This is a genomic window from Streptomyces sp. NPDC001406, assembly GCF_042895285.1.
GTDB lineage: Bacteria > Actinomycetota > Actinomycetes > Streptomycetales > Streptomycetaceae > Streptomyces.
The window spans coordinates 54,118-111,788 of record NZ_JBIAWG010000024.1 but is presented as its reverse complement, the minus strand read 5'-3'; the positions used below and the strand labels follow the sequence as shown (position 1 = coordinate 111,788).

Here is a 57,671-nt window from a genome sequence, read left to right as displayed (position 1 = left end):
ACTTGCCGTGCTGGTCGCCAACTCGGCAGCCGAGACAGGAGAGTTAACTGCTGAGCCCGCCGACTCGACCTCGATGCCGGGCAACGTGACCGACATCTCCGCCAACTCGGTGTCGGCGGTGGCGGAAGTCTGTGCCGGAATCGGAGTCGGCCCCGCAGCCGAGGGGGTACCCGGGGCCGGTTCGGCCCGTGGCGCCCCGCGTCTTCGGCTGGCGTCGACGAGCACCCAGAGCCGGTGCAGCTCCAGGAGTTCCCGGGGGTCGGCCCCGCAGGCCTTGCCGAACCGGGCGATGGGGTCGAAGTCGTTGGGCACGCCGACGCCCGAACAGTAGCGTTGCAAGGCTGAACCGCTCACCCCCGACCGGCGTGCCAGTGCCTCATAGCTGCAGTCCGCCCGGCTCTTGAGCGTCTGCAGCAGATCCGTGAACTCCCGCGCGTAGGGGGACCCGGCCGCCCGTAACTCCGACACGCACGTACCTCCACTGGTCGGCGCCGTATCACAGCGGAGTCCACGGTGCCCCAACCAGCTTGGTGCGTCCACCAGTTCGAGGTGTTACCCCTGGTAGGCCACACGTGTCACACTGTGCCGCTCTCCCACCACCAGGACTGCGCGCCGTAGGCGTACTCGACCCGGCTGTCCACGTGCTGCCAGGAGTGGGTGTAGGCCTCAAGGCCGGAGAAGCCGCAAGTCTCGGCCAGACGGTAGACGCTGCGGGTGGCGAGCCCGGCGACGACGGTGTCGGCGGCGACGCCGTACAGGTGCATGGAGTTGGGGCGGCCCCCGACCGAGGCGTTGTGGGCCTTGCTGCGAAAGCCCGAGTCGATGGTGACGGCCCGGTCGCCGGCCTTCTTGCGCAGCGCTTCGAGCTTGTACATCAGGCGGCGGACGTTCTCCCGGACGGTCGCCGCGTCGACGTTCCCGCCGGAGAAGCCGGCGCCGTCCTTGCTCTGGAACTCCGCCCAGTCGAAGTGCGCGGTGGAACCGTCCGCGCTCTCCAGCGCGTTGAGCGCGGACTGCGTACGGGCGCCGACGACGCCGTCCGCCGTCAGGCCGTACGCCCTCTGGAACCGCTGTACCGCCGCCTCCGTCCCGGCGCCGAACGCCCCGTCCACGGCCACGCAGGCGTGCTGGGCCGAGTCGGCGGCCCAACCGGCGACCCGGATCTGCAACTCCCTGACGGCGGCACCGGACGCCCCGCCTCGCAGTCCGGTGGGCCACGAGTAGGCGGCGGCACGGGTGGCGCCGGCCAGCCCGGCCGCCGCGGCGAAGACGGCCGTCGCGGCGGTGCCGCCCAGTCCGAGCACGGTTCGGCGGGTGACGGATCTGCTCACGTTGCACTCCTCATCGGTCGGTTCGTTCGGTGCATCGATTCGCCGATCGACCGGTCGACTCCCGTTGCCCGTCATGTGCCGGTCGACCGCTGGGACGGAGTCATTGTCGGAACGGCTGCCGCGAGCCGCACCGGAGACCGGAGGAGCGGAGCAGGGGGATGCCGAACCGTCCATGACCTGGGGTGGTGCAGCGGGGTGGGACGGGAGGAGGGATGCCGAGCGGGACTGGCGCCGCCTCCCATGAGCAGCGGCAGACGGGTCGGGCTGTACGCCGGGTCCATCCGAGGCACCTTTCTGACCAGCGCTTTATGGGCCGGGCCACCCTCGCGCGTGTGCTGCGCGACCGCACCGCGACGACACCAGGGCCTCCCGGCAATGCTCGGTTCGATTCGCGTCCCCGAGCTACCGAGAGGCCCTGACTTCACGCGCACACCGCGGGAGATCACCCCGGCGGGAAACCTGTTCGACCTGCACGTTCCATGAGCGGTTGAGATACGGCTTCTAAACCAAATGAAACGGGCAACCGAGAATCAAACTCTCATTCAGTGGCTGGCCACCGTCGCCTGGCGTGCGGCCGGGGCCGCTTCGCGTCGGTTGTCGGTGCTGAGTGCGTGCAAGATCTCCTCCACGCTCTGCTTGGCGTCGCCGAAGAGCATGCTGCTGTTGTCGCGGAAGAAGAGGGGGTTCTGCACGCCTGCGTAGCCGGAGGCCATGGAGCGCTTGAAGACGATGACCTGCTCGGCTTCCCAAACTCGCAGCACCGGCATACCGGCGATCGGGCTGCCCGGGTCCTCGGTCGCGGCGGGGTTCACGGTGTCGTTCGCGCCGATGACCAGCACGACCGAGGTGTCGGTGAAGTCGTCGTTGATCTCGTCCATCTCCAGGACGATGTCGTAGGGCACCTTCGCCTCGGCCAGCAGCACGTTCATGTGCCCGGGCAGGCGCCCGGCGACGGGGTGGACGCCGAAGCGGACCTCGACACCCCGCTCGCGCAGTTGCCGCGTCAGCTCCGCGACCGGGTGCTGGGCCTGGGCGACGGCCATGCCGTAGCCGGGCGTAATGATCACCGAGCGGGCCTGAGCCAGTATCTCGGCCGCCTCCACGACTCGCACCTCGCGGTGCTCGCCGTGGGCCTCCTCACGGCCGGACGGCGCCTCGATGCCGAAACCGCCCGCGATGACGGAGATGAAGGACCGATTCATCGCCTTGCACATGATGTACGACAGGTAGGCGCCGGAGGAACCCACCAATGCGCCGGTGACGATGAGCAGGTTGTTGTCGAGCAGGAACCCGGCCGCGGCCGCCGCCCAACCCGAGTAACTGTTCAGCATGGACACGACGACCGGCATGTCCCCGCCGCCGATCGAGGCGACCAGGTGCCAGCCGAGCGCCAGCGCCAGCACGGTCACCGCGATCATCAGGGGCAGGTTCGGGCTGATCGTGAACCAGACGGTCAGTGCGACGAACGCCGCGAGCGCGCCGAGGTTCAGCGCGTTCTTGCCCGGCAGCATCAGCGGACTGGACTTGATGCGCGCCGAGAGCTTCAGGAACGCGACGATCGAGCCGGTGAAGGTGACCGCGCCGATGAAGATGCCGATAAAGACCTCGGCGTGGTGGATGCCCAGCAGGTCGGCGCCGATCCGGTTCTGCGCCGTGCCATGGGACTCCACCTCCAGGTAGCTGTTCCAGCCCACCAGCACCGCGGCAAGGCCAACGAAGCTGTGCAGCATCGCGATCAGTTCCGGCATCTGCGTCATCTCGACGCGGCGGGCCCGCCACAGGCCCGTCGCCGCGCCGAGCGCCATCGCCAGCACGATCAGGGCGACTGCCCCGGCGGTGATGCTCTGCGCCGCCACCACGATGGTGGCGACCAGTGCGAGGGCCATGCCGGCGATGCCGTAGACGACGCCGGCGCGGGACGTGCGGTGCTGGGACAGGCCGGCCAGGCTGAGGATGAACAACAGGGCGGCGACCAGGTCGGCAGCGTGTGAAGCCGTCAGAGAGGTCATCTCGGCTCAGCCTTTCGAGAACATGGACAGCATGCGGCGGGTAACGGCGAAACCTCCGAAAATGTTGACACTCGTCAGCAGGATCGCCACGAAGGACAGCGAGGTGACGATCCAGCTCTCGTGCCCGATCTGCAGCAAGGCGCCGATCACGACGATCCCGGAGATTGCGTTGGTCACCGACATCAGCGGGGTGTGCAGCGCATGGTGCACCTTGCCGATGACGTAATAGCCGATCACCACCGCCAGCGCGAACACGGTGAAGTTGCCCGCGAGTTGCGCGGGAGCGAAGGCCACCAGCAAAAACATCGCGAGCATCCCGAGCCCGATCAGGCCGAAGCGCCACGCAGGCGTCAGCTTCGACTGCTTCGGTTCGGGCGCTTCGGTTGCGGCCGCGGGCTGAGCGGCGGGCGCGGCCGATACCGCGACGGGCGGCGGCGGCCAGGTGACGTCACCGTCGCGCACCACGGTCACCGCCCGCTGCACAACGTCGTCGAAATCGACCGTCAACTGCCCGTCCTTGCCGGGAGTGAGCAGCTTCAGCAGGTTCACCAGGTTGGTGCCGAACAGCTGCGACGCCTGGGCCGGGAGCCGGGAGGCCAGGTCGGTGTAGCCGATGATGGTGACGCCGTTTTCGGTCACCACCGTCCGCCCCGGCACGGTGCCCTCGACGTTGCCGCCCATCGCGGCGGCCATGTCGACGACGACGCTGCCTGGCTTCATGACGGCCACGTCCTCGGCCGTCAGCAGGCGCGGCGCCGGCCGGCCCGGGATCAGCGCGGTGGTGATCACGATGTCCACGTCCTCGGCCTGCTCGCGGTAGAGCTCGGCCGCGGCACGGTCGTAGTCGGCGGAGGTCGCCTTCGCATAGCCGTCGGTACTCGCCTCCCGAGCGGCTTCCACCGGCAGGTACTCGCCGCCCAGCGACTTCACCTGGTCAGCGACCTCCGGCCGCGGGTCGGTGGCGCGCACGATCGCGCCGAGACTCGAAGCGGCGCCGATCGCCGCGAGACCGGCCACACCCGCGCCTGCCACCAGCACCTTCGCCGGCGGCACCTTGCCCGCCGCGGTGACCTGGCCGGTGAAGAACCGTCCGAAGATGTGCGCGGCCTCGATGACCGCGCGGTAGCCGGCGATGTTCGCCATCGAGGACAGCACGTCCATCGACTGCGCCCGCGAGATGCGCGGCACCGCGTCCAGCGCCAGGGCGGTCACCCCGGCGTCGGCGAGCGCCTGAAGCAGCTCGGGTTTTTGCGCCGGGGTCAGCAGGGCGACCACGGTCGCGCCCTTTCGCAACCGGCAGATTTCCGCGTCGGAGGGGGCGTTCACCTTCAGGACGACATCCGCGTCCCAGGCCTCGCCGATCCCCGCGCCGGCATCGGCGTACACCTGGTCACCGAAGCCGGAGGCCTCACCGGCCCCGGACTCGACGACGACCTCGTAGCCGAGGCCCAGCAGCAGTCGTACCGTCGCCGGGGTCGCCGCGACCCGCGTCTCCCCGGAGACGGACTCGGCCACTACGCCGATGCGCCGGGGAGGATGGTGTGAGGGTTCTTGAGCAGACATGTCCTGTATCTCTCGTCAGAGGAAGGTGCGAAAGGGAAATCTGCGCGCGGGGAAGTTACGACGTCCTCCCCCGTGATCGCTGGAACCTAACCCGTCAGACGGGTGCGGGCCAACGCGAGCGGACGGTGACGTGCTTCACCTTGCGGTACCGGCCGAGAACGATCGGACAGTGCGGGACCACACAAGGAGGCCCCGAGCAGTCTGGGCCACTCCGCCCCGCCGCGGCCCCCGATCTGACTGCTGGTCCGCGGCTCAGGAGTGTCAGGAACGCTCACAGAACACGTGAGGGGCGGGCAGTTCATCGGGCGCGGCCATGCGCTCAACGCCCGCGTGGACCGGTCCAGCCGACCCCGCGGGCGCAGGGTTGGCACTCGATGGCGCCACCGGCGTCGACCGGCGTGATCACCGGCAGCCTTGGGAGCGTCAGGTCGCAGTGTCCCGCCCCGGACAAGGGTGGTGCGCCGCAATGAACTCGCCGATCAGGACAGCGATCGCCGCAGGTCCTCGCTTCGGAACGTCCGGCAGGACCGAAGTGTCGCCGACGCGGTGCTGGCGGTGGTCAGCCTTCTTTGGGTAGGACAACGCATTGACCGTGGTCATCGACACTTCCCCATCATACCTACTGGTCGGTACGCTGCGGCGAGCCGTACACGACAGGAGTCGCGATGTCCGTGACCAACCGCCAGATCCGTCTGGCAGCCCGCCCGGTGGGCGTAGTGAAGCCCGAAGACTGGGAGCACTGCTCCGGACCCCTCGAGGAACCCGGCCCCGGCCGTTTCGCGGGCCGCACACGCGTCATCTCCCTTGGCCCGGCGATGAGCGGTTGGCTGGACGACCGCCCCTCCTACCTGCCGCCCGTGGAAATCGGCGAGGTGATGCGCGCCGGATCGGTCATCGAGGTCACCGCTTCCAACCATCCCGATTTCCAGCCGGGCGATCACGTGGTCGGCACCTTCGGCGTCCAGGAGTACGTGGTCTCCGACGGGAGAGGCACCATGAAGATCGACACCTCACTCGCCCCGCCCTCGACATGCCTCGGCGCGCTGGGCATGCCCGGCATGACCGCCTACTTCGGCCTGCTCGACGTCGGGGCCCTGCAGGACGGCGAGACCGTCGTGGTGTCGGGCGCGGCCGGAGCCGTGGGCACCATTGCCGGTCAGATCGCGAAGGCCAAGGGCTGCTGGGTCGTCGGCATCGCCGGAGGGCCCCGGAAGCGCGCCATGCTCACCGGCGAACTGGGATTCGACGCGACGATCGACTACCGCACCGAGGACGTTGGGAAGGCGCTGCGCCGACATGCCCCCAACGGCATCGACGTCTACTTCGACGACGTGGGAGGTGACATCCTCGACGCCGCCCGCACTCGGCCGGCGATGCACGCGCGCGTCGTGGTCTGCGGTGCGATCAGCCAGTACAACAACGCCACGCCGGTCAAGGGCCCCTCCAACTACCTCTCGCTGCTGGTGCGCCGCGCCCGCATGGAGGGAATTGTCGTATTCGACTACGCCAGGCGCTACGCGCAGGCGGCGCAGGACATCTCGGCCCGGATCGGCGCCGGCCTCATCAAGGTCAAAGAGCACGTGGTCAGCGGAAGCCCGGACGACTTCCCTGAGGCGTTGCAGATGCTCTTCCGTGGAGAGAACGTCGGCAACCTGGAGCTTGCATGACCGCGATGAGGATCGCCGACCGAGACGAGTTTCCGCCGCCCGCCGGGGACAGGGTCCGCAAGTTCGACCTGGCTGTACGGGTCGCCGACGGGAGTGGGAAGGCATGACCTTCGTCTCCCCTGTTCGAAAGCTCCTGGTCGCCAACCGCGGAGAGATCGCCTGCCGTGTCTTCAGAGCAGGCCGGGCCCTGGGGATCGCGACAGTGGGCGTACGCTCCGCCGACGACGAGGCATCCCTGCACGTTCGGCGTTGTGACGAGCTCCAGGTGCTGGCGGGCACCGGTCCCACCGCCTACCTGGACATTGACGCGGTGGTGGAGGCTGCCGTCGTTTCAGGGGCGGACGCGCTCCACCCGGGATACGGGTTCCTGTCCGAGAGCCCGGAGCTCGCCCGGGCCTGCCAGGACGCCGGTCTCCTGATGGTCGGCCCCGCTGCCGAGACCCTGGACCTCTTCGGGGACAAGGCACGCGCGCGCGGTTTGGCCGCGGATACCGGCGTACCGGTGCTGCCGGGTACCCACCGCCCGACCGAGATCTCCGAGATGCTGTCCTTCTGGGACCGTGAGGCGGACGAGCTGGGCTCCGATGCAGCCGTCGTCATCAAGGCCGTGTCCGGCGGCGGTGGCCGCGGTGTGCGCGTGGCGCGCAGCCGGGCCGAGGTTGAGCGGGCGTTCACGGAGTGCGCCGGCGAGGCCCGTCGGGCTTTCAGAAACGGTGACTTGTACATCGAGCGTTTTCTCTGCCTCGCCCATCACGTCGAGGTGCAACTCGTCGGCGACCACCACGGGCGGGTCGCTCATCTGTGGGACCGGGACTGCAGCATCCAGCGGCGCCACCAGAAGCTGATCGAAACGGCCCCGAGCAGGGTCCTGGCCGGCGAGGCGCGCTCGCGGATGTTGGAGGCGGCCGTGCGCCTCGGTGCAGCGGCCGGCGTCGTCGGCGTGGCCACCGTCGAGTTCCTCGCCCAGCCGGACGGCAGCTTCTACTTCATCGAGACCAATCCCCGGCTGCAGGTCGAGCACACCGTCACCGAGGCGGTGCTCGGCGTCGACCTGGTCGCCCTCCAACTGCAGCTTGCCGGGGGCGCGTCCTTGTCGGACCTGCGGCTGGAGCAGCCCGACGTGCCGGCCCCGCGGGGCCACGCCGTCCAGGTCCGGATCAATGCGGAGGAGATGCGCCCCGGCGGCGAGGTCGTCCCCTCCACGGGCACACTCACCGAGTTTGAAACGGCGACGGGCGCCGGTGTGCGTGTCGAGGCGGCGGGCTACCGCGGTCTCACCCTCAACCCTCGCTACGACTCCCTGCTGGCAAAGGTGGTGGCCCACGCCCCCGATGCCGGGGCAGCCGTCAGGCTCGCCTCCCATGCTCTTGCCGAGAGCCGCATCGAAGGTGTCCGGACCAACTTGGCGCTCCAGCGGGCCGTCCTCGCGCACCCAGACTTCGCCGGCGGCATCTGCGACACCGCCTGGGTCGAGCGGAACGCCGCGGCGCTGCTGCAACAAGCCGCCGAGCTCGCCCCGTTGTCCCCTCCACCGCCGGCCGATACCGCCTTGGGCGGGGACGAAAGTGACCTGCCCGGCGACCACGCCGTCCGCGCGCCCCTGGGCGGTGTGGTCATCGCGGTCGAGGTGACCGCGGGACAGGCGGTGGCGCGCGGCGACGCGCTGTTCACCGTCGAGGCCATGAAGATGCAGTATCCGGTCCAGGCGCCCGCAGCGGGCGTGGTCACCGCCGTCGCGGTCACGCCCGGCGAAACGGTGACCGAGGGCAAAATCCTTGTCGGCCTCGAACTGACCGTGGACGCAGCCGAGGAGGCGGACGACGACGGCACATCCGTCGATCTCAATCACCTCCGACCCGATCTGGAAGCCCTACTGGCGCTACGGCACGGCCGACTCGACGAGGCCCGACCGGAAGCCGTCGCCAAACGGCGCCGGCGTGGGCAACGCACCGCCCGGGAGAACATCGCCGCCGTCACCGACGACGGCCTGCTCGTCGAGTACGGCGGTTTCGCGGTCGCCGCTCAGCGCAACCGACGTGAACTGGCCGACCTGGAGGCCAAGTCCCCGGCGGACGGCATCGTCACCGGCCTTGGACGTGTCAACGGCGATGTCTTCGCCGAGGACCGCTCGACCTGCGCCGTGCTGGCCTACGACTACACCGTGATGGCCGGCACTCAGGGCTACTACAACCACCGCAAGACCGACCGCCTGCTGGAGATCGCTCATCAGCAACGGCATCCGGTGATCTTCTTCGCGGAGGGCGGAGGCGGAAGGCCCAATGACAGCGACGTGCCGGTCGTGGCGGGGCTTCACTTGACGACGTTCGTCGCCATGGGCCGGCTGAGCGGTACGGTCCCCACCGTCGGCATCGCGGCCGGGAGGTGTTTCGCCGGCAACGCCGCCCTGCTGGGCACCTGCGACGTCGTCATCGCCACGGAAGACTCCACGATCGGCATGGGCGGCCCTGCGATGATCGAGGGCGGCGGCCTCGGCACCTTCACGCCCGAAGAAGTCGGCCCGATCACGGTACAGAGCCGCAACGGCGTGGTGGACCTGGCCGTCACGGACGAAGCCGAGGCAGCGACGGTAGCCCGCCGGTACCTGAGTTACTTCCAGGGAGACCTGCCGACGTTCGAGATACCCGATCAAAGAGCACTGCGCCACGTCGTTCCCGAGAACCGCAAGCACGTCTACGACGTGCGGAAGGTCCTCGCCGGATTGTTCGACAGCCACTCGGTCCTGGAACTGCGCGCGGGATTCGGCACGGCAGCCGTCACCGCACTCGCTCGTCTCGACGGCAAGCCGGTCGGCGTCATCGCCAACCAGCCGTCGGCGGGCGGCGGCGCCATCGACACCCCGGCCGCGGACAAGATCGCCCGGTTCCTCCAGCTCTGCGACGCCTACTCACTGCCCGTCGTGTCCTTGTGCGACACCCCGGGATTCATGGTCGGGCCGGAGTCCGAGAAACAGGCAGCCGTACGGCACTTCTCGCGTCTTTTCGTCCTCGGCGGCAACATGACGGTGCCCATCGTCACGGTCGTCCTCCGCAAGGCGTACGGGCTGGGCGCCATGGCCATGGCGGCCGGCGGCTTCCACAACACCGCGATAACCGTCAGCTGGCCGACCGGTGAGTTCGGCGGCATGGGCATCGAGGGCGCCGTACGGCTCGGCGCACGAGACTTCCTCGCGGCCATCAGCGACCCGACAGAACGGCAACGCCAGTTTGAAGGGCTCGTCGCCCTCGGCTACGAGCAGGGCAGCGCGGTCAACACCGCACGCCACCTGGAGATCGACGACGTGATCGACCCGGCCGAGACCCGAACAGTCATCGCCGCCGCCCTCCTCGCCAGGCCCGCACCGCCGCGCGACCAATGGACCAACAGTAGGCGCCGCCCCGGTATTGATACCTGGTGAAGTCCCTCTCGCGGATCAGCGGTGCGGCGCTTGGCCATTGCTGTGCTGCGCCGCTGATCCATCCGGCTCGAGAGCGGCAAGGGGAAGGCTACCGATCTGGTGTTCGGCCACGCCCACTTCACCGGAGACCAGCGCCCACCGCTCACCTTGATGGTCCAGGAGCCGTACGTGTCGCCGTCCTCGACTACCCGCGGAGGGATCCGCACCAGCTCCTCGTCGACCTCCACGCCGCCGGCGTCACCTACCCCGACGTCCTCCGGGCCCAGGGCGAGTACCAGATCAAGCCGAACCCACCGTTCGTGCCCGGCTCCGAAATGGCCGGCACCGTCATCACCGCCCCCGAAGGCTCCGGTTTCAGATTCGGCGACCGCGTCGCCCCCTTCCCCGGCCTCGGCGGTTTCGCACAGAAGGTCGCCGCCGACGCCGCGGTCGTCTTTCCCTGCCCGCACATCTGTCCTGCGCGGCTGAAGCCGGGATTCCGATGCGGGTGGTGGTCGTCGGGGCCACCGGAAACGTTGGCACCAGCGTTGTCCAGACACTCGGCTCGGACTCTCGGATCGACTTGATTCTGGGGCTGGCCCGCCGCCTTCCGCAGTGGTCTCCAGCGAAGACCCGATGGACGAGCGTGGACATCGCGGACGACAGCACCGACCTGGCCGGTCTCTTCGCCGGCGCCGACGCCGTTGTCCACTTGGCGTGGCTGTTCCAGCCTACGCATCACCCCGCGACGACTTGGCGCCCGAACGTGCAGGGCAGCATCCGGGTGTTCGAAGCCGTGGCCGCGGCGGCCGTTCCCGCGCTGGTCTACGCGTCCTTCGTGGGGGCCTACTCCCCCGGTCCCAAGGATCGTGCCTGGACGAGTCCTGGCCCACCGACGGTTGGCCCGAGGCGACGCTCTGCCGAGAGAAGGCCTACGTCGAACGCGTCCTGGACACCTTCGAACTCCAGCACCCCGAGGCCCGGGTGGTACGGATGCGGCCGGGCTTCATGTTCAAGCGGGAAGCCGCGTGCGAGCAGCACCGCTTGTTCCGGGGCCAGCTGGTGCCCAAACGTCTGACCCGCCCGGAGCGCATGCCTGCGATCCCTGCCATCCCGGGAATGCGGTATCAGGCCCTGCACACCGACGACGCGGCCGAGGCTTTCCGGCAGGCCACCGTGCGCACGGTGCACGGAGCCTTCAACCTGGCCGCCGTGCGGTCCGGGTTCGGGCGCAAGGCTCTGCCGATGTTCTGGACGATGTTGTGGCCGATGGCCGGACCCCGCCGCGTCCGCATCACCGACGCACTCTTCGCCAGGGCCCCGCCCGGGTCGCTCGCCATGACGTCCGCCCGTCATACGCCCTCGGGGCCGCGCGCTTCCATCTCGCAGTGCGCGCCCGTGGCTCGGGCCGCGAGCTCCAGCTTGAGTAGGTGATGAGCCATCGACTCTCCTGCGGCTGCGCACTCCGGGGCACCCGGGGCATGGGCGAAGAACCGCAGCCCGGTCGGCGAGACCTTCGCCCGGACCCGGTGCCGGCTTTCGGCACATGCCAAGGGCGCGGGCAGCCTCACCCGCCAGACGTCCGCCCACGCATGCCCACACCCGAGATCCGGCAGATGAGCGAAGACCGTTCCCCACTGATCGTGTACGGCACGGAACGCCATGAGGTGCCCCCTCATGGTCAGCGTGCAACCCGAACGGGCCCCACGACACCCGCAGTTCCTCACGCTCCAATCCGTTCCTTCCCTCCACTGCGCCGGTGATCCGGCGGACAGCGGCGCGGGCCGCCCGCATGGTGGTCCGGCCAGGGGGACGAGGTGTTCGCGGAGCTGCGAGCGCCAGATAGCACGTCGCGCGGCGGTCCGCGAAGTGGTGTGGGGAGGCTGCGTCCGCCGGTGTCTCGATCTTCGCCAGCCAATCGGTGCTACGCCCGACCAGGCCAGCCGGCACCTCTTGCGTGCGGCCACGGCGCTTCCGGTAGAACGCGATGCGCTCACCGGTGCTGAGGTGATCTCCAAGACCGCGCATGGGACGTTGCCTCCGGCTGCTGAGTAGGGGCGTCATTCGCGGTACCGACGTGACGGAGAATGGTAAGCAGGCTCAGCTCGTACCGCCATAACCAGCATGTAGCACTGGAGAGGAGGGGACCCGGACGGATTGTCCGGGCCCAAGGAATCCGCTTCAGGTGTCCGGGGTGTCCGGTCACAGACGGCTGCAACACCACGCGTGTTGCAGCCCGTCGGCGAAGCCGACCTCTCCCACTGGGCGTAGGAGTCGGAGGCGACCCAGTGGTGACCGACGGCACGTACCAGCTCCCAGCATGCGGAGTGCCGTCGGCACGCCCGATCAGCGCCCGCGCAAATCGACCACGCTGAGCAGGCCGCGCTTGCCGAACGCCCTCACCACGTGCCCCGCCTCTCCGGTCACCGTCACCCTTGCCCGCTGAACTAGCAGGTCTGGCCCGCCGCTATGGGGGAAAGCGACGGGCCAGGCATACCCAAGGTGCCACACCCCTGCACCATGCGCACCGCCCCCGGCGCAGTCTGAAAGCGGGCGGCATGGGCCCGTGTCCGGCTGCTCGAAGCCACCTGGTGCCGTAAGCAGCCGAACGGATGGCGAAGGAAACGCGCCTTCGACCTGGACTTCTTTGCTGGCATAGGGGAAAGAGGGCACCGAAACGGGGAGGTCACTCGGCCGGGCTGGGGTTCATGGTGCGTGCTCGGCGGAACGGCCAGGCGAGGGTGGCGTGGAATCGGCGCGGGTCGGGGTAGGCAGCGGGGTCGTCGAGCCCGAGACGTTCGGGCACTCGGTCAGGCTCGTACACGAAGGTGCGGAAGACGATGTCCCAGACCGCCAGCACCGAGCTGTAGTTGACCCGTTCTCCCGCGCCGTGGTGCCAGCGGTGGGTCTCGGCGCCGATCAGGAGATAGTTGAGCGGCCCGGTGCGGATATCGGAATTGACGTGGCTGATCGTCTGCTGAAGATTCAGTACCACCAGGGCCAGGAACGCAGCATCCGGGCTGGCGCCGCTGAACCGGAACACCAGCAGGGAGATCACGAACCGGGAGACCAGCAGGTCGATCGGGTGAAAGACCGGGTGCATGAGCACGTAGAGCTGGGACGGCGCGTGGTGCACTCCGTGGGCCCGCCACAGCCGCGGGAGGGTGTGCGCGGCCCGGTGGTAGCCGTACCAGAGCAGGTCCAGAGCGAGCAGCACGACCAGGGCCTGGACGAGGAGCGGCAGGCGGGCGACCGGTCCGAAGCCGCCGTCCGGGACGAAGCGGGCCGCGACCAGGGAAACGCCCATCGTCGCCACCTGCTCGATTGCGAAGGCCAGGCCGATGAACGGCAGGTCGCGGCCGACGAGGCTGTCCCGGGTCATCCGCCAGCGGTCCAGGAGCGGGTTGACGCGCTCCACGGTGAAGGCTGCGGCGACGGTGCCGATGGTCAGTAGAGCGAGGACGGCGTCCTGCGATATCGCCAGACGATGGGTGACGGCGGCCCAGACCACAACGGCCGTTACTGTCGCGAGCAAGGGGTAGGTACCGTAGGTCAGACCCGGTCGTGCCGGGGTTTTGAGTTCCATGCAGCCAACTTCGCAGCCGAACCGGGAGGCGGGCTTTCCCGTGGGCGTACCCCTCTTGCCTTCTCGCGCATCCGCAGTCCAGGACACCGAAAGCCCAGGCGGCACCGCCCTGATGGAGACGGAACTACGGGCATACGCGCTCAGACAGGGCGCCCATCCGGACGTTTCCCCGGCGGATGACCATGCGCGGGCGGACTGGCTCGTACCGCTGTGGGAGGCACTGGGGCAGGGCGGCGTGGAGCACCCCGGGCTGGCGTTCGCGGCGTCGTCCGATACCACCGCGCTCGGCGGAGTGCTGGCGCCGATCCTCGCCAACAGCCCGGACGTCGGCGCGATGTTGGACAGCCTGGGGCGCTTCCACCCCCTCATCGGCCACAACGAGCTGGTCGTCCGACGGTGCCCCGGCGGCGATGGGGCGGCTTCGGTATCGGTGAGTCTGCGGGACCTCGACGGTGGCGCGGCGCACCCGGACACCGTGGACGCCTGTTTCGCGATGCTGTGTGCCATCGCTCGCCGGCTCGCCGGGGAGGGCGTGGCGCCGGACCGGGTGCTGCTGAGGAGGCCCGAGCCGGCTCGGCCGCAGGCATACCACCGTGCGCTGGGCCCGGTGGCGTTCGGGCAGCCGACGGATGCCTGCGTGTTCGGGGCGGGTGCGCTGCGCGCGCAGGTGCGGCACGCCGATCCGGTGGTGCTGGCGATGCTCGCTCCCTATGCGCAGCGGCAGCTCTCGTTGAACCGCGCGCCGTGGTCGTCGAAGGTGCGGGCGGTTCTGCAGAAGGGTTCGGGAGCGGCCGACCCACCCCGGCTCGCGGACGTGGCGCGGACGATGGCGGTCGGCCGCCGCACCCTCCAGTTGCGTCTCCAGGAGGAGGGGTTCTCCTTCTCCGCCCTGGTCGAGGCCGAGCAGCGAGAGCAGGCGCTGGCCCTGCTGGCGGAACCAGAACCGGCCGGACTGCCCATGACCGCCATCGCAGCGCGGGTGGGTTTCGCCACCCCGGCCGCGTTCACGCGTGCCGTTCGAAGGTGGACGGGCATGCCCCCATCGGCGTACCGGCGGGCTGCGTACAACGATCGCGAGCACGCCGACATGACTGGCCCGAACAAGGCGGGCAGCGCCAGTCTGCACGCGGAAGCGGGAGCGGCAGGTCACAGCCGTGCTCCCCAACCAGGCGATGATCCTCGGGACCGCCCGGCCGCACCACTTCCGCACCAGTGAGGGCGGTATCCCACGGGCAACTGGGGACCGCAGATTCCGACGCGATCAGCAACTTCGGGTCGGCCAGGTCGTTGCCGAAGGCCTTGCGCCGGTCAGCGGTCCAGGTGTCGGCACCGGAGCGCCAGGCCTCGGCGAGCGGGACCATGTGGTCGATCGTGGCCTGGGCGACATCGGTGACGGTGGTGTCGTCGTAAACGGAGTACCAGGAGCCGGACGCGGGCTGGCAGCCATCCGGCTTGTCCTGGACGTCCTTGCCGTCCCGGGCGAGAACCGCCTGGCCGGTGGTGCCGCCGCCTGGCTGAGAGGTCGTTTTCTCCCGTTGTTTCATCCCGTAATGCGGAGTTGATCCGATGATGTCGGGTCGCGCCAGGAGATGGTGGCTTCGCCCGTGAGGCGGCGGGCCATCATGTCGGTCATGTCCAGGTGGATCATGGCTTCGGAGCGGGCTGGGAGATCTCGTAGTCGCGGGCCAGGCGGCGGTGGAGCATCAGCCAGCCGTAGGTCCGCTCGACCGCCCACCGCTTCGGTATCGGGGTGAATCCCCTGTTTGCGACCCATGCATGCCAAGTGCCGGCTCTCGGGTTCCGGGTGGAGCGGGTCCCCCCGGGGCCTGGGGAGTGTGGTGATCGGTCCGTTGAATGGCCCGATCGTGACAACGAGCGTCATTGCGTGGACAACTGCGGTCGCCTAGTGGGGTTTTGGGGCCAGATGAGGTGGCCGGCCCGTTTGTTGCGGTGGCGCTTCTAGGCTAGGGGCGCGGCTTCCATGACCGGGCTTCCTCCGCATGGCCTTGCTCATGCGGTACTGCCTAAGGAGATGGCTGGGCATGGAAGACCAATGGCCCGCGCACCTGGAGAACTGTCGAGTGGCCTGCCCGGATGGGGAACTCGACCTGGCCACGGCCCTGGACTTCGCCACCCTGTTGCGCGGGACGGCCCCCGCGGCTGGCGCCGACTGGCTGATCGTCGACCTCCGCCAGGTGACCTTTATGGACTGCAGTCCCCTGCACGACCTGTGCAGGGCTTGGAACCGAACCCGGGCCACAGGCCGATGGACGCGGGTGGTCTATGACCAGGCTCCCATAGGCCGCCTGCTGCGCTTGACGTCCCTGCAGGAGCGGTTCCCCCGGTATGCCAACATCGATGAAGCCTGGCGTGAGCGCGGTGTGGGAGTCGGCGCCTGATCAAAGCCGTTGGCTCAGGCGGCTTGTGGATCACGTAGCCATGGGCGATGTCGCGGCGTTCGGCGGGGCGGGCCTTGTGGCGGGTGAGGCGGCGGGTCATGAGGGTGATGGCGGCCCTGAACCTTCCCCTTGATCGTGGACACCTGGAGACTGGGGCATGAGGTTCCAGAGGAAGTAGCACCAGGTGGGAAGCAAGTACACGAAGCGGTACACCGCGGAGTTCAAACGGGACGCCATCGCACTCGTCGACTCCACGGGCCGGACAGTCACCGCGGTCGCCCGGGAACTCGGCATCAGCCCGGAGTCCTTGCGTGGTTGGTACCGCCAGGCCAAGGCCGACCGGGGCGAGGGCCAGCCAGGCGAGCTCACGGCTGCGGAACGCGAGGAGCTCAAGCGGCTACGCAGGCAGAGCGCCGAACAGGCCAAGACGATTGAGGTGCTGCGAAAAGCCGCGGTCTTCTTCGCGAAGGAGATCTCGGCAGTCCCCGGACCGGGCCGCGCAGCCGACCGGCTGCCGGCCGGGGCGAGGGCGGGCGGGAACGTCGAAGGGTCCGACAATTTTGCCGGACCCTTCGGCTCTCGTAGCGGGGACAGGATTTGAACCTGCGACCTCTGGGTTATGAGCCCAGCGAGCTACCGAGCTGCTCCACCCCGCGTCGGTCCGGCCACTCTACACAGCACAGCCGATGGGGGCGAAACCGTTTTCAGCCGGGGACGATGTTCTGGGCCTGCGGTTCCTTATGTTCTGTCTCTGGGGTATCTGCTGACCGACCACGCCATGAGGCCACGGCGCGGGTGGGACCGTCCGGGCCGCCAGGGCGGTGCACCTCGTCTACCTGGAGGTCGCTGCGGGTCGCCATCAGTGGACGACAGCCCAGCCTGGTCCGAGGATGTCGATGCTGACGGTGGCTGATGTTGTTGTGGTACTTCGCCGTGCGGTCAGTCGGTTCGAGGTGCCAGCCCGGTGCGGTACGCATACGCGACTGCCTGGCCTCGATCGATCACTCCGATCTTGGCAAAGATGTGGTTGATGTGGGTCTTCACGGTCACCATGCTGATGCCTAGGTGGGCCGCGATCTCTTCGTTGCGCAACCCGTCGGCCATCGCCGAGAGCACCTCCACCTCGCGGGATGTGAGCCGGTCGTGCGGTCTGGGGTTGTGGCCGCTGTCGTCGCCGCCGAGGGCGACGGCGACGACCCGGCCCTGGACTGTTGGCGCGAGGGCTGTGCCGCCGGTGACGACGGTGTTCAGGGCGGCGACGATCTCCTCGACGGTCGCGTCCTTGGTCAGATAGCCGCGCGCGCCGGCGCGCAGAGCTGCGAACAGCGACCGGTCGTCGGGGTAGGTGGTCAGAGCGAGGACGGCTACGTCCGGGTGAGCCTCGACGATACGCCGCGTGGCTTCGATGCCGTCCATACGGGGCATACGCAGGTCCATCAGGACGATGTCGGGGCGCAGGCTCTGGGTGAACGCGAGCGCCCCGTGCCCGTCCGCAGCGCTGCCCACGACCTCGACACCGGATGCCCGTTCGAGCAGCATGACCAGTCCCTCGCGCACCAGCTCCTGGTCGTCGACGACCAGTACGCGCACGCTCATCGCGCCACCGGAAGGGTCAGCCGCACGAGAAAGCCGGTGGCGGTCGGACCGGCGACGAGCGTTCCGCCGGATGCGGCGACCCGTTCCCGCAGTCCGGTCAGCCCCTGACCGCCGCTGGGCAGCTTTGGGCGTGGCTGCCGCCGCTTCCCCTCGATGTCTTCCACGGTGGCGAGCACCTGCCCCTCCTGCACCGTGACCTCGACATGAACCCGCTCCGCCGTGCTGTGCCGCACGGTGTTGGTCAGCGCCTCCTGCACGGTGCGGTACAGCGCGAGGGCCGCATCCTGGTCCAGCGCGGGCGCCGGATCAGGCAGGACAATCTCGCAGGGCAAGCCGGAGGTCATCGCGAAGTCCTTCGCCAGCTGATGCACCTGTGCCCAGTCGGGGCCGCCGCCGCGCAATGCGCTGAGCACCGTCTGCGTCTCATGCATCGAGGCCCGGGCGACCTCGACACTGCGGTCGAGCATCCCGCGAAGCCGCGGCACATCGACCGGGTCGTCCTCCAGCAGGGAGCGCGCTGCCATCAGCTGGACCAGCAGCGCGCTGGCGGTGTGCGCCACCACGTCGTGGATGTCCCCGGCGATCCGAGTGCGCTCACCGAGTACGGCCTCCCTGGTCTCCGCGGCACGCGCGGCCGCAGACGACACTTCCAGCCGTCGCCGCGTCGCCCGCTCGCGCATGACCGTCCGGCTCAGTGCCACCACGAGGTAGGCACACACCGGTGACAGCGCCACCGCAGGGAAGAAACCGGCGACAACAAGCCCCAGCCCGACCGCGACTGCCAGCGGAGCACCGAACCGGGGCGAGAGCAGGCCGGCGGCGGCCGCCGCCAGGCAGCCCAGCAACACCACCACCATGCCCACCTCGCTCATCGAGTCCAGCTACCTTCCCCGTCGCGCGCCGTGCCGCCACCGCGACCAGGCCGACATACCAGTCCCCCTCGCCCCCGGGGCCGGACAGCTTCGCCCCTTGCGTACCAGCCATAGCCCGCGCCACGTCAACGCCACCCAGACCAGGGTAATGACCGAACCGGCGAGCCAGACATGCTCACGCAGGAACACACCCGCGGCGGTACCGCCCAGTGCAGCGCCCAGCAGCGCCAACGTCAACGGCAGGTGGCACGGGCAGATGGCGAAGGCACCGATGACCGTGGCCAGTCCCCGTCGCTCGCGACGCCGTACCGCTGTCACCTCCGCGACGCCCGGGCCGGCAACACCCCCGGCCACCGGCCGGGGCGCGGGCAGTGTCGCACCCGGCATCGCCGCCGGGTCCACCGAGGCAGGCGGACGCTCAGCGGTCGGCGCGCTCATCGGCGCCCCCCGCCCGAGCGCCGCCGCGACCGGGTGACGTAGGCCACCAGCCCCGCCAGCCCGACAGCCACCGCGAGACATGCGTAGATCATGGAATTCCCTTCGTCGAGAAGATCAGACAGCGACCACCCTGCTGACCGCGGGAGTTCCACGCATGAGCGCCTGGACGGAGATACGCCGGCGGTCTCCACCCCAGGGTGGAGACCGCCGGATTCCCATTCGACATCCACCCCGAGCCTTGCCGCCAGGCGCCTGATCCGCTTGCGCCGCCAACCGGCACTTCATCGGGTATCGACAACGCCGAACCCTGTCACCCCGACGGACGACACCAGCAGAGCCGAGGCCACTCCGATCCTTGACCGTATTGAAGGGCCAGCCCACGCGGGCTCCCACACCGCTTCCACTGCCGCCAGTGGCGTGGCCGAGCACGTCATGGCCCAGCTGGAAGACCCCGCCGGCTGGAGAAGGCCCGGGCGGATCTGTCGCGGTTGGAGATCACGCGGGAGACCGTCGCGCAAGTGCGGGCAGAGTTGTCGGCCGCGAAGGTAGCGCCGGAAGGACACCGCGATCCTCGCCGGACACGCCGACCGCGCCGCCACCGAGATGACGCGCAGGCCGCGGCCCAGCACCTGTCCGCCGACCGCCGCGACGCCGTCACCACCTGCCACCGGTACCTCACCAGCCACCTCGACCAACTCCACTACGACACTGCCCTCGCAGTCGGCTGGCCGATCGCCACCGGCGCCGTCGAAGGCGCCTGCCGCCACCTGATCGCCGACCGCCTCGACATCACCGGCGCCCGCTGTGGACTCGATGGCGCCGAAGCGTCCTCCAACTCCGCGCACTGATCACAAACGGCGACTTCGAGGGCTACTGGACCTTCCACGCGGCCCGTGAACATCAACGCCTCTAACCCAGCCCTGACCAGCAGAACTTCAGCCTCACTGCTTGATCCCAACCGTCACTTCAGAGGATCCGCACCCAACACCGTTGCACTGGTAGGTGGTTGCGGTCGGATTGCAGCCCAGCGCGCCGTCGGCGTCGGGCGAGCGCGATGGGTGAGGCGTCAGTGCTCCAGGCGGCGATCGCCTTGGCCGGGGCGGCGCTGTAGTCGGTTATGCGCTGGGGCAGCCGGGGGCTGGCGTCGCCGAGGATGGTGCGGTGGGGGACGTTGGCCAGCACGATCCGCACGTTCGGGTTTCTTCATCACCGGACCCGGTGAACGCCACGTCGCCAACTACTTCGGCGACTTCATCCCGCGCTCTTGCGACTGAATATCCGACCATCTCGGCGCGCAGGCGCGCTGACGTCCGCAGCGCGCAGCGCGCACCGCCCTGCCGCCAGTTGACATACATAGTTTGCTATGGACTAATCGAAGCAGCAGTAGCGACGTCGGAGGTGGACCATGACCACGAAGCCCGAAGGCTCCAGCCCGCCGGTCGGTCGGCTGCCCCGGGAGGCGTCACTGGGATACCAGGTCAACCATCTCGCGCGGCTTCTGGAGCGGGCCCTGCGGCTGCGCATCGAGGAGCACGGGGTCGTGCCGGGGCAGTTCGCCCAGCTGCTCGCGCTGTACGAGCAGGAGGGGCTCACCCAGCGTGAACTGTGCGAGCGCGTCCAGATCGAGCAGCCGACCATGGCCAACACCCTGCAGCGGATGGAGCGCGACGGACTGATCCACCGCGTTCCCGATCCGCACGACAGACGCCAGGCGAAGGTGCTGCTGAGCGACCGTGCCCGCGAACTCCAGGACCCCCTGGTCGCCGCCGCCCGCGACGTCAATGGCCTGGCGACCCGCGGGCTGGACGTGGCCGAGGTCACCCTGCTGCTGAGCATGATCGCGCGAGCCATCGAGAACCTGGAGTCGAGCGGGCGCTCCTGAACCCAAAAGCTCAACCCAGGACGGGGAGAAGTCCATGAGGAACCGAGTGCACGCCATTGCCGGGGTTCTCGCACTGACGCTGATCAGTCTCTTCTTCACGGCATCGGCCGTGGTCGAGATCTTCGGCGACCACCACGCCTTACGGGCGGTCAAGACCGCCATCATCTTCGCGCTGTTCGTCCTGGTGCCGTGCATGGCGGTCACCGGTGGCACCGGTCGGCTCCTGAGCGCGCGGCGCCGGCGTGCCCCCCTGATCCGGCGCAAACAGCGGCGTATGGCAGCGGCCGCGGCGATCGGGCTGCTGGTCCTCGTCCCGTGCGCCCTCGCCCTGCGGGTCTTCGCCGCCGACGGCCGCTTCGACACGGTGTTCGCGGTCGTCCAAGCCGTCGAATTCCTCGGCGGCGCCGTCAACATCACGCTCCTGAGCCTCAACGTCCGCGACGGCAGACTCCTCACCGCAGCCGCCCTCCGGCGCGACCGGCACGCCGCACCCGACGCAGCGCAGCCGTAGTCCACGCAGCCTTACCGGATCCGGAAGTCCTCAACACCGTGGTGCCGTGGAACACCCGCTACCTGGACGCCGCCGTCACGGTGCCGTAGTAGTTGGCCTTGAAGGCGTTGGTGTTCAGCCGGATCGACTGTCGGCTGTCCTTCTTCGACTTGTACCGGGCGGTCCCACCGGGCAACGTTTGCCCTTGAGGCCGTCGAAGAAGTTCCGACAGGCGGTGTCCAGGTCCCGGAGGGACTGTTGCAGGTCCACTGCGGACACCTCGGCCAGCCAGGCCCGCTCCGGGGTCCGCTTGGCCTCGGTGATGTGCGTCTTGGACAGCTCAGCAGACGACACGTACGGGCGCCCGGCCGCGTGAGCTTGCTTCCGGGCGCGCAGGGAGTCGTTGCCACACCACGCGGGGCGCACCCGAACGCCTGGGCCAGCGCGCGGCGCTGAACCGCCAGTGCGTCTGTGACAACGACTCCGGCGCAAACACGCCGGAGTCGCCCTTCCGGGCAGCTGCACGTGAGAGTGAGCCAACCCACGATCCACGCTACTGCGGCTGGTGCGGCTCGCGCTTTTCCCGTGCATCGCATCAACTGCGCTCCGCCTGGTCGAACAGGTCCAAGGCATCCTCGCGGAGCGCCGGCAGGCTTCGCCGAGACCCATCCGGCACCGCGTGACGCAGCACGCGGCCCCACATGGACACGTACTGGCGCCACAGCGGCCCGCTCTCATACGTGATCCCGTACCGGGCGCAGATCTCGCGCACCCGTGGCGCGAGTTCGGCGTAGCGATTGCTGGGCAGGTCGGGGAAGACGTGGTGTTCGATCTGGTGGCTCAGGTTGCCGGTGAGGACGTGGAGAAGGAAACCGCCCTCAATATTCGCCGAACCCTGGATCTGGCGCAGGTACCACTGGCCGCGGGTCTCGCTGTCCAGCTGCTTCTCCTCGTACGAGAAGGTCTGGACGTCGCCGGGAAAGTGGCCGCAGAAGATCACGGTGTGCGCCCAGATGTTGCGAAGCCCGTTCGCGATGACGTTGCCGACCAGGCAGGGCAGCGCGGACGGGCCCGCGAGCAGGGGGAAGAGGACGTAGTCCTTGGCCGCCTGGCGCACGGCCTTGCGAGCCAAGCCGGCCAGGTCGCCCAGGAAGGCCCGCACGCTCTTGCGGCCGGACGGCACGCAGTCCGCCTCCAGGTCGTAGAGGGCGATTCCCCACTCGAAGACGGGGGCGAGCAGAGCGGTGTAGAGCGGCTGGAGGAGGTGGCCCGGATGCCAGCGCTGGTCCGGGCTCATGCGCAGGATCGTGTACCCGAGATCCCGGTCGAGACCGACGACGTTGGTGTAGGTGTGGTGCAGGTGGTTGTGGGTGTGTTTCCAGGCGTCGGCGGGGGTGATGAAGTCCCACTCCCAGGTGGTCGAGTGGATCGCCGGGTCTCCCATCCAGTCCCACTGGCCGTGCAGGATGTTGTGGCCCAGCTCCATGTTCTCCAGGATCTTGGCAGTGGTCAGCATCGCGGTGCCCGCGAACCAGGCGGGCGGAAAGAGGGATACGGCGAGGGCGGCGCGGCCGCCGGTCTCCAGGCCGCGCTGGGCGGCGATCACCGTGCGGATGTAGCGGGCGTCCTCGGCGCCGCGCGCCGCGACGACTTCGGCGCGGATCCGGTCAAGCTCCTCGCCGAGCAGCTCCGTGTGGTCTTCGGGCGACTCAAAGGGCGTCACAGGTACAGCAGTTGTGGACATCGCAGGCTCCTTGAGGGGCCTAGAGAGCGAGGGCGAGCGGACCTGCCGCACCATTGACGCAGGTCTGGATCAACTCGCTTGGTTCACCGTGCAGTTCACCGGTCCGCAGATCGCGGACACGGCCGTGGACCAGCGGGACGAGGCAGCCGAAGCAGATCCCCCGACGGCAGCCGTACGGCATCGCCACACCCGCCGCTTCGCCGGTCTCCAGGAGGGGGACGGCCGCGGCCGAGTCGGCCTCGACGCCGCTGTGCTCGAACCGGACCCGGCCGCCGGCCGTGCCGGCGCCCGGCGACAGCACGGGGGTTGGCCGGAAACGCTCCACGCGGAGCCGTTCACCGACGCCGGCCGCCGCCCAGTGCCGCTCCATCGCGTCGAGCAGCCCGTTCGGACCGCAGGCCCAGGTCTCCCGGTCGTACCAGTCCGGACAGAGCACGCCCATGATCTCCGGGACCAGCCGGCCTGCGGTACGGGTGTACCGCGCGTGGACCCTCAGCCAGGGCAACCGGGCTGCCAGCCCGGCCAGTTCGGCACGGAAGAGGAACTCGTCCGGGCAGGGTGCGCTGTGCAGGAGTACGACGTCGGGGGCGGGCCCGGAGAAGCGGCGGCCCGCAAGGGCGCGCAGCATCCCCGCCACCGGGGTGATGCCGCTGCCCGCCGTCACCATCAGTATCCGCGGCGGCAGCGGATCGGCCGGTAGCGTGAACTCCCCCTGCGCCGGGCCGAGTCGGAGCATCGCACCGGGACGCGTCCGGTGCACGAGGTGTGGGGAGACCCGACCCCTGGGATCCTCCTTGACCGTGATCGTCAGTGTCCGGCCTGGTGCCTCGGGGGGTGAGGTGATCGAGTACGTACGCCAGTGCCGTACGCCGTCGATCTCCACCCCCACCGGCAGGTACTGCCCGGCCCGGTGCCCCGCCCAGCCGCGCCCGGGACGGATCTCCAGCGTGGCGGCCCCGGCGCACTCCGGCCGCACGGCGACCACCCGGCCCGCGGGATGGCGGGCGGACAGCAGCGGGTCGATCAGGGCCAGGTAGTCGTCCGGGGCGAGGGGACTTACCAGAGCGCCCACCAGAGCACTGGTGATCCGGCCCGCCGCCGTCGGCACACGGCCGCCGCCCCACTCGGCGAGCCTGTCGGCAAGACCAACAAGAGCGGCGAACGGGCCGGCCGACGTACCGGAGACGGCCGACGGCATCGACAGGGTCGGTGCGCGCGGAACTGTCATGGGATGAAACCCTTCTCTCACCACAGGGCACACGCAGGGGCCGGGCGCGTCGGGCACGTCATCTCGCCGGCTCGTCGGGCGCATCACCGCATCACGTACTCGGGACCGCCTCGGCCACGTGCATCGGCCCCCCGGGGTGACGGGCCGCAGCCGGCATGCCGCCAGAGAACCACAACGACACGACGGGCGGCGGACACGGAACCAGATTCCGCCACCCCACACGCCCCGCCGCCCACTCCTGCCTGCAGCGAACTACGAGGAACTTCGGGCCCACGACCCCGCCCAGCCGGCACCCGCGTGGCTGGCTGGGGCGGTCCGTGCGCCTTCCGCCTTGATCGTGGACACCTCGACACTGGATTTTGAGTCCAGGGAGAGGAGTCCCAGGTGGGCACCTACAAGTACCCGGCGGAGTTCCGGGCTGACGCGGTCGAGCTCGTACGCTCGCCGGACCGACCGGTCTCGCAGACAGCGGCCGGGCTCGGGGTGAATCATGAGAGGCTCAGGCAGTGGGTGAAGACCGCGGAGAAGACCGCTCATCCCGAGGCTGCCGCAGGGTCGGCCAAGGACGCGGAGATCGCCGCGTTGCGCACCGCGCCAAGCAGTTGATCTTGAATGGTGGAGGACCCCGGCGAGCGTGCCTCGGTATCGTGCTGGGGCAGACGTCGATGTCGGTGAGCCGGTGGCAGGTCTGGGAGGCTCTGCGTGCAGGTCATTGAGCGGGCCGCGCGTCGCCGCGGCTCGGCCCCGGGCGGCGGTGCCGGCCTATGCCGGCGGCCTCGTTCGCTGGCGCCCGGCGTCCTGATCAGGCTGAGGTCTGCGACTGCGACTCGCCGCCTCGGGTGCGCAGTTGCTCGTTGATGCGCTGGGCTTCTTCGAGCTGGTCTTCGAGGATGATGATGCGGCAGGCAGCCTCTATGGGGGTGCCCTGGTCGACAAGTTCGCGGGCACGGGCGGCGATGCGCAGCTGGTAGCGGGAGTAGCGGCGGTGGCCGCCTTCGGAGCGCAGGGGAGTGATCAGGCGGTGTTCACCAAGGGAGCGGAGGAAGGCGGGGGTGGTGCCGAGCATCTCGGCGGCCCGGCCCATGGTGTAGGCGGGGTAGTCGTCGTCGTCGAGAGGGGTGACGGGGCGGGTACTGCGAGGGGGCATAGACCTCTTCTTCCAGGGGACGCGTCGGGGGGCCCGGGTGCCGTGCTGGCACCCGGGCCCCGAGCTTTCAACACCATCTACCGGCGACTGCGCCGGCCTTCTCTTTCCGCAGGTTCCGCCTGGGAGGGCGGGGCTGCGGGGATCGCGGATGCGTGACCGGGGACCACCTTCCAATCCGGGGCCTGCGGTACCCGAGCGGACTTCTCCTCGCCCGGGCGATCCTGATGGCGTCTGCTCCTCACCTTCGGTTACTCGGCTGTACTGCTGGATACCACGGGTACTGCTCGCAGCCCCTGTGGGGCTGCGTCCTGCTTGACCTGCATGCACGGCAGTTCGTCTCTGCCGCACCCTGTTCGACTTCCTGGGTACAAGGAAAACTGTACCCCTGGGACGAGTCAATGTCTACCGTCGCCATGACAGGTTTTCTTCATGGTCGAGATTTGGAGTTCTGCCGCAACTACACACGGAAGAGTTCTGCCACGGGTTGGATCCCGGCCCAGCGGAGCAGGAAGAACAACCGCGGCAGTCGTCGCTGACGCAAGGATGGGGGCACGGGCATTCGGTGAGCCTGGTGGCGCAACCGATCCGGGGCGCCAGCAGGTACCCATGCATCCACCGCCGCCCAACGTGGGTACCCGCCGGTGGTGCGGTGCGCGGCCGCTGCTGACGCCACTGGTTGATTGCAATGTATTGCAACAGATCAGGCGAAACCTCTCACCCGATCTACTGGCCGCGCCACGACCGAACAGCAACCGAAGGCACGGGACATAGGGCGCGACAGCCTCACCCGGACCGCTCGCTCGAGCGTGCTCGCCGTGAAGCGCGCGATCCGCCGCGATCTGTCCCTCGGCTCTGCCGAGCAGGACTGACCCCGGCGGACACGCACCGCGTCAGCAGGTCACGACAGCGGCGGGTAGGCGTTCTGCATGAGCTGCTGAAACTGGGCGGAGAACCAGTGTCCGGCCAAGGGCGCGTTCGACAGCGCGCCCGTGGGGTTGTTGCCGTTGCGGGCGTTGCCGCCATAGGTGGGGTCGCACATCCGGTCGAAGCCCTTGCCCTCGTCGTTGGAGACGGCGGAGCTGGACCCGTCCGACTCCCCCGGGGTCTTGACCCATACGTAGGCGTCGATACCGGCGGCGGGAGCCGCGGTCGGCCGTTGGCCGAGTCCGGCACCGCTCTGGTTGCACCAGTTGCCGGCGTGGATGCGCCGGTCGATGCGACTGCCGTTGACGTAGTCGTCGACGGAGGTCTGTGGACCTGGCCCGGTCGGCCGGGCGGAGCCGCCCCAGCCGTTGCGGGAGGTGTCGATCAGCATACCGAGGCCGGGGTTGAAGCCGTCCGCGACGAGCTTGTCGCGCAGCGCCTGGGCGTAGGACTGCTCGTCCGCGTACTGGTTCCAGTCCAGCCACTTCGACTGGCGCACGGTCTGCCCGTTCACGGCGTCGGTGACCTTGAAGTACGGCTCCCTGGTGGGGCTGTAGTTCGCGGTGTTGACGATGAAGCCGGCCACGTCGTTCACGCTCGCGCCGTTCGTCGTCGCAACGTTGTGGAACTCCTGCACCGCAGGACCGAGGTTGCTGTCCCAGCCGAGCCAGCCGTGGTGGGCGGCGTCGATGTAGTTGTAGACGTTCGGGATGGCGCCCAGCTTGTCGAGGGCGTAGCCGACGCCCTTCTCGTAGTTGCCGTTGGACTTCATGGTCACGCAGGCGTCGGTGGTGGTGTTGGTGCCGTCGGCGTTGGTGACCAGGTTGGGCAGCGAGTCCGGTTCGATGACGGTGACGATCCGCAGGCCCGCGTACTTGGGGTCGGACAGGATCGACGCGATGGGGTCGATGTACTGGGACTTGTACTTGTCGATGTCGGTGGGGCCGAGTTCGCCGTTGGAGGCGAGGGCGGCGCAGTCGCGGACGGGGAGGTCGTAGACGACGAGCTGGACGACGAGGTCGCCGGAGCCCTTCTGCTTCAGGGCCTCGTCGAGGTGGGCGCGCAGGCCCATGCCGCCGCCCACGCCGTTGATGGCGGCGATGCGGTCGAGCCAGACGGCGGTGGGCTGGTCGGCGATGCGGCTGCCGCCCGGTTCGGCGGCGGCCTTGGCCGACCACTCGGGGTTCACGTACACCTTGGCGCCGGTGTAGGGATTGTCGAGGCGGCTGCCGGTGTCGCCACCGCCACCGCCGCCTCCACCACCGGTGCCTCCGCCAGTGCCGCCGCTGTTTTCGACGTTGCAGGTGACGCCGTCGAGCGTGAACGTGGCGGGCACGCTGTTGGCGCCGCTGTAGGAGCCGTTGAAGCCGAAGCTGACCGAGCCACTGCTCGCAAGGGCGGCGGTGAAGCTGGTGTCCCACTGGCTCAACGCAGTTCGACGCCGTACGCGGTGGGTGTGCCGTCGTAGGCGGAGATCAGGGAGGGCCCGGAGGAGCAGTCCCAGGTGTTCCAGGTCCACCCAGGTAGGACAGGTTGTGGTCGTCGAACCACTTCATGACCTGGTCGACGAAGGAGCGCGAGCAGGTGTTCTCGCCGACTTCCCCGGCGATCAGCGGTACCTGGGCGGCGACCGGGGCGAGGGTGGAGTTCCAGCAGCTGGCGCTCACGCAGGCGTTGAAGTTGTAGACGTGGTACGCGGCGGTGAGATTGCCCGTAGGGTCGGTGGGCTTGTACGTCAGCCACTGGCTGAGATCGTTGGAGTAGGCGAGCCCGCCGGCCATGACGACGTTCTTCGCGCCGGCTCCGCGTACGGCGTCGACCAGATCCTGCACGCCGGCGACCTCGTAGGAGATCCCCGGGGAGCTGCCACCGTCCCGCCAGCACTTCCAGGCGTCCGTCGCGCTGGAGGTCGCCCGGTCCGGGTAGGGCTCGTTGAACAGGTCGAACACCACCGCCTGGTCGTCCTTGGCGCCCTGCACCAGGCGACGGTCGAAAACCAGCTCCTGCGCCGGCAGCTGGCAGAACGTACGGCCGTACTCCGCCTGCAGCCCACACAGCATCGGCCCGGGACCATGGGCGGCACCCCACCGTGAGGTCCTCGAGGGTGGTGACCGGGCGTGCTAGGCGTGATCAGCGGCTTCAGCCGACTCGGTCGGCCCGGGAGGCCGTATTGTCCCTGCAAACGCTCATGATCACCATGGCCGCTTCCATGCGGGCAGGCACTCCGGTAGCCCCCGGACCTGCACGAACCGATCAGTGATCAAGAACTACAGCTGCCCTGAGAGACGTTTTCCGTACAGCGGGTTTGCGGTCGTCGGAAGACGGGGCGAGGATTTTGTTAGGGCGGAACGGCCGGGGCAATCCTTGATGCCGGCGCCATCGGATGCGTGCCGCGACCTTCGGACCGTGACGCTCACCGGCAGTAAGCACAGCGAAGGCACTGCCGTGGCGAAGGAGATCGAACATACGGGTGCTCAGCCGGGCGTCGGCCGGGGCGATAGGGGGTTGTCCAGCTAGGTCACCTGACGGAAGGTAACCGCCCGCCGCATGGCTGCATGCCCGCGTGGATGGTCGCTGTGGGGCGGGAGGCAGATCGGAAGGAGTCTGCCCATGCGGATCACCGTGGACCTGAATAGGTGTCAGGGATACGCACAATGCGTGTATTTGGCGCACGAGGTCTTCAGATTGACTGGCCAGGAGGCGCTCACCTACGAGCCGAACCCCGATGACGAGCGGCGCCTGCAGGTTGAGCGAGCCGCTGCGGCGTGTCCGGTGCAGGCGATCGTGATCGACCGCTTGGACGGCGCGGAAGGGAGCGCGACGCCATGAGCGTGCCGGCAACGGTCGCAGAGCTGGTGCGCGAGTTCAGAGCCAACGGCCGGATCGTCATCGTCGGTGCGTCCCTGGCCGGACTGCGGGCCGCCGAAGCCCTGCGTGAGGAGGGCTTCACCGGGTTTCTGACCATCATCGGGGACGAGCCGTACGAGCCCTACGACCGTCCCCCGCTGTCCAAGCAGGTGCTCAAAGGCTGGGTGCCGGCCGACCACACCAAGCTGCCCCGCCTGCGAGAAGTGAATGCGGAGTGGCGGCTCGGAGTGGCCGCCACCGGGTTGGACCGGGCCGCCAAGCAGGTGCGCCTGGCCGACGGCGAGCAGATCCCGTACGACCGGTTGCTGATCGCCACGGGCACCCGGGCGCGACAGTGGCCGAACCCGGACGAAGCCACCCTGGACGGGGTCTACACGCTGCGCTCGCGTGATGATGCCGCCCAGCTGCAAAAGGCGCTGGCCACTCCGCCGTCGCGGGTCATGGTCATCGGCGCCGGGTTCATCGGCTCGGAGGTGGCCTCCATCTGCCGGGAACTCGATCTCCCGGTGACCGTCGTCGAGCGGGGCTCGGCGCCGCTGGTCGGCGCGCTCGGCGGGGTGATCGGTGAGATCGCCGCGGAAATGCAGCTCGACCACGGTGTGGACCTGCGCTGCGGGCTGGGCGTGTCGTCACTGGAGGGCGACTCCGGCGGACACGTGCGGCGTGCTCATCTCTCGGACGGGACCACCATCGAGACCGACGTGGTGGTGGCCTCGCTGGGGTCGATCCGCAACGTGGAATGGCTGGAAGGCGCCGGGCTGGCGTCCGGTTTCTGGGGCGTTGGTTGCGACGCCGGCGGTCGCGCGTTCGACATCAACGGCGTGGTCACCGACAGCATCTACGTGGCAGGGGACGTGGCGCGCGCGCCCCATGTGCTGTATGAGTACCAGTTCCTCGCGATGGAGCACTGGGACAATGCCGTTCTCGGCGCCGAGGTCGCGGCCCACAACATGGTGAACCTCGAGCCTCACTATCGCCCGCATCTGTTGCTGCCCGGCTTCTGGTCCGGTCAGTTCGGCGTCAACATCAAGTCCGTCGGTGTGCCTCCGTTCGGCGACGAGATCGTCTTCACGCAGGGGTCCGTCAAGGAGCGCCACTTCGCCGCCGCCTACGGTCGCCGGGGCCGCATCGTCGCCGCCGTCACTTTCGATCACGGCAAGTGGCTGGAGTACTACGGGAAGTTGATCGAACAATCGGGTCCGTTCCCGCCTCCACCGCCGGGCTGGGACCAGCCCTCCGAGGCGAAGCCGATCCCGGCCGAGTTCCCGCCACCCGGCGTCCCGACGGCGATCCCCGACGTCGTCCTGACCGGCCACGACCCGAGCGAGCGGAGGGCCGAGTTCCGGTCTCGCCCTCGGTGACGCGCCCACCGGGTCGGGCGTGCAAGCGGACAGCATCGACAGGAAGAAGGAGGGGAGCCTCGTGGTCGAGGAAACACCCTGGCAGCAGGCCCTCCGCTACGCCAACCGCGCCAATCCGTACCCGTTCTACGAGGAACTCCGCAGGACACCGGTAGCGCGGCAGCCGGACGGTACCTACGTCGTCAGTACCTACCGGGAGGTCGTGGCGCTGCTCCACGACCCCCGGGTCAGTTCGGATATCAGGAAGCTCCCCGCCCCGGTCGCGGCCCCGGCCGAGGGCTCGGCGGAGGCGGAGGCCGAGCCGATCACGGAGGCGGTCATTTCTCTGGAGCCGAACATCATCACCTGTGATCCACCCGAGCACGATCGAGATCGCCGATTGATGACGCCGCATTTCGTCGGTCCGCCCCATTCCCCTCACCTGATCTCCGACCTGGAACCCGAGATCCGCCGCATCGTGGACGGCCTTCTGGACGACATGCAGGGCAAGACCCGGATCGATGCCGTCGACGAGTTCGCCTACCCCCTGCCGGTGACTGTGATCTGCAAGGTCCTGGGCGTACCACTGGAAGACGAGCCACGCTTCCACAGCTGGATCGAGACGGCCCTGGACGCCTTGGATTTCGGCCCCGAGGCTGCCTCCGAGGAGATGCAGAGCCGACTGGCCGGGGGGCGCCGGGCCGTGGAGGAGTTCGGCCAGTTCGCGGCTGAGCTGCTCGACCGGTACGCCCAGCAACCCGGCCCGGGCATGCTCTCGGCGATGGTGAACGAGGACGGCCCGGAGAGAGGGATGTCCAAGGGCGTGCTCGTGAGCAATGCCTTGCTCCTGATCTTCGCCGGGCATGAAACCACGGTCAATCTCATCGCCCACAGCGTGCTCACCTTGCTGCGGCACCCCGACGCGCTCGAGAAGCTGCGCCGCCGGCCCGAGCTGATCGTGCCCGGGGTCGAGGAGTTGCTGCGCTTCGAGTCGTCGGTCCAGTTCTGGCACACCCGCTCCGCCGTGGAGGACATCGACATCGCAGGCACCACCATCCCGAAGGGCGCGCCGATCTTCCTGGCATACGGCTCGGCGAACCGCGACCCGAAGCGGTTCGCCAACCCCGACGAGCTTGACCTCGAACGCCGAGACAACCAGCACCTCGGGTTCAGCCAGGGCATCCACTTCTGTTTCGGCGCTCCGCTCGCGCGGCTCGAGGTCCAGGTCGCGGTCGGCGAGTTCGTCCGCCGGGTGAACAACCCCCGGCTCGTAGAGGACCCACCGCCGTACCGCCACAACCAGATTTTCCGCGGCCCGCGCCACGTCCTGGTCGACATCGACGGGATCCGCGACTGACTCGCCGTGCGTAAGGGATCGCTATGCGGGCTTTTCAACTAGTCGGATGGCAGCAACCGCCGGAGCTGCGCGAGGTGCCAGTGCCCGAGCCCGGACCGGGGCAGGTCCTGGTGAAGGTCGGGGGTGCCGGTGCGTGCCACTCAGATCTGCACATCATGGAGGCACCCGGACCACCACCCGGGTTCGCCACAGAACTGCCCTTCACGCTCGGCCATGAGAATGCGGGATGGGTGGAGAGGCTGGGACCGGGTGTCACCGGGTTCGCGCCCGGGGACCCTGTGATGGTCTACGGTCCCTGGGGCTGTGGGGTGTGCGCCAACTGCCGGGAGGGCCGGGAGAACTACTGCCAGAAGGACAGTGGTCAGGGCGGAGGCCTGGGAGGTGGTCACGACGGCGGAATGGCTGAGTACCTGCTGGTCCCGGCGGCGCGATTCCTGATTCCGCTGGGCACCCTCGACCCCCGCCAGGCTGCCCCGCTCAGCGACGCGGGGCTGACCAGCTATCACGCCGTCAAGCGATCGGTGCACCTGCTGGGGCCGGGCTCGACCGCGGTGGTGATCGGGGTGGGCGGTCTGGGCCAGATGGCCATCCAGATGGTGCGAGCGCTCAGCGCGGCGACCACCGTCGTGGCCGTGGACACCGATGCCGGCAAGCTGGAAACCGCCAAGCGCATGGGCGCGGACGAGGTGCTGCTCTCGGGCGAGGAGGCAGTCACGCGCATCAAGGACATGACGGGGCAGCAGGGCGCTCAGCTCGTGCTCGACATGGTCGGCATAGACCCAACTCTGCGGATGGCTGCTCAGGTGGCCAGGGTGCTGGGCCACCTGACCATCGTCGGTCTCGGCGGCGGAGCCCTGCCCGTCAACTTCTCGAGCCCGCCGCACGAGTGCTCGGTCGCCTCGCCCTACTGGGGCTCCCTTCCCGAACTGATGGAAGTGATCACCCTCGCCCAGCAGCAAAAGATCAAGATGCTGGTCGAGCGCTTCCCCTTGGAACGCGCCGACGAGGCATACCAGCTCCTGCACGACGGCAAGATCCAAGGACGTGCCGTCATCACCCCCCACCCGTGAGTGCTGTCATCAAGGCGACCGGGCTGGTGCTGTAGGCCGTAACTGTCGGAGGAAACATCATGGAGGCTGTGGCGGGTGCGATCGCTGGACCGGGCCGGTGGCGGACGGCACAGTCAGCAGCGGGCGTGGTAACGGCAGCTGTGTCGGCGCCTGTGACTGTGACGGGCGCCGGACTGATGAACGCGGCCTGTCGGCGCTTGCCATGACCGGGGACGCGTTCCGACCGGTGGCCGCTGCACGGCGGCCGTATCTGATCGTGAATCCCCGTTCGGGAGGAGGGAAAGCGAGCCGGTTCCGGATCGCGGAACAGGCCCGTGCGTTGGGGGCTCAGGTTCTCCTGCTCGATCCTTCCCGGCCCCAGGACCTCACGGCTGTCGCCCGACGCGCGGTGGATGACGGCGCGGATCTGCTGGGGGTGGCCGGCGGAGACGGCACGCAGGCACTTGTCGCCGGGGTGGCTGCGAAGAGCGGTCTTCCTTTCGTGGTCATTCCGGCCGGTACCCGCAACCACTTCGCGATGGACCTCGGCCTGGACCGTGAGGACCCTTCGGCCGCGCTGGAGGCCCTCACGGACGGCGTCGAGTTGCGCGTGGATCTCGGGTTCGCCGGCGAGCGAGTGTTCGTCAACAACGTGTCGTTCGGTGCCTACGCCGCTCTGGTGCAGGACCCGGCCTATCGGGAGGACAAGATCGGCACGACGGTGCGGATCCTCCCGGAATTCCTGGCCCGCCACGAGGGCCCGAAGCTGGTGGTACGCGCCGGGCTGCTCACTGTGGACCGACCTGATGCCGTGCTGGTGAGCAACAACCCCTACCGGGTCGATGACCCGGCCGGGCTTGGCAGGCGGGCGCAGCTGGATTCCGGGCTCCTGGGGGTACTGGCCGCCAGGGCGGAGACGCCCGCCGAGACGGCCGCCCGGCTGCGAGGTGGGCAGACGCACGGCCTGACCAATCTGGCCACCTCTGAAGAGGTTGTCGTCGACGCCGACGTCCCGTTCGTCCCCGTCGGGCTGGACGGTGAAGCCGTCACCCTGCCGACTCCCGTGCGGTGCCGGATCAGTCCCCGAACGCTACGGGTACGGGTTCCCCGCCATCGGCCGGGCGCTGCGCCCGCCGTGCGGCCGCCGGGCCGGGGCACCATCCGGCGGGTGGCCTCGGCTGTCGGGCGAACTGTTCACGGCCGTCATACCGGCTGACCGAAGCCGAACCGGGCAGAGCGCGGACTTCCCGGTCACCACGTGTGCACACTGCGCGCGGCCCTGGCTGGCGACGTGCCGCGCAGCGCATCACGTCCGAGACAGAACGGGCTGATGCGCAATCAGCCGCGATCGTGGCGGACGGCGGTGATCTGGGAGTGATGCCGAGCAGGCGGCGGACGCCAGGGCGATCGTTGCTCCACCTTCGCAGCGAGTTCGCTTCGCGGTCATCCGCGGCCGTGCGACGGCGGCGCCGGCCGAGGTGTGTGCCCGTCCGGGCGGGCGGGGCTCTTCGCTGTTCGCCGCCGGCCCGCCGATCCGGCTCCGGTGATCAGTGCTGGGGGGACGGTGGGGGCCTTGACCCGAGGCGCACCGGCGGCCCGGCGCGCCGCCACAGGCGTACGCCGGACGGCTCGCTGAGAAGTCACACCTGCTCAAACTCAACGGGCGTCTGATGCGGTGGTCCGTGGTGAGCACTGATGGGTGAGAGTGAGTCCGGTGCCGGCAAGGCAGCCGTGTCCTTTGCCGCTTCGGCGTCCGGACGCCGAAGCGGCCAATCGGTGGCCGACGCGGTGATCCGCTCCAACGTGGCAGTGGCCGATTCCTGCGCCAGAAGATCCCACGCCATCGACGCCATCTGCTGCGCGAACCGACCCCAGTCCGGACGGCTGCGACGCGGCCGGCATCCTCGTGCTGCAAGACACGACGGTGGAAACGCTCGCCCCACCCAACAGCTGGTCACCGACAGCGACCAGCTGCAACAGCGGCTGGGCGAAGGGCCATGCTTCGACGCCGCCTACCGCGCGCAAGGACAGCGGGTTTTCCGCATCGCCGACCTCACCGCCGAGCCGTCCATGGTGAACGAGGCGGGCATGCGCATCGGGCCACGCTGGACATCGCCCGCACCGCCGAAGAACTGGCAAAGCTCGCCACCGAGAGTTTCGAAACGACACCCCGGTGGACGGCCCTCTGATGCTGCTGCGGGTCGCCCAGCGGTCAGTGGCGGGCGGCCCCCCTGCATCAACCATCCGTCCGCAGCAGCTCCACATCAGTCCGGACGGTTCGCCACCGCCTCGCGCCCTGATCACCGGTCAGCCCTGACGGCACACCGGCCCGGATCAGCGGGGGCACTCGATGGACTGCTCGGACCAGATGGTCTTGCCGTTCTGGCCATGGCGGCAGCCCCAGCGCTCGGCGAGTTGGGCGACGAGGAACAAGCCGCGGCCTCCCTCGTCGGTGGTGCGGGCGCGGCGCAGACGGGGTTGGGTGCTGCTGGCGTCGGTGACCTCGCAGACCAGAACGTTGTGGCGGATCAGCCGCAGTTCCGCCGGCGGACGGCCGTAGCGGATCGCGTTGGTGACCAGTTCGCTGACGATGAGTTCGGTGGGGAAGAGGAGGTCGTCCAGCCCCCACCTGACGAGTTGGCGGGTTGACCACTCCCGGGCCTCGGAGACGGCAGCCGGATCGGCCGGTATCTGCCAGTGAGCGGTGTCCTCGCCCGGTACGGCGCGGGTGCGGGCCAGCAGCAGGGTCGCGTCGTCACGCGGTGCTTCGTCCACCAGATCGGCGAGGAGCGCGCGACCTGTTTCGTTCAGGGCACGCTCCGGGCGGCAGGACACGGCCAGCGCATCGGTCAGCCGCCGGAGCCCCTCGTCGATGTCGTCGTCCGCGCCCCGATCGACCAGGCCGTCGGTGTAGAGCGCCAGGACGCTGCCGGGCTCGAGGTCGATCGTCGTGGTCTCGTACGGCATGCCGCAGACGGAGAGTGGAGGCCCCGGGAGAATGTCGACGGCTTCGGCGGTCCCGTCGGGCCGGACCAGGACGGGGGGCGGGTGCCCGGCACTGGCCATGGCGCAGCGTCGGGTGACCGGATCGTAGATCGCGTACAGGCAGGTGGCGCCGACGACGTCGTGGTTGCCGGAAGGTGCTTCGGCCGCGAGGCGCTGGACCAGCTCCGCGATCCGGGTGAGCAGCTCGTCCGGCTCCAGTTCGAGGTCCGCGAGCGGCTGGATGGCGGCGCGCAGGCGGCCCATGGTGGCGCTTGCGGGTATGCCATGGCCGACCACATCTCCGGCGACGAGGGCCAGTCGGAGAGAGGGCAGGGCGATGGCGTCGTACCAGTCGCCGCTGGTGCCCGCCCCGCGGCCTGTGGGCAGGTAGACGCCGGCGGTCTCAGCTGCCGGAGTGTCGGTCGTGGCCGGGGGAAGAAGGCTCTGCTGCAGGGCCACGGCCGCCCGGTGCTCACGCGTGTAACGGCGGGCGTTGTCGATGGCGAGTGCGCCCCGTGAGGCGATCTGCCTCATGAGATCCTCCTCGTCCTCGGTGAACGGGTCCGAGTGGCCGGTGCGCCAGACCACGATCGCGCCGAGGGTGAGGCCGCGGGCGTACAACGGTGCGACCATCACCGCATGAGCGTCCTGCGGGAGGAGCTGTTCGACCAGGTGCGGGCCGCCGATCAGGGCGACGAAGTCATCCCGGCCGTAGATGACTGTCTCGCCGTGCTGGAAGCTGCGCAGGAGAGGGTGGTCGGACAGCGGGGGGACGGGGTTGCCGCGCTTGATACCGGCCGGCCACACCGCAGTGGCCGGAGCCAAGGCCGCGTTGCGCAGATGCAGATCTCCGCCGCCCAACCGCTCGGCGGGTTCCTCCCCGTCGAAGACGGACTGTGCAAGGTCGACTGCAGCGAGATCCCCGAAGGCAGGTACAAGTACGTCAGCAAGGTCCTGCGCGGTGCGCACCACATCCAGGGAGCCTCCCACCCGCTCGGCAACCTTGCGGGCGAGATCAAGATGGCGGCGGGCGCGCAACTGGTCGGTGTCGTCGATGTACAGGGCTGCGACGCCCGTGGGACGTCCTCGCGAGTCCTCCAGGCGGAAGGCGGACAGCGACAGGGCGTGCCGCCGCGCCGGATGGTGGCGACGGCTCACTTGCTGGTTCCTGTGGACCACCGGGACGCCCGTCTCGAGCACCTGGCGCAGTACCGCCTCGAGGTTCTCGGCGTCCTCGGCGTCCAGCACGTCGCACAACCGGGTGCCGGGTTGTACGGGCCGGCCGTCGAGAGTGCCCGGCATGGCGTTCGTCTGCATGGTGGTGAGATCCGTGTCGTGCAGCGCGATCGTGATCCGGTGCTGCGCGGACAGTGCGCGCAGGAGCGCCGCGCCGTTCTGGTGGTCGGCGACGTGGTAGGTAGGCGCCGCCAGTACGAGGAGCTGCGCCGAGCCGTTCACCCTTGTGGTTCGGAAAGTGACGTCAATTGTGTGGCCGCCCCGGTGCCAAAGCCGCACCCGGCCGGACGTCGGCATGTGTGTGGTCCCGCGCAGGTCGTCCGGGAGGTCGGCCACCAGTTCCCGCACGGGGCGGCCGGACACCTCCTCGGCGCAGAACCCCGTCAGGTCCTCTGCCGTCCCGGTCCATCCCGCCACCGCGCCCCGATCATCGAGAACGGCGGCCGCCAGGCCGTCGAAGGCGGACAGCCTGCCACCGGGCCCGGCACCGGAGACCCCCGTCGTTCCCGCGGAGGCGGCTGCCGAATCGGCGTTTTCCGTATTCGCTCTATCCATGTCTCTGACTTCCTTCACGAGCCTGCGGCTACGACAGATGGGTGTGTGGCGGCTGCCGACCGCCCGGATCGCCGGCGGGTCATCGGGCGCCGGCTGTGGAGGGCAGGTCCTGTTCGGCCCAGACGACCTTGCCGTCCGTTGCGGAGCGCGAGCCCCACCTGCGCGAGAGCTGAGCAACCAGATAGAGGCCGCGGCCGTGCTCGTCGAGCGTGTGCGGATGGCGGGGGCGTGGCTGGCCGGTGTTGGTGTCGGAGACTTCACACGTCAGTACCCGGTGCTGGATGAGCCGTAGGCGGCTCAGGCCGTCGCCATGGTGGACGGCGTTGGTGACCAGTTCACTGACGATCGACTCCACGGGCGTCACGAGCAACTCCAGGCCCCATTCCCTGAGCTGACGGGCGGCCAGGTGCCGGGCTGCCGGGATGGTGGCCAGTCCGTTCGGCAGGTCCCAGGTGGCGACCTGCGCGGGTCGGAGTGCGCGGGTCCTCGCAAGGAGCAACGTGACATCGTCGGCCGGTGCCTGAGTCGGCAAGGTCTCCATCGCCCGCGAACACAGGTCCTCCAGGGACGAGGCCGGCTGCGCCAGGGCTGCGCCCAGGCGGCGCAGCCCCACGTCGATGTCCTCGTCCCGGGACTCGACCAACCCGTCGGAGTAGAAGGCGAGCACACTTCCCTCGGCCAGTTCCAGTTCCACGGCCTCGAAAGGCACCAGGCCGAGACCGAGGCCGAGCGGGGCTCCAGCGGGCAGGTCGGGGATGGTGATCCTGCCCTGCGCGTCGACAATCAGGGGCGGGGGATGCCCGGCCCGCGCTATCGTGCACCGTCGGGTGACCGGGTCGTACACGGCGTACAGGCAGGTGGCGCCCACCACCGCGGGCACGTCGGCGTCCTCGTCGTTCAGCCGCCGGACCGTGTCGTCCAGGTGCCCCAGCAGTTCGTCCGGGGGCAGGTCGAGGTCCGCGAGCGTGCGCACCGCGGTGCGCAGCCTGCCCATGGTCGCCGCGGCGTTGATGCCGTGTCCGACCACGTCACCGACGACGAGAGCGACCCGGGCACCGGACAGCTCGATCACGTCGAACCAGTCACCCCCCACGCCGTGGTCCATGTCGGCCGGCACGTAGCGCGAGGCGACCTCGACGGCGGCACCCCCCTGCACCCGGTGGGGGAGCAAGTCGCGTTGCAGCGTGAGGGCGGCAGTGCGTTCGCGCGCGTACTGGAGGGCGTTGTCCAGGCAGAGCGCAGCCCGGGTGACGAGCTCCTCGGCGAGGAGCAGGTCGTCCTCCTGGAACGGCTTCTGTTCCTCGGAGCGACCGAACAGCGCCAGTCCCAGCACGCAGCGGCGCGCTCGGATGGGTACGACCATCAAGGAGTGGACGCCGCTGTCGCGTACCTCCTGCGCCCGCACCGGGTCGTGGTCGACCCAGGGGCCGGCATGGGTGTTCAGCACGGGCTCCAGGTAAGACCGGCCCGCGCGCAGGGCGGCGGTGAACGGCGAGTCCGGGTGGGCGTGGACCACCTCTTCGCGCACCCACGGCAACTCGAGGACACCCAGGTCGATGGAGGCCAGACCGGCACGGCGCAGCAGCTGCGGACGGCCACTCGCGGTACCGGTCCGTGGCGAGGGCTCGACGCCAAACGGAACCGACTCCACCAGGTCGACGAGGGCGTGGTCGGCCAGCAGGGGCACGGCGAGCTCGGCCAGTTCCTGCCCGGTCTGCATCACGTCGAGGGTGCTCCCGATGTGCGTGCTGGCCTCGCTGAGGATGGCGAGGCGCTCGCGCGTCCGCCGGTTTCCGGTGACGTCCACGGTCATGGAGCACACGCCCAGTGGCGTGCCGTCCGCGCTCTGGAGGCAGAAGAACGAGGCGGAGAACGCATGCTCACGGCGCCGGTCCGCCGGCGGCCACGCGCGGTACTCGTGCACCATCGTGGTGCCGCTCTCCAGCACCTGCCGCATCACCACCTCGAGCGCTTCGGCCTCGACCGCGGGCAGCGAGTCCTTCAGGCCGCGTCCGAACCGTCGGTGACGAGGCACGCCGTCGTGACGCTCCATGGCGTCGTTCACCCACACACAGCGCAGCTGCTGGTCATAGACGACGATGCCGATCGGTGCGCGCGCAAGGAGCGACTCCCGCACCGGTCCCCTGGTCGCCTCCGAGGACAGGGAACCTATGTCGGTCACGGACACCAGCCACCGGCTGCCGGCGTCCTGCCCCCACAGCAACGAGACCCGCAGCGTCATCCTGAGCGTGTGGCCGTCGCGGTGCCGGATCGTTGCGGTGCCGGACCAGCCGCCCCGCGCATGGCACTGCTCGGCGAACGCCGAAGCCCGCTGCGCGTCCTCGGCGGGTGGGAGCATGTGTGCGGCGGACCGGCCCACCACCTCACCGGCCGAGTAACCGACAAGCTGCTGAGCGGCCTGCGTCCACCCCACTACGGTGCCCTCGGCATCGATCATCGCTATCGCGGCGTCGGGCATCTCACGGGGGCTCACCAGCTCGGCGCGGTGTGAGTGGTCGGTTTTTGTCATCGTCATCGCGGTCCATCCCATCGGTGCGGAGGTGAGAGCGTCGGCACGTGTCGCGGCGGCCCTGTGTGCAGCCGTGGTGAACGGCGGTGTCCGGGTGAGCGGCACACGGCAGTGACATATGTCGGTTATGAGACATTATGCACACTTCTGATGAAATAATCAGATGTAATTGTTTACGCGTCAACCCCCTCAGGAGTGGTCGAGCGATCGGCATGGACGGCTGCTGCGGTCAGTGCAATGAAGAAACCTCAGAACTGGTGCTTCTTTCTGCGGGTAGTGCCGATGGCAGCCTCACGCAGGAATCGCTTCGAACGCCGTCGCTCCGAGACCCGACGGCCACTCGTCCGCGCCGCGCGAAAGATCCTGACCGAGTCCGGCGACACAAGCACCAGCATCCGGGCCATCGCGGAGCGTTCGGACATGGGCCCCGGCTCCTTGTACAACGACGTCTCGTGCAAGGCCGAACTGTTCGACGCGGCCCTGGCCGATGCCCTGGATGAGTACGCCCAGGCAGTCGACGAATGCCGACATGACCTTGGCGGTCCAGCCGAGCGTCTCGCCCGCGGCCTGCGGCTCAGCGCCCGCACGGCCGGCGTGCACCCGGAGATCACGCGGATCCTGCAGCGGACTCGCCCGCCCATGCGACGGCCGCCTGACGTCGGCGGCTGCGACCAGAGCGTCGGACCAGGCCCTGAAGAGCGGCTCGTCCTCGCGCGGCACGCCGAGCAGGCGGCAGATCACCATGACGGGCAGCGGATAGGCGAAGTCGTCGACGATGTCGATCTGCCGGCCCGCCTCGAACGACTCCAGCAGTTCCCCGGCGATCCGGTCGATCTCGCCGCGCATGGAATCGACCCGGCCGGGGCTGTGTGGGGCCCGCAGGGCCGCATGGCCAGGGTGCGCAGCCTGTGGCGCTCGGGGTCGTCGAGCCGCAGGAACGGCGGCTTGAGGGTCACTTCGCCGCGGGTGCGGGGCCGGCACTCATCCGCGGGTCGTGGAGCAGAGCGGCAATCTCGTGGTAGCCGCCGATCAGGTAACTGCCGTCTGCCTGGTGCACCACGGGACCGGCGTCGCGGAGCTCTGCGTACAGCGGGTAGGGGTCGGGGCGGCTGGCGTATTCGGTGATCCGTGCCAGCAGGGTCTCGGAGTCCATGACGGCTCCTCGCGGTCGGGCGGGACGTAGGTCACACACCGTCAGCCGGCGGTCGGGAAGATGGCCGGTGAGCGCGACGGTCGGGCCGTGGGACAGCCCAGAAGGATCCGGTACGGGAGTGGGGATCGGGACGTCGGCCGCGATCACCCGGTCGGCCGCGCGGGACGGGGGCGGGAACGTAGCGGCCGTCTCTATGAAGTGCCGGTAGTAGTCGAGCGACTTGGCCATGTCGGCGGTGACCGCGGCGGTGACCCGGCCCTGGGGCCGGGACTGACCATGTTGTGAGCTGCGACCTCGGCCTGCTCGACCGCGTTCCCCCAGTGCTCCAACGAGAGCTGGGCTCGCATGCCATGGCTGCCGGGGCGAAAGGCCCGGCGGACCGATGCCAACTCCACAAGCCGGCCGCCCAGTTGGCGTTCAGCCGCTGCGCCGGTCGTCCCGGCCGTCTTCGCCGCCTCGACATTTCCATACGACGTATGTTAATACTGGGAGGGCAGTTCCATACGGCGTATGGAAAAGCTGGCTCGGACCGTACCAGGCGCCACACATCGCCTGCCCAAACAGCCGTTGGCGCAGATCGCGCCACGCGGGAAGGAAAGACCATGAAGAAGCTCACGAAGCGCATCGCCGTCACTGTTTCCTCCGTGGCGGTCGCGGGTTTCGCCGTGCTCGGCGCCGGGGGCACCGCCTCGGCCGCGACTCCGGCGTCCGCCCACGCCCACCGCCCGGCAGCCAGTGGCAAGGCCGACCACTACCGCTGGGACCACGGTGTCGGCTACCTGCTCGAGCAGGGCTACTCCTGGGACGAGATCCGTGGCTGGCACCACGACGGCCGCGTCACCGACTCGGCCCGGCACGACAGCGATGACCACTTCCACCGCTGGGACGACGAGGGACGCCACGGGACGTCCGACGGCTCGTACCAGCACCCCTGACACCGCTCGGAGCCGACGGCCAGCACCGGGACCCCCACGATCTGAACCACGGTGACTGGTGAGGCAGGTACCGCTTGTGACCGTGGGCCCAGGCTGTCCTCCTCGCCCTCATGCCTGCCGGCGGCAGGGACGCCATCGCCAGTCCCGGATCAGCAATCCCCGACCGCCGCCCAGGCGGACGGCCGAATGAGGGCCTGCCTCCCCCACACTTCCTGCGGACACCCACCATGCGCCGCAGGCTCGCGTCGCCCAGTTGTCGCGACGCCACGAATCGTGCGGTCCGTCGATGCCGTCCGGCGCCCGGGCCCTGCTGTACGCCTCACCCTTCATCGCCTCTTCGCTGCCGGCCGGGCGGCGGTGGCGCGGCCGAGGCACGCCTAGGAGTGAAAGTCGATGGAGTCTTTGAGGACCGTGGAGCGCGGGGTGGCCGTGCAACTTGTCGTGTCGCGCGACTACTCGCTGCCCATGTGCATGCGCCTGCAGTACGAGCCCACTGATCCCTATGTCGTCCGTGCCGCCTTCTTCGTCCACAGTGATGAGCCCGTCGAATGGGTCTTGGGACGGGATCTCCTGGCTGAAGGCCTGAAGGGTTCCGCGGGCTACGCGGACGTCCGGATCTGGCCGGCCGTCGGCCGTGGTGACCAGGTGATGTACATGGCCCTCGGGTCTTGCACAGGCACCGCCTTGCTCGACGTTCCCGTGCAGGACGTCAGGACCTTCCTGGAGAACACGGAGGCTCTGGTGCCACGGGGTACCGAGTCCAACCACATCGACTGGGACGTCGAACTGGCGTACCTGCTCTCGGACAGCTGACCGCTGACCATCCCTGCTCAGAAAAAGGAAAGAGTCTTCATGTCCCAGTACCAGCTTCGCGTCTACACCCTGCGCAGCCCCGACGCGCTCGCCGCCTACGAGAACATCTGGTCCAAGCACATTCCCGGTATGGCCGAGCACCGGATCACCACACACGGCGTCTGGACGGTGCCCGCGGCCCCCGGAAGCGAGGCTCCCCAGCTGTACGCCCTCGTTTCTTACAGGGACGCCGACGACGTGCAGGAGCGGCTGGAGGCGTACCTGTCGAGCTCCGAATTCCGCGCTGACATGGAGGGTTTCGACATCAGCCAGATCGTCGGCGTCGACGAGTCCGTGCTGACACCCACCGCACACTCACCCCTGCGCTGACCGTCGCCGCCATTCGCCGGAGGCCACCTCGGCGGGCTTGGCGCTCGGCCAAGGCGCTCGCCATACGGCGACGGGCATGCACGAGATCGGAGAGGTCGGGACGGCTGGTCTGTCAACCGCACGGCGGCCGCTCGGGACGCGTTCACCGTCGCCAGGGCGGTCTCGGTACGGTCCACCGATCGGGGGTCAGCGATCACGATGGCAACGAGCAGTCCCAGCGCGCAGCCCGTGAGGGTGTCGAGGGCTCGGTCCCTGAGCGACTCGCCGGCCGGCTGCGCATGCGGAAATGGGACATCAGCAAGGGCATCGGGACGATGCAGACCTGGCCGAGCCAGTAACCGCGGCTGATCGTCGCCTCGGTGGCGACCTGGCACAACAGGACGCCCAGTACGAGGGCGAGTGATCCGGTTCGGATGATCGGCAGCAGGACGGGCGAACAACGCGAGGCCGGCGAAGTTGCCGAATGCCCGATTGAGGACGCGTCGCCGGGCGAGGGCCAGATTGGACTGGAAGACGAAGGTGGCGGCAACCACGGTCCACTACGGGGGCCTACGCCCAGTGCCAGAAAGGCCCAGCCCGCGAGGGTGCAGCCGACAGTCGCCCGTGCGCTGAGGAGCAGCAGGGGGAACCGGGGCGAAGGACGTCGCGCAGGCGGACCTGACACCGATTCAGCGGCCCGCAGTGGCGCGGCTCGTTCCAGCTCGGGCCTGGTGCGGTGGTGGCACCGGTGGCCTGCTCGCCTTCTGGGCGGGCCGGCCGCAGATCCGGCAGTGCGCGGTCGTGCGCGGGAGTCTGGCCCGGCACACGAGCTCCCGGTGGTCGGCGCTGCCGGATTCGGCGCGGGCCGACAAGTGCCAGGGCCTCATGCTCTGAGGAGTGCACGGGTATCAGCGGCACCGTGCGCCAGGCTTCGGCAACTGCCCAATCCGCAGCCCGGCAGGCCGAGGCATGGGCAGGGTCGTCGTCCGGAGTCAGCCGCACGCCAGCGTCCAGGGCCCTGGCCGCCGTCAGACCCCGCGGTTCCTGGGACCGTACGAGACCGGAGCAATGCACACCATCCAGGAGCGAAGGCACAACCCGCGGCGACGAACGAACCATACCGAGCACGACACAGGCCAGGGCTCGGGCGCGGGCAGCGCAGGGCAGGCTGTGTCCGTAAGGTGCGCACGTGGATCCGCCACCCACGGTGTACCACCAGGTCCACTCGGCCCCCCAGCCATCAGGATCCAACTCGGCACGCGGCCGTCGTCAGCAGGACACTGAGCGCTGCTTGGGCCACGGATCGCTCGCGCGTCCCGGCCGCAACACCCCGCGCACCGGCAGCGGCCGCATCGGGACGGCCTTTGCGGATGTGATGGGTGACTTCCTGCGCATCGCAGCCTGAACTCGCCCGACCGCGGGCGCGCCCCAGGCTTCAACTCCTCAGGATCACGGACTCAACGGCCGGCGCCCTGGCCCGCACGACCGGCAGCGAGTCGGCTTTCCAGGCCCGTGATGAGCGTGTCCATCACCAGGCGGAACATGCGATCCTGAGCAGGGCCTGCAGGGGGTGCATCCGTGGGCTCGTCTTCGCCGGCGGCAGGACCGGGGGGCTTGAGGTTCGCCCACTGGTGGAGCGAGCCGTTGAGTTCGGCGGCGAGAACACCGACGACGACGGCGACGATCAGAGCAGCGACCTCCGAGACGTCTGACCGCGGCACCCCCGCGGCGGCCACGATCGCGGTGAGCGCAGTCCAGAACGGGTCGTCGGGCTGGATGAAGTCGGGCTGGTGGCTGAACGAATAGGCCATCAGCTTGGGGTGGCGGTGCGCCAGCGTCCGGAAATCCGTGGCGAGCAGGCGGATGCGCTCCTGCCAGGGAGCGTCCTGAAGCGTCACGGTGCGGAACTGGGCGCCGACCGCTCTCGCCACGCCGCGCAGCACGGCTTCCTTGTTCGGCACGTGGTGGTACAGCGACATCGGGTTGGCATCGAGAGCGGTGGCGAGTTTGCGCATGGTGAGTGCCTCGACCCCGTCCTCGTCGATGAGCCGCAGGGCGGCGGCATAGATCCCGGCCTCGGTCAGAGGCACGTCTCTCTTCCTCGTTCCCCGCGAGGGACGCCTCACCTTTTCCATACCCCGTACGGTACCAGTTTCATACGACGTACGGAAATGTCTCGGATCACAGCGGCCGCCCTAACGGTTGGGGTTGCGCCGACTTTCCATACGCCGTACGGTATCAATTCCATACGGCGTATGTTTCCGCGGGTACCGCGGCATCGACCGGCGGGCCCTTGCCCATTCCCCCCTCCACGCAAAGGAGCAAGCCATGACCACGAACTCCGCGAACGGCCTTCGCCCCATCCGGTCCCCGCGCGGGATCCCGCTCCTCGGCCACACGCCGCAGATCCCCGACACCAACCCCGTCGAGTACTTCAACGGCCTGTCCAAGCAGTTCCCCGAGGGCATCTACGGCATGGACATCGCCGGCATCGAGCAGGTCTTCGTCTACGACCCGGACCTGGTGGCGGAGGTGTGCGACGAGACCCGGTTCTTCAAGCAGATCGAGAAGACGCCGCTGAGCCATGTGCGGGACTTCACGGGGGCGGGCCTGTTCACGGCCCACCAGCACGAGGAGGAATGGGCCATGGCGCACCGGATCCTCCTGCCGGCCTTCAGCCAGCGGGCCATGAAGAACTACTTCGGGCAGATGCTGGAGATCGCCCAGAACCTGGTCGGCAAGTGGGAGCACAGGGAGGGCCAGCCGGTCAACATCACCGACGACTACACCCGGCTCACCCTGGACACCATCGCCCTGTCGGGGTTCGGCTACCGCTTCCAGTCCTTCGGCAAGGAGGAACTGCACCCCTTCCTCAACGCGCTGCTGGAGGCGCTGATCGAGTCGATGCGGCGCTCCCAGGAGCTGCCGATGATGACCAAGCTCCGCAAGGCGGACGACAAGAAGTACCGCGAGAACATCCAGCTGATGCGCGACCTGGTCGAGAGCGTGATCAAGGAACGCCGCGAGGGGAAAGGCACCGGGGACGAGGACCTGCTCGGCCTGATGCTGGAGGCCACCGACCCGGAGACCGGCGAGCTGCTGGCGGACGACAACGTCCGCGACCAGGTGGTGACCTTCCTGATCGCCGGTCACGAGACCACCAGTGGCCTACTGTCGTTCGCCACGTACTCGCTGATGCGCAACCCGCACGTCCTGGCCCAGGCCTACGCCGAGGTGGACCGCCTGCTGCCCGGCGACACGGTCCCGGACTACGACACGATCATGCAGCTGGACGTCATCCCGCGGATCCTGGAGGAGACCCTGCGCCTGTGGGCTCCCATCCCGTTGATCGCCAAGGCGCCGATCGACGACACCGTCATCGGTGGCCGGTACGAGCTGAAGAAGGGGACGAGGGCCAACGTCCTCATGGGCGCCCTGCACTCCCACCCCGAGGCCTGGGAGCGGCCGGAGGAGTTCGACATCGACCGGTGGCTGCCGGAGAACCGTGTCCAACAGCACCCGCACGCCTACAAGCCGTTCGGCAACGGCGTACGTGCCTGCATCGGCCGGCAGTTCGCGCTCACCGAGGCCCGCCTGGCGCTGGCACTCGTGCTGCAGAAGTTCAAGTTCGCCGACACCAGCGACTACAAGATGGACGTCCGCGAGGCGCTGACCCGCAAGCCCGGCGACTTCCAGCTGGTCGTCCGCCGCCGCCAGGAGCACCAGCGGACCGTCTTCGGCGCCGCGGACCTGCAGACCGACGCCACACAGGCGCAGGCCTCGGTCAGCGGGGTCGGGGTGAACCTGACCGTCGCCTACGGCTCCAGCCTGGGCTCGTGCGAGGACCTGGCGCGCACCATCGCCGACCGCGGTGAGCGCTCGGGCTTCGGCACCACGCTGATGAGCCTGGACGAACTGGGCGACAACCTGCCCACCGAGGGCCTGCTCACCGTCGTCGCCGCGAGCTACAACGGCAAGGCCCCGGACAACGCTCAGCGCTTCGACGACCTGCTCGCCACAGGACTGCCCGAGGGCTCGCTGTCGAACGTGCGGTTCGCGCTGCTGGGCGCGGGCAACACCCAGTGGGTGGCCACCTACCAGGCCTTCCCCAAGCGGATCGAGGAAGGCCTGCTGGCCGCCGGCGCCACCCCGATCGTCGAGCGCGGCCTGGCGGACGCCGCCGGTGACTTCGACGGCCTGGCCACCCGCTGGATGGACACCCTCTGGACCACCCTGGCCGAGGAGTACGCCGCCGACACTTCCCAGGCGAGCGGCCCGCGCTACCAGGTGCAGTTGCTCACTGAGGCGGATGTGCGTCCCGCCATAGTCTCCGAGCAGGCCTACCCCCTCACGGTAGTGGCCAACGAGGAGCTCGTGGCCGACGCGACCGGCCTGTGGGACTTCAGCATCGAGCCGCCGCGCCCGTCGGCGAAGTCCATCACCGTCGAGCTGCCCGAGGGTGTCACCTACGACACCGGCAACCACCTGACCGTCTTCGCCAAGAACGAACCGGCCCTGGTCAAGCGTGCGCTGACGAGGCTCGGTGTCGATTACGACCAGGTCCTCCGGCTCGACCAGCCCGGCGGCGGCACGACGCACCTGCCGGTCGGCGTCCCCGTCACCGCCGGCATCCTGCTCACCGAATTCCTGGAGCTGCAGGACGTGGCCACCCGCTCCCAGATCCAGACCCTCGCCGAGTACACCCAGTGCCCGTGGACCCGGCCTCAGCTCCAGGCCTACACGGCCGACACCGCCGAGGCCGAAGAGCGCTACCAGAAGGAGATCCTCGGCAAGCGGGTCTCGGTGCTGGGCCTGCTGGAGCGCTTCCCCGCGGTCGAGCTGCCGCTGGCGGTGTTCGTCGAGATGACGGGGCCGATCCGTCCCCGCTTCTACTCCATCTCCTCCGCCCCGCTGGCCAGCCCGCGCCACGTGCGCCTGACCGTCGGCCTGCTGGAGGGCCCGGCCCTGTCCGGCGATGGCCAGTACCGCGGCACCTGCTCCTCCTACATCGCGGGCCTGGAGCCCGGAGACGTCGTGTACGGCTACGTCCGCGTGCCCTCCCCGACGTTCGCCCCGCCCGCCGACCCCACCACGCCACTGATCCTCATCGGCCCCGGCACCGGCATCGCGCCGCTGCGCGGCTTCCTGGAGGAGCGCGCCCGGCAGCACGAGAACGGCACCAAGGTCGGCCTGTCGCAGGTCTTCGTCGGCTGCCGCCACCCCGAGCACGACTACTTCTACAAGCAGGAGATGCAGGACTGGGAGCAGGCCGGGATCGCGCAGATCCACACCGCCTTCTCCGCGGTGCCCGGCCACCCGGCCCGGTTCGTACAGAACGCCATCGCAGGCGCCGCCGACACCGTGTGGCAGGCCATCGAAGACGGCGCGTACATCTACGTCTGCGGTGACGGCCGCCGCATGGCGCCCGCCGTCCGCGAGGCACTCGCCGCGGTCTACCGCGAGCGGACCGGCAGCGACGACGAGACCGCCCAGCAGTGGCTCGCCCAGCTCGAGGCCGAAGAGCGCTACCAGCAGGACGTCTTCGCCTGACCGTCGCACGCCGGAAGGCGTGCGACCCCCAGCCGCCGGGAGGCGTGCGGCACCCCCCGCTGCCGACCGTACGCCTCCCGGCCACCACAAGCCCACCAGACACCACAGGGCACCCATCGGCCCGAACCGCCGGGCGGTGCCGCTCACAGAAAGCAGATCGTCATGGACACCATGCTCGCCGGACGCTTCCACCTGGACAGCAAGAAGTTCGCCGTGGAGGAGGTTCCCGTCCCCGTGCCCGGCCCGGGAGAGGTCCTCATCGAGGTGAAGGCCGCAGGCGTCTGCCTCTCGGACGTCCACCTCATCGACGGCTCCCTCGTCCCGCTGTTCGCCACCTCTGACACGGTCACCGTCGGCCACGAGGTCTCCGGTGTGATCCACACCCTCGGCCCCGACCTCAAGCGCGGCCTGACCGCCGGCACCCGCGTCACCCTGGAGGCCGGCAAGACCTGCGGCCGGTGCACCGGCTGCGTGCGCCGTCGCCCCTGCATCCAGATGCTCACCGCCGGCATCGACTACGACGGCGGCTGGGCCGAGTACGTGACCGCCCGCGAGGACACCCTCATCCCCATCCCCGACAGTCTCCCCTTCGACCAGGCCGCGATCATCCCCGACGCGGTCTCCACCCCCTACGCCGCCGTCGTCGCCACCGCAGGCGTCCGTCCCGCCCAGTCCGTCGGCGTCTGGGGTGTGGGCGGAGTGGGCGCGCACAACGTACGCCTCACCCGCCTGGTCGGCGCCGCACCGATCATCGCCGTCGACCCGCTGCCCAGCGCCCGGGCACGCGCCCTGGCCTTCGGCGCGGACTACGCCCTGGACCCGGCCGCCCCCGACTTCGCCGACCAGGTACGCGCGGCTACCGACGGACGGGGCCTGGACTTCGCCTTCGACTGCGCAGGAGTGCCCGCCGTCCGTGAGCAGGCCGCCTCCGTCCTCGGCCTGGGCGGCTCCCTGATCCTGGTCGGCATCACGCCCAAGCCGCTCACCATCAACGAAGGCCTGACCTTCAACTACATGTGCAAGCAGGTACGCGGTCACTACGGCGGCTTCCCCGAGTCCGTCGCCGAGCTGGTGCGGCTGACCGCAGCCGGCCGCCTCGACCTGGCCCCCTCCATTACGGACCACATCCCGCTCGTCGACGCGGCCGACGCGGTCAACCGTCTGGAGAACAAGACCGGCGACCCGATCCGCCTCATCCTCGTCCCCTGACGCCCGTCAGGAGGACATCAAAGCCACCTCGGGCAGGGGTGAGTGGGCGCCGGTGCTTGAGGGAGCACCGGCGCCCACGGCTTTGCGGCAGCCAGAACTCGTGGAGATGGAGCCATGCAGAGGACCGGTGCCCCGGGCCGCACTCCGCAGCGCAGTGATGCTCGCCCGAACCACAGACGCGTTCTCGCGATCGCTCGGCAGAAACTGCGGGACGACCCCGACGCGAGTCTCGACAGCGTCGCTCTGGCGGCCGGCGTCGCGCGACGCACCCACTACGGACACTGCTCCAACCGGCAAGCGCTGATGAGGTGGGCGTCCAGTACCGCATGTTCCTTGGGGCGCCGCCATCTGGGAGAGAGGGCGATCCGCGCCACCCTGGCACATGCTGGCCCTCGCCGAGGAGAACGGCGCGTGTGCCCAGGGCGGACCCCACGGTGAGGCTGCGGCGACCGCATTCCTCGTTGCCGCCGGCGTTGCACAGGTGGCTGCGTTTCGGATCCGGACGTTCTGCATCAGCCAGGGGGACATTGACGACGTTCCGGCCCCTCTGCGGTCGACATCACCTGGACGACGCGCGGGCGGCGAGTCGGAAGCCTGCCGCGACTGCCTCGGCATCAATGAGCCACCTACGGCGAGCCGCCTGCGCCTCCGCCTGGAATCGGCTCGTCGCCCTGGGCGGGTGGTCAAGTCGGCTGTCCGGGGGCAAGGTACGTTCGCCGAGCCCGAGTTGGGGTCTCCAGAGACCGCGTGATGTCTCATTCGGGCAGGTCTCCGGAGCTGCCCAGAGCAGCTGGGCACTGTGAGAACTCAGGCTTGCAGGACAGGGCGAGGCGCGAGAGCTACTCACCGGCCGTCTGGCCCCGTCCAGGAGAGCGCCCTGGGCACTACTGCTTCGTGCGGCCGGCTGAGGCTCGCTGAGTGTCCGCGCCGGAGCTGACGTGCCGCAGGGTCTGCTGGGGGCCGTGCCAGTCCAGGCACATCACGGTGGCGTCGTCTTCGAGTCGGCCGCCGGCGGCGTCCCGGACTGCGGAGGTCAGCGTCAACGCCGTCTCCCGCGGGTGCAGGTCCCGGGTGCGCTCCAGCAGGGCGAGCAGGTCGACCTTCTCGCCATGACGTTCGAGCATGCCATCGGTCAGCATGAGCAGGCGGTCACCGGGGCGCAGGTCGATGTCCTGAACACGGTAGGGGTGGGGCACGGACACGGGCAGGCCGAAGGGATGATCCACGTCGCAGGGGATCGCCTCCGCAGCGCCGTCGCGCATGCGCAGTGGCCAGGGGTGGCCGGCATTGACGAGCTGGGCCCGACCGGTGTGGAGGTTGATGCGCAGCAGTTGCCCGGTGGCGTGACCGCGGCCGTGGTCGGCCAGGGCCCGGTCGGCCCGGTGGGCCTGCTCGACCAGGCCGGCTCCTACGCGACGGGCGCCGCGCAGGGCGCCCACCAGCACCGTGGCGGCCAGGGCGGCGTCAACGTCGTGGCCCATGGGGTCGGTCACCGACACGTGCAGGGTGTCGCGGTCCAGTGCATAGTCGAAGGTGTCGCCGCTGAGGTCTTCGGAGGGCTCCAAGTGCCCGCACAAAGTGAACTGTGCAGCCTCACACGACAGTGACGGGGGCAGCAGCTGGTACTGGATTTCTGCTGCCAGCGTGGGGGGCCTTGAGCGTTTGCCCCAGGTGTAGAGGTCGGTGAAGCGCCCGTTGGCGATCACGACGTAGGCCAGGATGTGGGCGGCTTCCCCGACCGCATCGAGGACGTCGTCGCCTGGGTCGTCGGGCAGGAGCAGTTCCAGCAGTCCGATGGCGTCCCCCCGGTTGGTGACCGGCACGATCACCCGCTGTCCCCGGCCGGTCGCCTCCTGATACAGCCGCTGGGTACGGATCACCTGCTCATAGACGCTGCCGAACACGGGGATCCGCTCCGCTTCCCGTCCGCCCTCCGCGCCAGCAGCGGTGGACAGCCGCGCTACCGCCTTCCCCGTCAGGTCCACGATGAGGAATGAGACCTTCGTGGCCCCGAAACGCCCTTGCAGGTCCTCTGCGACCACGTCGACAGCGTCCACAGGCGCCGCCCTCTCCGCTGCGGTCAGCAGCCGGGGAAGACCACTCTGCCTACCGCTCACGACCACGGCCCCTTCCACCAGTCCCTTCTACAGCTTGGGAATCCCCACGGCGGGCGTCAATCGGGGCGTGGTTACGGTAAGTGAAGGCGGTTACGTTATGCGTTCGCGGAGATGGAATCAGCCCCGGCGTCCGCCCCCACCCGGCAGATAGCCGAGACGCTTGCAGGCGCCGTCGTTTCGAGCCGCGCCCGGCCGCGCGGGACGGTGTGCAGTCCTCGCCGCTGTGGGCCACGCCGGACGTCGGTTTCGTGACCGATCCCGCCACCGAGAACCAGCGTGCCGGTCCACCTGACCATGACGTCCGGTGACACGACCAGTTCGGTATGGCTGAAGGTGGGCGGCACCAGCCTGTCCGCCCCGATCTGGGCGATCATCGCCCCGGCCGGCCAGCTCCGGGCCGCAGCCGACAAGACCCACCTGGCTTCCGACGGCCCGAACAAAGACACGGCGCACATCGATGTCTACGCGCTCGTCAACAGCTCTCTGCAGGACATCACCTCCGGGACCAACGTCCGCGGGCGTCGACGCGGCCCTGGCCGCCTTGAAGTAACCGTCCAGTGGAAACACGCAGGTCCCAAAGGCCATCTGGACTTCGGACCCCTGAGCTGTCGCCGTGGCTCTCAGCCGAGGTCGGGCAGGGGGCGCCGGGTGACCTCGTGGGCGTCGTCCGGGGGGACGCCGAGCATGCGCAGGACCATCTCGGCCAGGTCCGAGGCGGCCTCGTCACCGTCGAGGTCGGGACGGGCAAGCCGCAGCGCCACGAGGGACATCAAGGTGCCGCCCACGGCGGACAGGGCCGTGGTCGCGTTGCCGCAGGCGAAGCGGCCCGAGGCGATACCGAGCTCCAGGTCGCGCAGGGCTCGCGGGGAGAGCCCGCGGTCGGAGTGGATGTGGGCCAGACCGCGGTCACGCAGGATCCGCAGGAGCGCCGGATGGGAGTCGGCCATCCGGGCCGTCAGCCGGAAGCCGGCCGCAACGAGCTCGGCCGGGTCGTCGATGCCTCTAACACGCTCGTCGATGACCTGCCCGAACTCCTCCAGCGCGTCCGTCACCGCGGCGTCGAACAGCTCCGTCTTGGACTCGAAGTGGTTGTAGAAGGAGCCGAAACCGACATCCGCGCGCTCGGCGATGGCCTGGATGCTGGCGCTGGTGTCCCCGGTCTCCGCGAGGATCTGCCGGGCCGCACGGACAAGCGCCTGACGGGTCTCGGCACGGCGCCGCTCGAAGCGGTTCTTGGGCGGGGCTGACGTCGGCATGCGAACAGTGTAACCAACGCGGCGATGACCCCGCCATAACTGATGAGATCCTCAATTATTTGGGCTTCCCCTATTGACGATGAGAAACGGCAGAGTTGATGATTTCCTCATTACAGCAGTGTTGCTTGGAGGACACCATGTCCCACATCCCCGTTAACAAGGGCGGTCCCCTGACGCCCCACCAAGACCTCCACAGTGAGCTGGGCGCACTGCGCGGAGAGCACCCCGGACGAGCCCGGAATCCCGTGATCAAGGTGGCGGACCTGGCCTGGCTGGAATTCGAGAAGCCGGACCTGGACCGGGCCGAGGTGTTCGCCCGTGACTTCGGGTTCGCGATCGCCGCTCGCACCGAGCACGAGCTGTGGCTGCGCGGCACGTTCGCGGGCTCACCCTGCATGGTCATCCGGCGTGGGCGCGCCTCCCGCTTTCTCGGGCCGACGTTTCGCGCGGCCGAGCGGGCCGATGTGGACCGGCTGGCCGCCGCCGTCGGACACACCGTCCGGGACATCGACGTACCGGGCGGCGGACGGAACGTCGTCCTGTTCGACCCCTCGGGCCTCCCGGTCCGGGTCGTGCACTGCGCCGAACCGCTGCCCGCGTTGCCCGAGCAGCCGCCGCTGACCCTCAACACCGGCACCCGACCCCGCCGTACGAACGCCACCCAGCGTCCGTCCCGCGAGCCGTCCCGTATCCAGAGGCTGGGCCATGTGGTGCTGGAAACACGGACGTTCGCCCGCACGCTGGACTGGTACCTGGACACCCTCGGGATGATCGTGTCCGACTTCCTGTTCCTGGACGGGCAGCGCCGGCACGGGCCGACCATGGCGTTCATCCGCTGCGACCAGGGCAGCACGCCCGTGGACCACCACACCCTCGCCCTGCACCTGGGGCCCGGTAGCGGCTACGTCCACTCCGCCTACCAGGTCACCGACCTCGACTCGATCGCCGCCGGCGGGGAGTACCTGGCCGAGCGCGGCTACAAGCGCAGCTGGGGGATCGGCAGGCACATCCAGGGCAGCCAGCTCTTCGACTACTGGCGCGACCCCGATCGCTTCATGCTGGAGCACTTCGCCGACGGCGACCTGTTCTCCTGCGACCTCGAACCCGGATGGGCGCCGATGTCGGCGAGCGGCCTGGCCCAGTGGGGCCCGCCCGTCACCCGCGACTTCCTGGGCACGAACCCGTCCCCCGCCAAACTCCGCGAGGTCATGACGGCCCTGCGCGACGACAACGAACTCGACCCCGCACGCCTGCTGGGCCTGATGAAAGCGATGAACTCATGAGCACCCACGTTCTGCGCACCTCCGAGGGCTGGTGGGTCGTCCGTGACGAGCGCGCCATCCGCATCGAGACCAAGGCGGTCACCACCGCAGAGCTGCTCGCCGACCGAGACGCGGTCCGCGAGGCATCCGCCTCCGCAGACAGCGGCACGCCCGTCGCCGACCTGGTGGCGCTGCCCCCGGTCACCACCCCCTGCCGGGTGGTCGCCCAGATGGTCAACTACCGCAGCCACGCGAAGGACTCGGGCTTCACCGGTGACGTTCCGCCCACCTTCTTCCGCAAGGCGTCCGGCTCGGTCAGCGGACCGCACGAGACGATCGTCCGCCCGGCGCACGTGAAGTTCCTCGACTACGAGGTGGAACTCGGCCTCGTCATGGGCGCTCCCCTGCCGGTGGGTACCGTCGTCGAGGAGGCGGACCTGCCCCACTATGTAGCCGGGCTCGTGCTGACCAACGACGTCAGCGCCCGCGACGTCCAGCTGACCAAGACCCAGTTCTACGAGAGCAAGTCCTATCCGACCTTCACGCCGACGGGGCCGTACCTGGCCCTGCTGGAGCCCGAGGACTTCGCCCGTCTGATCGATCTGCGGCTGCGGCTGTCGGTCAACGGCGTCCCGCGCCAGGACCGCACGCTCGCCGACATGATCGTACGGCCCGCGCAGGCCCTCACCCTGCTCGCCCGCTTCCAGACGCTCGACCCGGGCGACCTGCTGCTGACCGGCACTCCCGGCGGCACAGCCCTGAAGGCCCCGCCCAAGCCGGCCGAGAAGATCGCCGCTCTGCTGCCCCCCGCACTGAAGTGGAAGGCGTTCTTCAAGGGCCAGGCCAGGAACCCCCGCTACCTGCGCAACGGTGACCTCGTCACCGCCACGATCGCCACCGCCGACGGGCGCATCGACCTGGGCGAGCAGCGGACCGCTGTGGCGGACGCGAAGTGAGCGCGGCATCCCGGAGACCGGTGGTGATCATCGGTGCGGGGCCCGTGGGGGTCACGGCCGCACTTCTGCTCGCCCGGCACGGAGTGCCCAGCCTGCTCCTGGAACGCCACCGGGGCATCTACCCCTTGCCGCGCGCCGTCGTCGTGGACGACGAGGTCCGCCGGATTCTGCAGACCGTCGGCATTCATGAGGAGTTCGCCGCCATCTCCCGTCCCGCACGCGGGCTGCGGCTGCTGAACGCCCGGCACCGCGTGATCGCCGAATTCGCACGCTCCCGGCACGGGCACCACGGCTTCCCGCAGACCAGCATGTTCGACCAGCCCGAGCTGGAACGCCTGCTGCGCGACGCCCTGGCGCGCCGCCCCGAGTGTGAGCTGTGGGGCGGGGTGGAGGTCGTGTCCGTCACCCAAGGCACCGATGCGTCACACGGTCCGACGGGTACGGTCCGGGTCACCTTCCGCCGCGAGGGCAGCGACGAGGAGGAGCACGTATGGGCCGATGCCGTCCTCGGCTGCGACGGCGCGGGCAGCCTCACCCGCGACGCCATCGGCGCCGCATGGGAGGACCTGCACTTCGAGGAGAGCTGGCGAGTCATCGACGTGCGCACCAGCCGACCGGTGCGCACCTGGGAAGGCGTCGACCAGATCTGCTGCCCCACCCAGCCCGCCACCTTCATGCGCCTCGGCGAGGACCGCTACCGCTGGGAGTTCCGGCTGGCCGACGACCAGGCCCTGGACGGCCCGGGAGGGCTGGAGCAGCTGCGCGAACTGGTCGCCCCCTGGGTGGATCTGCCCTCCGATGCCTCGTGCAGCGACGACTTCGAGGTGGTCCGGCAGGCGCAGTACATCTTCCGGGCCCGCCTCGCCGACCGCTGGCGCCGCGGGCGCGTCTTTCTGCTGGGCGACGCCGCCCACCTCACCCCGCCCTTCATCGGGCAAGGTCTGTGCGCGGGCCTGCGCGACGCCTACAACCTCACCTGGAAACTCGCCCGTGTTATCCAACAGGGCGCGGACGACAGAATGCTGGACACCTACGAGCGCGAACGCAAGCCGCACGCCCGCCATCTGATCCGCGTCGCGGTCGCCGTCGGCTGGGCCATGACCGGCGGACAGGACCGCGCCGCGGCGCTCCGCCGGGCCGTCGTCGGCACGGCCTGCCGCATCCCCGGCGTGACCGCCGCGGTGAGCCGCGACCTCAGCCCCGCCCTGACCGCCGGTCCGCTCGTACGGCGCCGCCCCTGGCTTCTCGGACGCGGGCTGGCCGGCACCTTCTGCCCACAGCCCTGGGTGATCGCCGACGGCAGTCGAGTGCGCCTGGACGACGTACTCGGAGACTCCTTCGCCGTCCTGACCGCTGTTCCGCCCTCCCCGCAGATGACGGCCGTGGCCGCGGCACTGGGCGCACCCACGATCCACGTCGACGATCTGGGCGACGACGGCACGCTGGCCACCTGGCTGGTACGCGGCCGGGCCGATGCCGTCCTGCTGCGGCCCGACCGCGTCGTGCTGGACACCGTCCCGGCCGGCACCGGCAGCTTCCCGAACACCACCGCCTGGGCCTCCCTGCTGCACACGGCCCGCCGCACCACCCATGCCCGGCCCGTCCCCCTGCCGAGGAGCACCGCACCATGACCACCCCGCGCCCCACGCCGTATCCGGAACCGTTCCTGCGGCCCGGCCCGAACACGGCCGCCGGCAGCCGCATCGCGGACTTCGCCCGCTGGGCCCTTCGGCACCGGGGCGCCGAAGACGCCCACGATCCCACCGACTACCAGGCCCTGTACCACTGGTCGGTCACGGACCTTGAAGGGTTCTGGGCAGCGGTGTGGGAGTACTTCGACGTCGCCGCGACCACGCCCTACGAGCGGGTTCTGGCCGAGGAG

The 57,671-nt window shown here is 69.4% G+C and carries 41 protein-coding genes, 1 tRNA gene and 9 pseudogenes (2 of these 51 only partly in view); 27 read left to right on the top strand and 24 right to left on the bottom strand.

The window, feature by feature from the left end; genetic code table 11:
• The 4 genes from ACFY1J_RS41375 to ACFY1J_RS41360 form a co-directional block, all read right to left on the bottom strand.
• On the bottom strand, positions 1 to 468 hold the start of the coding sequence (locus ACFY1J_RS41375) for a peptidoglycan-binding protein (RefSeq protein ID WP_390733030.1). Its footprint begins 765 nt before the window's first position; the window shows 468 of its 1,233 coding nt (coding positions 1-468); it begins with the start codon at positions 466 to 468; its stop codon lies off the left edge, out of view.
• A 107-nt stretch (positions 469 to 575) separates the two neighbouring features.
• Positions 576 to 1,331 (bottom strand): D-Ala-D-Ala carboxypeptidase family metallohydrolase, encoded by a 756-nt coding sequence (locus tag ACFY1J_RS41370; RefSeq protein ID WP_390733029.1) that lies wholly within the window; start codon positions 1,329 to 1,331, stop codon positions 576 to 578.
• 542 nt (positions 1,332 to 1,873) lie between these two features.
• Positions 1,874 to 3,340 (bottom strand): Re/Si-specific NAD(P)(+) transhydrogenase subunit beta, encoded by a 1,467-nt coding sequence (pntB, locus tag ACFY1J_RS41365; protein WP_390733028.1) that lies wholly within the window; start codon positions 3,338 to 3,340, stop codon positions 1,874 to 1,876.
• Positions 3,341 to 3,346: 6 nt separating this feature from the next.
• Positions 3,347 to 4,903, bottom strand: a complete 1,557-nt coding sequence (locus ACFY1J_RS41360) for a Re/Si-specific NAD(P)(+) transhydrogenase subunit alpha (RefSeq protein ID WP_390733027.1) — start codon at positions 4,901 to 4,903, stop codon at positions 3,347 to 3,349.
• 665 nt (positions 4,904 to 5,568) lie between these two features.
• Between ACFY1J_RS41360 and ACFY1J_RS41355 the strand changes: the two genes are divergently transcribed.
• The 4 genes and pseudogenes from ACFY1J_RS41355 to ACFY1J_RS41340 form a co-directional block, all read left to right on the top strand.
• The gene (locus tag ACFY1J_RS41355; protein WP_390733026.1) at positions 5,569 to 6,570 is read left to right on the top strand and encodes an NADP-dependent oxidoreductase; all 1,002 of its coding nucleotides are present in this window, start codon (positions 5,569 to 5,571) and stop codon (positions 6,568 to 6,570) included.
• 103 nt (positions 6,571 to 6,673) lie between these two features.
• A complete protein-coding gene (locus ACFY1J_RS41350) occupies positions 6,674 to 9,985 on the top strand; it encodes a carboxyl transferase domain-containing protein (RefSeq protein WP_390733025.1) in 3,312 nt (1,103 codons plus the stop codon).
• Positions 9,982 to 10,551, top strand: coding sequence for an alcohol dehydrogenase catalytic domain-containing protein (locus tag ACFY1J_RS41345; protein WP_390733024.1), 570 nt, complete (start codon positions 9,982 to 9,984; stop codon positions 10,549 to 10,551). Before ACFY1J_RS41350 ends, ACFY1J_RS41345 begins: the two co-directional genes overlap by 4 nt.
• Positions 10,467 to 11,260: pseudogene (locus tag ACFY1J_RS41340) on the top strand (NAD-dependent epimerase/dehydratase family protein); the annotation flags it as partial. The gene ACFY1J_RS41345 and the pseudogene ACFY1J_RS41340, both read left to right, overlap by 85 nt.
• 603 nt (positions 11,261 to 11,863) lie before the next feature.
• On the opposite strand, the pseudogene ACFY1J_RS41335 reads toward ACFY1J_RS41340, so the two are convergent.
• Both ACFY1J_RS41335 and ACFY1J_RS41330 read right to left on the bottom strand, forming a co-directional pair.
• Positions 11,864 to 11,992, bottom strand: a pseudogene (locus ACFY1J_RS41335) (transcriptional regulator); the annotation flags it as partial.
• 658 nt (positions 11,993 to 12,650) lie between these two features.
• Positions 12,651 to 13,499: a sterol desaturase family protein gene (locus tag ACFY1J_RS41330; RefSeq protein WP_390733023.1), complete on the bottom strand. Its 849-nt coding sequence runs from the start codon at positions 13,497 to 13,499 to the stop codon at positions 12,651 to 12,653.
• 163 nt (positions 13,500 to 13,662) lie between these two features.
• On the opposite strand from ACFY1J_RS41330, the gene ACFY1J_RS41325 reads away from it, so the two are divergent.
• Positions 13,663 to 14,766, top strand: a complete 1,104-nt coding sequence (locus ACFY1J_RS41325; RefSeq protein WP_390711899.1) for a helix-turn-helix domain-containing protein — start codon at positions 13,663 to 13,665, stop codon at positions 14,764 to 14,766.
• 324 nt (positions 14,767 to 15,090) lie between these two features.
• Here the strand turns inward: ACFY1J_RS41325 and ACFY1J_RS41320 are convergent.
• Positions 15,091 to 15,311: pseudogene (locus ACFY1J_RS41320) on the bottom strand (transposase); the annotation flags it as partial.
• A 281-nt stretch (positions 15,312 to 15,592) separates the two neighbouring features.
• On the opposite strand from ACFY1J_RS41320, the gene ACFY1J_RS41315 reads away from it, so the two are divergent.
• Together ACFY1J_RS41315 and ACFY1J_RS41310 are read left to right on the top strand one after the other, a co-directional pair.
• A complete protein-coding gene (locus ACFY1J_RS41315) occupies positions 15,593 to 15,949 on the top strand; it encodes an STAS domain-containing protein (RefSeq protein ID WP_390711898.1) in 357 nt (118 codons plus the stop codon).
• Between the two features lie 184 nt (positions 15,950 to 16,133).
• Positions 16,134 to 16,550, top strand: a complete 417-nt coding sequence (locus ACFY1J_RS41310) for a transposase (RefSeq protein ID WP_390711897.1) — start codon at positions 16,134 to 16,136, stop codon at positions 16,548 to 16,550.
• Here ACFY1J_RS41310 and ACFY1J_RS41305 read toward each other — a convergent pair.
• From ACFY1J_RS41305 to ACFY1J_RS41290, 4 genes are all read right to left on the bottom strand, one after another.
• Positions 16,532 to 16,605 (bottom strand) — tRNA-Met (locus ACFY1J_RS41305). The two genes, ACFY1J_RS41310 and ACFY1J_RS41305, sit on opposite strands and share 19 nt — an antisense overlap.
• A 283-nt stretch (positions 16,606 to 16,888) precedes the next feature.
• On the bottom strand, positions 16,889 to 17,545 hold the full coding sequence (locus ACFY1J_RS41300) for a response regulator (protein ID WP_390711896.1): 657 nt from the start codon (positions 17,543 to 17,545) through the stop codon (positions 16,889 to 16,891).
• Positions 17,542 to 18,417, bottom strand: coding sequence for a sensor histidine kinase (locus ACFY1J_RS41295; RefSeq protein WP_390711895.1), 876 nt, complete (start codon positions 18,415 to 18,417; stop codon positions 17,542 to 17,544). Before ACFY1J_RS41295 ends, ACFY1J_RS41300 begins: the two co-directional genes overlap by 4 nt.
• Before the next feature lie 9 nt (positions 18,418 to 18,426).
• A complete protein-coding gene (locus ACFY1J_RS41290; protein WP_390711915.1) occupies positions 18,427 to 18,804 on the bottom strand; it encodes a hypothetical protein in 378 nt (125 codons plus the stop codon).
• A gap of 606 nt (positions 18,805 to 19,410) precedes the next feature.
• Between ACFY1J_RS41290 and ACFY1J_RS41285 the strand changes: the two are divergent.
• The 3 genes and pseudogenes from ACFY1J_RS41285 to ACFY1J_RS41275 all read left to right on the top strand — a co-directional run.
• A pseudogene (locus ACFY1J_RS41285) lies at positions 19,411 to 19,768 on the top strand (ISKra4 family transposase); the annotation flags it as partial.
• Positions 19,769 to 20,260: 492 nt separating this feature from the next.
• Positions 20,261 to 20,737, top strand: a complete 477-nt coding sequence (locus ACFY1J_RS41280) for a MarR family winged helix-turn-helix transcriptional regulator (protein ID WP_390711894.1) — start codon at positions 20,261 to 20,263, stop codon at positions 20,735 to 20,737.
• Between the two features lie 34 nt (positions 20,738 to 20,771).
• The gene (locus tag ACFY1J_RS41275; RefSeq protein ID WP_390711893.1) at positions 20,772 to 21,248 is read left to right on the top strand and encodes a hypothetical protein; all 477 of its coding nucleotides are present in this window, start codon (positions 20,772 to 20,774) and stop codon (positions 21,246 to 21,248) included.
• 67 nt (positions 21,249 to 21,315) lie between these two features.
• Here the strand turns inward: ACFY1J_RS41275 and ACFY1J_RS41270 are convergent.
• The 3 genes and pseudogenes from ACFY1J_RS41270 to ACFY1J_RS41260 all read right to left on the bottom strand — a co-directional run.
• Positions 21,316 to 21,691, bottom strand: a pseudogene (locus ACFY1J_RS41270) (helix-turn-helix domain-containing protein); the annotation flags it as partial.
• A gap of 131 nt (positions 21,692 to 21,822) precedes the next feature.
• Positions 21,823 to 22,971 carry a fatty acid desaturase family protein gene (locus ACFY1J_RS41265; protein WP_390711892.1) on the bottom strand — a complete coding sequence of 383 codons (1,149 nt, stop codon included), beginning with the start codon at positions 22,969 to 22,971 and terminating at the stop codon, positions 21,823 to 21,825.
• Positions 22,972 to 22,990: 19 nt separating this feature from the next.
• The gene (locus ACFY1J_RS41260) at positions 22,991 to 24,199 is read right to left on the bottom strand and encodes a ferredoxin reductase (RefSeq protein ID WP_390711891.1); all 1,209 of its coding nucleotides are present in this window, start codon (positions 24,197 to 24,199) and stop codon (positions 22,991 to 22,993) included.
• 384 nt (positions 24,200 to 24,583) lie between these two features.
• Between ACFY1J_RS41260 and ACFY1J_RS41255 the strand changes: the two genes are divergently transcribed.
• Positions 24,584 to 24,805, top strand: coding sequence for a transposase (locus tag ACFY1J_RS41255; RefSeq protein WP_390711890.1), 222 nt, complete (start codon positions 24,584 to 24,586; stop codon positions 24,803 to 24,805).
• A gap of 196 nt (positions 24,806 to 25,001) precedes the next feature.
• Here ACFY1J_RS41255 and ACFY1J_RS41250 read toward each other — a convergent pair whose 3' ends face one another.
• The 3 genes and pseudogenes from ACFY1J_RS41250 to ACFY1J_RS41240 form a co-directional block, all read right to left on the bottom strand.
• Entirely contained in the window at positions 25,002 to 25,346 is a 345-nt protein-coding gene (locus ACFY1J_RS41250) for a MerR family transcriptional regulator (RefSeq protein ID WP_390711889.1), read from the bottom strand.
• A gap of 898 nt (positions 25,347 to 26,244) precedes the next feature.
• Positions 26,245 to 27,699, bottom strand: a complete 1,455-nt coding sequence (locus ACFY1J_RS41245; protein ID WP_390711888.1) for a glycoside hydrolase family 6 protein — start codon at positions 27,697 to 27,699, stop codon at positions 26,245 to 26,247.
• A pseudogene (locus tag ACFY1J_RS41240) lies at positions 27,696 to 28,237 on the bottom strand (cellulase family glycosylhydrolase); the annotation flags it as partial. The gene ACFY1J_RS41245 and the pseudogene ACFY1J_RS41240, both read right to left, overlap by 4 nt.
• A gap of 643 nt (positions 28,238 to 28,880) precedes the next feature.
• Between ACFY1J_RS41240 and ACFY1J_RS41235 the strand changes: the two are divergent.
• The 5 genes from ACFY1J_RS41235 (at position 28,881) to ACFY1J_RS41215 (ending at position 34,100) form a co-directional block, all read left to right on the top strand.
• Positions 28,881 to 29,099, top strand: a complete 219-nt coding sequence (locus ACFY1J_RS41235; RefSeq protein ID WP_390733022.1) for a ferredoxin — start codon at positions 28,881 to 28,883, stop codon at positions 29,097 to 29,099.
• Positions 29,096 to 30,499, top strand: a complete 1,404-nt coding sequence (locus tag ACFY1J_RS41230) for an NAD(P)/FAD-dependent oxidoreductase (RefSeq protein WP_390733021.1) — start codon at positions 29,096 to 29,098, stop codon at positions 30,497 to 30,499. The genes ACFY1J_RS41235 and ACFY1J_RS41230 overlap by 4 nt, the downstream gene beginning before the upstream one ends.
• A 61-nt stretch (positions 30,500 to 30,560) precedes the next feature.
• Positions 30,561 to 31,835, top strand: coding sequence for a cytochrome P450 (locus ACFY1J_RS41225; protein ID WP_390733020.1), 1,275 nt, complete (start codon positions 30,561 to 30,563; stop codon positions 31,833 to 31,835).
• A 23-nt stretch (positions 31,836 to 31,858) separates the two neighbouring features.
• Positions 31,859 to 32,905 carry an NAD(P)-dependent alcohol dehydrogenase gene (locus ACFY1J_RS41220; RefSeq protein ID WP_390733019.1) on the top strand — a complete coding sequence of 349 codons (1,047 nt, stop codon included), beginning with the start codon at positions 31,859 to 31,861 and terminating at the stop codon, positions 32,903 to 32,905.
• A gap of 97 nt (positions 32,906 to 33,002) precedes the next feature.
• Entirely contained in the window at positions 33,003 to 34,100 is a 1,098-nt protein-coding gene (locus tag ACFY1J_RS41215; RefSeq protein ID WP_390733018.1) for a diacylglycerol/lipid kinase family protein, read from the top strand.
• Positions 34,101 to 34,656: 556 nt separating this feature from the next.
• On the opposite strand, the pseudogene ACFY1J_RS41210 reads toward ACFY1J_RS41215, so the two are convergent.
• Positions 34,657 to 34,737: pseudogene (locus ACFY1J_RS41210) on the bottom strand (antitermination regulator); the annotation flags it as partial.
• Positions 34,738 to 34,763: 26 nt separating this feature from the next.
• Here ACFY1J_RS41210 and ACFY1J_RS41205 point away from each other — a divergent pair.
• A pseudogene (locus tag ACFY1J_RS41205) lies at positions 34,764 to 34,969 on the top strand (antitermination regulator); the annotation flags it as partial.
• A gap of 249 nt (positions 34,970 to 35,218) precedes the next feature.
• Here ACFY1J_RS41205 and ACFY1J_RS41200 read toward each other — a convergent pair.
• Positions 35,219 to 37,660 (bottom strand): SpoIIE family protein phosphatase, encoded by a 2,442-nt coding sequence (locus ACFY1J_RS41200; protein WP_390733017.1) that lies wholly within the window; start codon positions 37,658 to 37,660, stop codon positions 35,219 to 35,221.
• Between the two features lie 79 nt (positions 37,661 to 37,739).
• Positions 37,740 to 40,196, bottom strand: a complete 2,457-nt coding sequence (locus ACFY1J_RS41195) for a SpoIIE family protein phosphatase (protein WP_390733016.1) — start codon at positions 40,194 to 40,196, stop codon at positions 37,740 to 37,742.
• Between the two features lie 231 nt (positions 40,197 to 40,427).
• On the opposite strand from ACFY1J_RS41195, the gene ACFY1J_RS41190 reads away from it, so the two are divergent.
• On the top strand, positions 40,428 to 41,315 hold the full coding sequence (locus tag ACFY1J_RS41190) for a TetR/AcrR family transcriptional regulator (protein WP_390733015.1): 888 nt from the start codon (positions 40,428 to 40,430) through the stop codon (positions 41,313 to 41,315).
• 64 nt (positions 41,316 to 41,379) lie between these two features.
• Here the strand turns inward: ACFY1J_RS41190 and ACFY1J_RS41185 are convergent.
• Positions 41,380 to 41,678: pseudogene (locus ACFY1J_RS41185) on the bottom strand (FAD-dependent oxidoreductase); the annotation flags it as partial.
• A gap of 267 nt (positions 41,679 to 41,945) precedes the next feature.
• Between ACFY1J_RS41185 and ACFY1J_RS41180 the strand changes: the two are divergent.
• From ACFY1J_RS41180 to ACFY1J_RS41170, 3 genes are all read left to right on the top strand, one after another.
• Entirely contained in the window at positions 41,946 to 42,278 is a 333-nt protein-coding gene (locus tag ACFY1J_RS41180; RefSeq protein WP_390711880.1) for a hypothetical protein, read from the top strand.
• A 393-nt stretch (positions 42,279 to 42,671) separates the two neighbouring features.
• Positions 42,672 to 43,091, top strand: coding sequence for an SsgA family sporulation/cell division regulator (locus ACFY1J_RS41175; RefSeq protein WP_390711879.1), 420 nt, complete (start codon positions 42,672 to 42,674; stop codon positions 43,089 to 43,091).
• Between the two features lie 39 nt (positions 43,092 to 43,130).
• The gene (locus ACFY1J_RS41170) at positions 43,131 to 43,460 is read left to right on the top strand and encodes an NIPSNAP family protein (protein ID WP_390711878.1); all 330 of its coding nucleotides are present in this window, start codon (positions 43,131 to 43,133) and stop codon (positions 43,458 to 43,460) included.
• Between the two features lie 1,436 nt (positions 43,461 to 44,896).
• On the opposite strand, the gene ACFY1J_RS41165 is transcribed toward ACFY1J_RS41170, so the two are convergent.
• Positions 44,897 to 45,529 (bottom strand): TetR/AcrR family transcriptional regulator, encoded by a 633-nt coding sequence (locus tag ACFY1J_RS41165; protein WP_390711877.1) that lies wholly within the window; start codon positions 45,527 to 45,529, stop codon positions 44,897 to 44,899.
• Between the two features lie 238 nt (positions 45,530 to 45,767).
• On the opposite strand from ACFY1J_RS41165, the gene ACFY1J_RS41160 reads away from it, so the two are divergent.
• Together ACFY1J_RS41160 and ACFY1J_RS41155 are read left to right on the top strand one after the other, a co-directional pair.
• Positions 45,768 to 48,989 carry a bifunctional cytochrome P450/NADPH--P450 reductase gene (locus tag ACFY1J_RS41160; RefSeq protein WP_390733014.1) on the top strand — a complete coding sequence of 1,074 codons (3,222 nt, stop codon included), beginning with the start codon at positions 45,768 to 45,770 and terminating at the stop codon, positions 48,987 to 48,989.
• Between the two features lie 162 nt (positions 48,990 to 49,151).
• Complete coding sequence (locus tag ACFY1J_RS41155) at positions 49,152 to 50,198, top strand: zinc-binding dehydrogenase (RefSeq protein WP_390711875.1); 1,047 nt, start codon at positions 49,152 to 49,154, stop codon at positions 50,196 to 50,198.
• 884 nt (positions 50,199 to 51,082) lie between these two features.
• Here ACFY1J_RS41155 and ACFY1J_RS41150 read toward each other — a convergent pair.
• Positions 51,083 to 52,255 (bottom strand): PP2C family protein-serine/threonine phosphatase, encoded by a 1,173-nt coding sequence (locus ACFY1J_RS41150; RefSeq protein WP_390733013.1) that lies wholly within the window; start codon positions 52,253 to 52,255, stop codon positions 51,083 to 51,085.
• Between the two features lie 680 nt (positions 52,256 to 52,935).
• Complete coding sequence (locus tag ACFY1J_RS41145; protein WP_390711873.1) at positions 52,936 to 53,571, bottom strand: TetR/AcrR family transcriptional regulator; 636 nt, start codon at positions 53,569 to 53,571, stop codon at positions 52,936 to 52,938.
• Positions 53,572 to 53,708: 137 nt separating this feature from the next.
• Between ACFY1J_RS41145 and ACFY1J_RS41140 the strand changes: the two genes are divergently transcribed.
• The 4 genes in view from ACFY1J_RS41140 to ACFY1J_RS41125 are tightly spaced (each overlapping or abutting the next) and all read left to right on the top strand, a layout consistent with a single transcriptional unit that may run on beyond the window.
• Positions 53,709 to 54,854: a VOC family protein gene (locus ACFY1J_RS41140; RefSeq protein ID WP_390711872.1), complete on the top strand. Its 1,146-nt coding sequence runs from the start codon at positions 53,709 to 53,711 to the stop codon at positions 54,852 to 54,854.
• The gene (locus ACFY1J_RS41135; RefSeq protein ID WP_390733012.1) at positions 54,851 to 55,789 is read left to right on the top strand and encodes a fumarylacetoacetate hydrolase family protein; all 939 of its coding nucleotides are present in this window, start codon (positions 54,851 to 54,853) and stop codon (positions 55,787 to 55,789) included. The genes ACFY1J_RS41140 and ACFY1J_RS41135 overlap by 4 nt, the downstream gene beginning before the upstream one ends.
• The gene (locus ACFY1J_RS41130; RefSeq protein WP_390733011.1) at positions 55,786 to 57,420 is read left to right on the top strand and encodes a bifunctional 3-(3-hydroxy-phenyl)propionate/3-hydroxycinnamic acid hydroxylase; all 1,635 of its coding nucleotides are present in this window, start codon (positions 55,786 to 55,788) and stop codon (positions 57,418 to 57,420) included. Before ACFY1J_RS41135 ends, ACFY1J_RS41130 begins: the two co-directional genes overlap by 4 nt.
• On the top strand, positions 57,417 to 57,671 hold the 5' end (the start) of the coding sequence (locus tag ACFY1J_RS41125) for an acetoacetate--CoA ligase (RefSeq protein WP_390733010.1). Its footprint extends 1,779 nt past the window's final position; only the first 255 of its 2,034 coding nucleotides appear in the window; its start codon is at positions 57,417 to 57,419; the stop codon falls past the right edge of the window. Before ACFY1J_RS41130 ends, ACFY1J_RS41125 begins: the two co-directional genes overlap by 4 nt.

Bases quoted from the DNA above. Each gene is read 5' to 3' on its own strand.
- pntB (WP_390733028.1), bottom strand. From the start codon at position 3,340: ATGACCTCTCTGACGGCTTCACACGCTGCCGACCTGGTCGCCGCCCTG.
- ACFY1J_RS41360 (WP_390733027.1), bottom strand. From the start codon at position 4,903: ATGTCTGCTCAAGAACCCTCACACCATCCTCCCCGGCGCATCGGCGTA.
- ACFY1J_RS41355 (WP_390733026.1), top strand. From the start codon at position 5,569: ATGTCCGTGACCAACCGCCAGATCCGTCTGGCAGCCCGCCCGGTGGGC.
- ACFY1J_RS41350 (WP_390733025.1), top strand. From the start codon at position 6,674: ATGACCTTCGTCTCCCCTGTTCGAAAGCTCCTGGTCGCCAACCGCGGA.
- ACFY1J_RS41325 (WP_390711899.1), top strand. From the start codon at position 13,663: ATGGAGACGGAACTACGGGCATACGCGCTCAGACAGGGCGCCCATCCG.
- ACFY1J_RS41315 (WP_390711898.1), top strand. From the start codon at position 15,593: ATGGAAGACCAATGGCCCGCGCACCTGGAGAACTGTCGAGTGGCCTGC.
- ACFY1J_RS41300 (WP_390711896.1), bottom strand. From the start codon at position 17,545: ATGAGCGTGCGCGTACTGGTCGTCGACGACCAGGAGCTGGTGCGCGAG.
- ACFY1J_RS41295 (WP_390711895.1), bottom strand. From the start codon at position 18,417: ATGAGCGAGGTGGGCATGGTGGTGGTGTTGCTGGGCTGCCTGGCGGCG.
- ACFY1J_RS41290 (WP_390711915.1), bottom strand. From the start codon at position 18,804: ATGCCGGGTGCGACACTGCCCGCGCCCCGGCCGGTGGCCGGGGGTGTT.
- ACFY1J_RS41280 (WP_390711894.1), top strand. From the start codon at position 20,261: ATGACCACGAAGCCCGAAGGCTCCAGCCCGCCGGTCGGTCGGCTGCCC.
- ACFY1J_RS41275 (WP_390711893.1), top strand. From the start codon at position 20,772: ATGAGGAACCGAGTGCACGCCATTGCCGGGGTTCTCGCACTGACGCTG.
- ACFY1J_RS41265 (WP_390711892.1), bottom strand. From the start codon at position 22,971: ATGTCCACAACTGCTGTACCTGTGACGCCCTTTGAGTCGCCCGAAGAC.
- ACFY1J_RS41260 (WP_390711891.1), bottom strand. From the start codon at position 24,199: ATGACAGTTCCGCGCGCACCGACCCTGTCGATGCCGTCGGCCGTCTCC.
- ACFY1J_RS41250 (WP_390711889.1), bottom strand. From the start codon at position 25,346: ATGCCCCCTCGCAGTACCCGCCCCGTCACCCCTCTCGACGACGACGAC.
- ACFY1J_RS41235 (WP_390733022.1), top strand. From the start codon at position 28,881: ATGCGGATCACCGTGGACCTGAATAGGTGTCAGGGATACGCACAATGC.
- ACFY1J_RS41230 (WP_390733021.1), top strand. From the start codon at position 29,096: ATGAGCGTGCCGGCAACGGTCGCAGAGCTGGTGCGCGAGTTCAGAGCC.
- ACFY1J_RS41220 (WP_390733019.1), top strand. From the start codon at position 31,859: ATGCGGGCTTTTCAACTAGTCGGATGGCAGCAACCGCCGGAGCTGCGC.
- ACFY1J_RS41200 (WP_390733017.1), bottom strand. From the start codon at position 37,660: ATGGATAGAGCGAATACGGAAAACGCCGATTCGGCAGCCGCCTCCGCG.
- ACFY1J_RS41195 (WP_390733016.1), bottom strand. From the start codon at position 40,196: ATGACGATGACAAAAACCGACCACTCACACCGCGCCGAGCTGGTGAGC.
- ACFY1J_RS41190 (WP_390733015.1), top strand. From the start codon at position 40,428: ATGAAGAAACCTCAGAACTGGTGCTTCTTTCTGCGGGTAGTGCCGATG.
- ACFY1J_RS41180 (WP_390711880.1), top strand. From the start codon at position 41,946: ATGAAGAAGCTCACGAAGCGCATCGCCGTCACTGTTTCCTCCGTGGCG.
- ACFY1J_RS41175 (WP_390711879.1), top strand. From the start codon at position 42,672: ATGGAGTCTTTGAGGACCGTGGAGCGCGGGGTGGCCGTGCAACTTGTC.
- ACFY1J_RS41170 (WP_390711878.1), top strand. From the start codon at position 43,131: ATGTCCCAGTACCAGCTTCGCGTCTACACCCTGCGCAGCCCCGACGCG.
- ACFY1J_RS41160 (WP_390733014.1), top strand. From the start codon at position 45,768: ATGACCACGAACTCCGCGAACGGCCTTCGCCCCATCCGGTCCCCGCGC.
- ACFY1J_RS41155 (WP_390711875.1), top strand. From the start codon at position 49,152: ATGGACACCATGCTCGCCGGACGCTTCCACCTGGACAGCAAGAAGTTC.
- ACFY1J_RS41145 (WP_390711873.1), bottom strand. From the start codon at position 53,571: ATGCCGACGTCAGCCCCGCCCAAGAACCGCTTCGAGCGGCGCCGTGCC.
- ACFY1J_RS41140 (WP_390711872.1), top strand. From the start codon at position 53,709: ATGTCCCACATCCCCGTTAACAAGGGCGGTCCCCTGACGCCCCACCAA.
- ACFY1J_RS41135 (WP_390733012.1), top strand. From the start codon at position 54,851: ATGAGCACCCACGTTCTGCGCACCTCCGAGGGCTGGTGGGTCGTCCGT.